This window comes from Mycobacterium asiaticum (assembly GCF_001673635.1).
GTDB classification, from domain to species: domain Bacteria; phylum Actinomycetota; class Actinomycetes; order Mycobacteriales; family Mycobacteriaceae; genus Mycobacterium; species Mycobacterium asiaticum_C.
In genome coordinates this window covers 1-57,671 of record NZ_LZMH01000037.1, presented here as the reverse complement: position 1 = coordinate 57,671, position 57,671 = coordinate 1, and the positions used below count along the sequence as shown (strand labels likewise).

Genomic DNA, 57,671 nt, shown 5'->3' with positions numbered 1-57,671 from the left:
ATCGCCGAAGCCGTCGAGGCGATCGAGAGATTGGCGGCCGCGCCGGGCGACCAGGGTTTGGTATCGCGGGAGATCCACCTGGTGCGGATGCGTGCGCTGGTCGCCCAGGCGCGTGGTGATGTGTCTGAGTACATCGATCTTCGGGATCGCTACCGCGATATGGCGACGGCGCTGGGTTTTCAAGGGCATATCGCTTGGGCCGCGGCCATGCCATGACGCGCGAGCTAGTTTGCGCGAGCAGACGTGAAAGCTCCTCCCGACTCGGCGTGTCGGGAGCTTTCACGTCTGCTCGCGCAACCTAAGCGAAGCGCTTCGTCAACGGCGGCGGCAGCACCCGCATCAGCTGCACCAGCGGCGCCCATGGCCACCACGGCACCGCGGCGCGACCGGGCTCGCGCTCGATGGCGTCGACGAGCGCCTTGACGCCGGTCTCGTTGTCCACCATCAGCATTGTGCTGTTCGACTTGGCGGTCATCTCCGACTCGATGTAGCCGGGCTCGATCACTGTCACCTTGACCGGGCCTTTGGCGTACTCGGCCCGCAACGACTCGCCCAGCGAACTCAGGCCGGCCTTGCTGGCCGCATAGGCCGCCTTGACCCCCGGCACCCCCTTGTTGCCCAGCACCGACGAGATCAGCACCAGATGCCCGGACCCGCTCTTGTTGAACATCTCCAGCGCGGTCTCGATCTGCACCAGCGCGGCGATCAGATTGGTCTCCAGGGTCGCCTTGTTCGCCCAGAGCTTGCCCGACCCCAGTTTGGCGCCCTTGCCGATGCCCGCGTTGACGATGACGCGGTCGATGCCGCCGAGCTCGTCGCTCAGCTCGGCGAACACCTTCGGCACCTGGTCGTGGTCATTGACGTCCAGCGCTGCGACCGCGATCTTGATGTTCGGATTCTGTTGTGAGAGTTCGGCTTTGAGTTCGTCCAAACGGTCGGTGCGACGGGCGCACAACGCCAGGTCGCGCCCCTTGGCGGCGAAGGCGCGGGCCATTCCGGCACCCAGCCCGGAACTGGCTCCGGTGATCAGGATTTTCTGGCGAGTCACCCAGGCAGCATATCGGCTACTTGAGTAGCCGGGACATGCGCCGGTCGGCCAGGACCTTGCCGCCGGTCTGGCAAGTCGGGCAGTACTGAAAAGACTTGTCGGCGAACGAGACTTCCCGCACCGTGTCCCCGCAGACCGGGCAGGGCAACCCGGTTCGGGCATGCACCCGCAGCCCGGAGCGCTTCTCCCCCTTCAGCGTGGCCGCACCCTGACCGACCGATCGACTCACCGCGTCGGTGAGAACGGAGATCATGGCGTCGTGCAGCGTGGTGAGTTGCTCGTCGGTCAGCTTTGCGGCGGTGGCGAACGGCGAGAGCCGGGCTACGTGCAGGATCTCGTCGCTGTAGGCGTTGCCGATGCCCGCGATTACCTTCTGGTCGGTGATGACGGTCTTGATCCGCCCGGTGTTGCCGGCCAGCACGCGGGCCAGGTCGTCGGGACCCAGTTCCAGCGCGTCGGGCCCCAGCGTGGCGATCTGGGGTACCTGCTGAGGGTCGGTGACCAACCAAACTGCCAACCGCTTCTGGGTCCCGGCCTCGGTGAGGTCGAAGCCAGGCGCCTCCCCCGGCGTCCCGAGATGCACGCGCAGGGCGATGGGCCCCTTGCCCGGTCGCAGCGGCGCTGCGGCCAACTTGTCCGACCAGCGCAACCAGCCCGCACGCGAGAGGTGAGTGATCAGCCAGAGCCCGCCGGCCTGCAGACCGAGGTACTTCCCCCAGCGTCCGGCCTCCGCCACGGTCTGGCCGTGCAGGGCGTTGAGCGGTGGATCGAAGGTCTTGAGCACCGACAGCGCGGCGACATCGACGCGGCCGACCGTCAAACCGACGGCATGTCGGCGCAGATGGTCGGCCAGCGCTTCGATCTCGGGGAGTTCAGGCACCTGTCCAGTTTGCCGGTTGCGGCGCCCAAGTGTCAGGCCCCTTCGGCAGCACCCTCAGCCGGAGCAGCAGCAGCGCCCAGTTGTTCACCGCCGCCGAGGAAACCGCCCTGACCGCCACCGCGGGAGTAGAAGCTTCCTTCGCCGCTGGCGAACTGGTCGGTCGGGGCCGGCGCACTGTGGCCGAGCAACGCACCGTTCTCGCTGGCCTCGCCGCCCAGCCAACCGCTGTGCACGGCGATACCGCCGCCGTTCTCGGCCTGACTGTTGCCCTCGCCCGCTGCGCCGGGACTGGCGACGGCGGCCGCGGGGGCGGCACTGCTGCTGAGCCCGTTGGCGCCACCCTGACCGAACACGAGCGGGCTAACGCCGGCGAGGTCACCCGTGTTTTCACCGACCCCGTCCAGGGGACCGACGATTGCCGCACCAGGTAGGGCGGAGACCTGCGGGACGTCACTGCCCGCGCCGACTCCTGCGTAGCGCAGACCGGGCAGCAACCCAGCCGCCCCGGCGCTACCGCCACCGCTGGCCACGACACCGCTCGCACCGCCGGCGGAGGCAGCGCTGACGCCCGACGCCGCGCCGGCGCCGTTCCCGATCTGAACAAGGGTGCCGCTCTGCGTGCGCGCCAGCACCTGCTCACCACCGGCCGCGGCCGGCGTCGAGCCGCCGGCCGATGAGCCGCCCACAGCCATTCCGGGCAGTGCTGCCGCCGGTGCGTTGATAGCGGCCGCGGCGTCCCCCATAGGGGTCGAGTTGCGGGCTTCCGCGGAGTCGTACTGGTTCGCGCCGGCGGTCATCAGCTGGACGAACTGCTCGTGGAACGCCACGGCCTGTGAGCTGAGCATCTGGTAGGCCTGCGCGTGCGCGCCGAACAACGCCGCGATGCCAGCCGAGACCTCATCGGCACCCGCCGGCAGCACACCGGACGTCGGGAACGCCGCCGCCGAGTTCGCCGCACTCAGCGTCGAGGCGATTCCGGCCAGGTCATTGGCGGCGGCCGCGACGTACTCGGGCGCTGCATTCACCCACGACATGCACAAACCTCCGAGCACTGCGACAGTCCCGCGGTCGCGCGCGTGATCCAAGGCACAATCGGCACGTGTCAAATGCTAGCGTGCCGGAGCGGGTGGTCCGTGCAGTTCTTCTAAGAAAGAGTTGAGAGCTGGGCAAACGCTCGGAAAAAAATTGCCCGACCCGTCAACGCGAGGTCAAAAAGCCGCTCGGAGCAGGTAAGTGTCCATGATCCAGCCGTGCCGAGCCCGGGCCTGTGACCGCAGCGCCGCGATGCGCTGGCCCATCTCGCCGACCGTGCCCGCGACCAGGAGTTCGTCCGGAGTTCCGAGGTAGGCGCCCCACCAGATCAGGGTGTCCGGCGGGCAGGACTGGAACGAGCAATCCGCGTCGAGCATGACCACCGCGGTCCCGGACAGCCCACAGGCGCGAAGCTGGCGGCCGGTGGTGACCAGCACGGGCGCACCGATCTCGTTGAGCGGAATCCGGTGCCGCGCGGTCAGAGCCTGGATTGCGGTGATGCCGGGAATGACGTCGTAGCTGATTTCCAGCTCGGCCGCCACCGCCTCGAGGATGCGCAACGTGCTGTCGTAGAGCGACGGATCGCCCCAGGCCAGGAAGGCCCCGACGCCGCCCGGCGCCAGTTCGGCGGAGATGGCCCCCGCCCACATCCTGGCCCGCGCCGCATGCCAGTCCGAGACGGCCCGGCGGTAGTCGCCGTCGGCCGCGCGCGGCGGATCGGGCAACTCGACGAATCGGTACCCCGGTTCGCGGATGAAGCGCTCGCAGATCTGCCGGCGCAGCGCGACCAGGTCGCGCTTGGCGTCGCCCTTGTCCATCGCGAAGAACACCTGGGTGTCGTTGAGGGCGTTGATGGCCTGGATGGTCACGTAGTCGGGGTCTCCGGCACCGATACCGATGACGTGGATGTGCCGACTCATGCGGTCAACCTAATCGAGATCAGAAATGCCCTATGCGGAACCGCCGGTACCGGATACCATGAGTATTGAGTGTGATCTTCCTTACGCCTGAAAGGGACATCAGCGATGACTACAGCGGTTCGACCCAGTGGTCCGAGTCGTGAAGAGTTCTCCGAGCGCCTGCTCAGGGGTTCGATCAAGAAGTCCTACGAGCCCGTCGTCGATATCGATTGGGACGCCCCCCTCGACCCCGACAAGTTCTTCCTGCCGCCGAGGCTGGTGTCGCTCTATGGCACACCGATGTGGGACGAGATGACCCGCGAGCAGCAGATCGAGTTGTCCCGCCAGGAGCTGGTCAACACCCTGTCGGCTGGAATTTGGTTCGAGAACATGCTCAACCAGTCGTTGTTGCGGACCATCCTGCACGAGGATCCGACCAGCAGGTCCACGCATTACAAGCTGACCGAACTCGGTGACGAGACCCGGCACATGGTGATGTTCGGCAAGGCGATCGAGCGCATCGGCGCAAAGCCGGTACAGCCGAAGCGGTTTCACCGCTGGGTCATCAATGCACTGCCGTTGGCGTTCCAGCGCGGATCGATGCTGTGGGTGGCGGCGCTGATCGGCGAGGAGATATTCGACTCGCTGCAGCGGCAGATGATGGACGACCCGGAATTGCAACCAATCATCCAGCGGCTCATGCGGATTCACGTCACCGAGGAAGCCCGCCACATCCAGTTCGCACGCGACGGTGCCCGCAAGCGGGTCGCCGAAATGCCCCGGTTCAACCGCTGGTTCATGGCCAACATCAACGGACTCGGCGGATACTTCTTCAACTACCTGTTCAGCAACCCCGTCCCCTACGCCCGTACCGGGCTGGACGCCGCGCGGGCGCGACGGATCGCACGCGCCAGTGCCCATCGCCGGGAGGTGCAGGTTGCCGGATTCGCGCCGCTGGCCGCGTTTCTCACCGAGGTGGGGCTGATGGGCCCGATCGCCCGGCGCGGCTGGAAGCGCAGCAGGTTTCTGTGACGACGGCGCATCCGCTGCTCGTCGTCGGCGCCGGAGCCGACGCCCACGGTGTCCGATCGGCGCTGCGGGCCGCCGGGGTCAGCGACGTCGCCGTGCTCGAAAAGCAATTACTCCGTTCGGTTTTCGACGATACAACGGGAACGTGGGCGCTGCACACGGCTGACGGCGACATCGAGCGGGCACACGTCGTGGTCGCCGCGCATCCACCGGCGGATCTGCCGTGGACCCCGAAGTTGTCCGGCGACAACGAGTTCCGGGGTGAGGCTTTTCATGCCGCCGTATGGGACCCGCACTTTCACGCGGCCGGCAAGCGGGTTGCGGTCATCGGCACCGATTCGTTCGCGGGTCATCACCTCGGCCGCCTGGTCTCCGCCGCTGCCTCGGTGACCGTCTTTCCCCATGCGCCGCGGCGGGTCGTCACGGAGCTGCAATACTGGCCGGCCCGCGCCAAGAGTCGGTTGCGCAGGCGTGGCTCGCAACGGCCGGGCCCGCAGTTCGGTGCGACGATCCGGGCCATCACCGCGACCGGCATCCGCACCGTCGACGGCGTGGAACAGCCGGTGGACGCGATCATCTACGGCACCGGATTCGCACTCGGCGCGGACCGCGCCCTGGTCGGTAGCCGGGGACTGACGCTGCGGGATGTGTGGGCCGACGGCATGGAGCCCTTCTTTGGCGTGGCGGTTCGCGGATTCCCCAACTATTTCTTCGTCTCCGGCCCCGACCGGGCGGCGCAAGCGCGCTATATCGCCGCGTGTGTCGCGCTGATGGAGCGCACGGGCAGTGTCCGCATCGAGGTGCGCCGCAGCAGTCAGCAGGTGTTCAACGAGCGTGCCCAGCTCGGCCCCGCCGCTCCCCCGCCGGTGTCGTCCGCGTTCGACCTGTCATCCAGCGCGCCGGACTACGAGGACACCTACGACGGCACCGCCACCCTCGAGATCGGCGGTACCCGCCAACCCGTGCACGTGCGCCTGATCGGTCATCTGGACCCGCTCGACGGCAATTACCACTGGCAGGGGACCATTTTTGACACCCTGCCGGAGGAGTCGGTGAAGCGTTCGCGCACCGCCACCCTGTCGGTGGGCGACCGCAGCGCGCCGGCTCGCATCGTCGAGCAGACCCCGTGGGGAACCCACTCGGTCGCCGGCGTGGGTGAGCCGCCGTATGCGGTGAGCGAGCGCTGACCGCTCCGCGAGCCACCGCTCAAATCGCTGCATCGACCCCACTGGACTGCCATTAGGCTGGAGTAAGTCCCCAACAAAGGTTGACCGCGCACGCCGAATGGGTATTCGCTGGTATCTCTGCGGCGGTCAAAGGGGGTATAGCGCGTCGACGTTCCACTTTCCCTGACCGGGCAGGTGGGCTGAGGATGGACTCTTACACGACGAAGGCGGCGACACTGACGCGAGGGCAAGAGGCAGAAGTTCGAGGAGCGGGAGATGAAACCGGACGACACGATGACGCTGGTACATCGATGAGCGCGGTCGCCAAATCCTCTAGTTCGCTGGTCCTGGCGTCGCGAACCGAGCAATCGCTGGTGGTCCTCACCGCCGAGGGCGTGCTTGACGCCGGCAACTCGGCGGAGCTCCGGGACAGCATCACCAAGGCCACCCTCGACGTGCCCACCGCCGTCATCGTCGACGTCAGCGCACTGGAAGTCCCCGACGAAGCCGCCTGGTCGCTGTTCGTCAGCGCCCGCTGGCAACTGGACACCCGGCCCGATGTCCCGATCGTGCTCGTCTCGGCAAACCGCGCGGCCCGCGACGCTATCGCCCGCAGCGGGGTCACCGACTTCATGCCGGTGTTCCCCACCGAGAAGGGCGCGATGAAGGCCATCGCCAAGCTTGGGCGTCGCAAACTGCAGCACGCGCAGACCAAGCTTGCGGCCAACGTGACCAGCCTGCGCGAATCCCGCCAACTGGTCCGCGAATGGCTGACCACCTGGTCGAAACCGGGCCTGATCCCGGCGGCATTGGTGGTGGTCAACGTCTTCATCGAGAACGTGCTCGAACACACCGGCAGCGATCCGGTGATGCGAATCGAGTGCGAAGGCCAGACGGCGACCATCGCGGTCTCCGATGGGAGCAGCGCCCCGGCGGTGCGGTTGGACTCTCCCGCAAAAGGTATCGACGTGTCCGGCCTTGCGATCGTCGAGGCGCTGTCCCGCGCCTGGGGCAGCACCCCGACCTCGTCGGGCAAGACGGTCTGGGCGGTTATCGGCCCCGAGAACCAGCTGTAACGTGTACCCGTGCGGTTCAGCTACGCCGAATCACTGACCGATCCGGCCTTCTATATTCCCCTGGCCAAAGCGGCCGAGGCAGCGGGCTATCACAGCATGACGATCGCCGACAGCATCGCCTATCCCTTCGAGTCCGACGCGAAGTATCCCTATACGCCCGACGGGAACCGCGAGTTTCTGGACGGCAAGGAGATCGTCGAAACCTTCGTTCTCACAGCGGCATTGAGTGCCGTGACGAGCACGCTGCGGTTCAACTTCTTCGTACTCAAGTTGCCGGTGCGGCATCCGGCGCTCACGGCCAAGCAGCTCGGTTCCCTGGCCGCGCTGAACGGCAACCGGGTGGGTTTCGGTGTGGGGACCAGCCCGTGGCCGGAGGACTACGAATTGATGGGGCTGCCATTCGCCAAGCGCGGCAAGCGAATGGACGAATGCATCGAGATCGTCCGCGGGCTCACCACCGGCGACTACTTCGAATTCCACGGTGAGTTCTACGACATCCCCAAGACCAAGATGAGCCCCGCACCGACGCAACCGATTCCGATCCTCGTCGGTGGGCACGCCGACGCCGCACTGCGCCGGGCGGCGCGCCTGGACGGCTGGATGCACGGCGGCGGAAGCGAGCCCGACGAACTCGACCGACTCATCGCCAAGGTCAAGCGGTTTCGCGAGGAAGAAGGCAAGACCGGTCTCTTCGAGATTCACGTGATCTCGATGGACGCCTATACCGTCGACGGCATCAAGCGCTTGGAGGACAAGGGCGTCACCGATGTCATCGTCGGATTCCGGTGGCCCTACATCAAGGGGCCCGACCCGGAACCACTGCAGACCAAGATCCGCAATCTGGAGAAGTACGCCGACAAGGTCATGTCGAAAGTTTAGGCGTCACAGCGTATCCCACTTCGGTGCCCGCTTCTCGCGGTGTGCCAGGGCGGCTTCGGTTGGGTTGTTGGTGAACCCGGTGAGGATCTGGGTGCGGTTCTCCAGTTCGATGGCGTGCCGCAGACTGGGCGCATCCAGCGCCGCGTTCAGACCGATCTTGGTCTGCCAGACGCCCAGCGCATTGTTCGCCGCGATCTCGCGGGCTTTGTCCAGGGCTGTGGCCATCAGGTCATCGGCGGCGACCACCTGGTGTACGAGCTTGATGCGGTAGGCCTCGTCGGCGTCGATGATCCGGCCGGTGAGCATCAGTTCACGCGCTACCCCGGCGCCGACAATCTTGGGCAGCAGGTAGCTGGTGCCCATGTCCATCGACGAGAAGCCGGCCTTGATGAACACCGAGCCGAACCGGGCGGTCTCGGCGGCGATCCGGATATCGGAGTGCAGTGCGAAGGCCAGCCCGCCCCCGACAGCGACACCGTTGACGGCGGCGATCACCGGGATGGGCAGTTCGTAGAGCCGGACGTACAGATCGGCCAGGCGTACCTGGGCGTCGTAACTGACCTTGAAACTCGGGGTGCCGGGCCTTATTTCGGTCCAGGCCTGTCCGGTGCCGCTCAGGTCGGCGCCGGCACAGAACCCGCGCCCGGCCCCGGTCAGGATCAAGGCGCGGAATTCGCCGCGGCCGATTGCGTCAAGGGCCGTGTCCACGCCGTCGATGAGCGACCCGTCGATGGCGTTGAGGAGCTTGGGCCGGTTGAGGGTGATGCAGGCGATGTTGTCGTCGAGGGTTTTCAGTGTCACTGCGGGTTCCGGTGCCATATCCGAACGGTAGGCGACTCAGGCAATTTCCAGGCAATGGGCTTACCGTTGCCCCATGGCGCGTGCCGATGACGACAGCTGGGACCTGGCGAACAGTGTGGGAGCGACCGCGACCATGGTTGCCGCCGCGCGGTCGGCCGCCAGCCGGCGCCCGAACGCGGTTGTCCACGACCAGTACGCCGAGCCCCTGGTACGTGCGGTCGGGCTGGATGTGTTCACCCGTCTTGCCACCGGTGAACTTGACGCCGTGGACGGAGCCGGCGACCTGGGCTTCCCCAGGATGATCGACACGTTCGCGGCCCGCGCGAAGTTCTTCGACGACTATTTCGCGGAGGCCGCGGCGACCGGCCTGCAGCAGTTCGTGATCTTGGCGTCGGGACTGGATTCCCGCCCGTACCGGCTGCCCTGGCCGGCCCGCACGGTCGTGTACGAGATCGATCAACCGGAGGTGATCGAGTTCAAGACGACCACCCTGGCCAAGCTGGGCGCCAGCTGTGCCGCCGAACACCGCACCGTCGGTATCGACCTGCGGGAGGACTGGCCGGCGGCACTGTTGGCCGCGGGCTTCGACACCGAACGGCCGACCGCCTGGCTCGCCGAGGGGTTGTTGATCGGCTTCCTGCCGCAGGAAGCCGAAGTCCGGTTGCTGGACAGCATCATCGCGCTCAGTGACTCCGGCAGCCGGTTGGCCGCCGACTACGGGCAGGTGACCGGCCAGTCCGCCGACGGGCAGCGGCAGGCGCAGGCCATGTCTGAGCGGTGGCGCGAGCTCGGGCTGGACCTCGACGTGGCCAGCCTGACGTACCCCGGTGCGCACACCGACGTGGCGGCGCATTTGTGGGCCAACCGCTGGAGCACCATCACCTCGGATCTGCCGGAGCTGTTCGACGCCGCCGGGCTGGCCCCGCTGGGAGCTTTCGCGGATCAGGCTCCGGCCAATTCGATTGGGTACGTGCGGGCGGTGGCGCCGTAGTTCCCCGGACGCGGGCGCGATATTGAGCCAGCCCGCTGGACCACCATGAGAATCTATTGGCTCCCAGGGCATCGCAATCGTCACCACTCCTAGGGTCAGTGCACAAGCACATCGCCCAACCCTAGGTGCGAGATCTTCGACGCGGCGGGGTACCAGCACCGCGCGATGGTGCCGATCGAGCACTCGACAGTCAATCTTTTACACCAGTAAGGCGGCAATTACCGCCTCGGTTGCGGGTCCATCCTCGCATCGACAAACTGTCTCTCGTCGAACGACTCCACCACCGCAGTGAGGTCGCGAACACCGCTTTCGACCCTGCCCCAACTTAGTGCCGCGTCAAGGCCCGCCTGCTCACCTACGGCCTGCACGACCAGATCAAGGTCTAGGCTCCAAAGATTGGCAAGGCTGTTTGTCGCCGATACAACACACCGGGTAGAAAACATTGCGTTCCTCATTAATAGAATCCGGGCCACTGCGTTTTCCTTCTGCTCAGAAATTACCGCAATAGCCAACCAGGCCGCGTTGCCGTGTGTCGGCCTGCTCAGTTCTTCGTAGCTTATAGCGCCATCGCTGAAATACCGCTCAAGGAGTCTCGTTGCAGTTCCATGCGCTTGTTTTGGCAGATCTTTAAAGCCCTTCGAGTTCCGTGCCCTCCAGCGTTCCCAACTCTTGATCACATGAGTCGCACCGGTGTAGTGGGACGACTTGTATTCTCGAAGTGACGCAGCCATCAGGGTGTTTATGCGAAGCATTCTAACCCGATGATCAATGCTCGGCTCTGACAGAAAGATAGAACGCGATGAATGTTCGGCTGCTGCCCGTGCTATCGCAGATGAGCCCACCAAACTAGGGTAATCAACCGCTAACAACTTTGACATCGAGTCGAGACAATCGCCGGCTGATATCAAGTAGAACTTGGCAAATCTGTGAGCCGTTAACAATGGATCCTCTAGGTCCGACACCGATCCCCATCGATTATCAATGTCCGAGATTGAATGGCCTGGTTCTCGGTAGAGGTGCGTCCAATTGGCAGCGGCGAGCGCAGATTGAGCGGCCAAGGCGGATACGTACCTAACCGCTTCGACCTATCCCGCGACCGTGGCGTTCGCTTCATCCTTCATGCGGTGGACCGTATCTTTTCACCGTAGGGTTCAGGCGTGGACATCGTCGGACCACTCGTCGGGGCGGTCGGTAACGCGGTTGCGGGCAAGGTTGTGAAGCGTCCCAGCAAGCGCATCACCGTCAATTCGGATCGCGACACGTTCGGAATGTCGGGCAGGCCCCACTCAGTGTTCGTCCCCGTGAAGTCGGTCGATGACCTCTCGCCGCTGCCAGATCTGGGTGGTCGCACCTCCTACAGCAAACCGTTCCAGTGGGTCGACCAGCAGAACGGGTGCGACATCTGGAGGACGACATTCCAGTTCACGGTCCATGCCCACAACGCAACGGTCGACATTGTCGGAGCAGAACCGATAGTCGAACCGGCCATTGCGCGACCCGGTATAGCTCTTGTGAGGCCACCTGCCGGAGGTCCGATGGAAATCCGCCACCTGTCGGTCAACCTGGACGAAGCGACCGCAGAACACAGAAACCTTGGCACAAGCGTTCAGGTCGGGGATCTTGGGAAACCGACCCAACCCGTCTCACTGCTCGCAGAAACATTGAAACCCGGGGAATCTGCGCTGGTACACGTCGAGGCCTACGCCCTCAATGCCACGTACAGGTGGATGCTGAATCTCCACGTGCTGGTCAACGGGAAACCGCAAACCGAAACCCTCCTGCATAACGGCGAACGCCCATTCGTGACGATGTGGGACGGTGACCCGGCGATCACCAGGAGATACCGGTTCGAGCAGTGCCAATGGGTGCAACAGCCCTAGCGGCGGTTGCCGCCAAAGCAATTCAGCCTGACATTTAACTCAAGGGCGGGATCATTTTCTGGGATGCCGCCTTTTGGATTGTCAGGCGGGTAAGTTCCTTATTGTCGCGGAGAAGGGAGCAGAGCATGGCCTCACCGATGCCCGCGCCAGGTTGGTATCCCGACCCATCAGACCCCACCAGGCAGATCTACTGGGACGGCTCAACGTGGATCAAGCCTGGCGGCGCGGGCGACTCCGACAACCGGAAAAATCCTGCGATAGCGATTGGCGTCTGCGTACTTGTGGGCATCGGGCTCGTGATGTCGATGCAGTCGGTAAGCCTGATGACCGGTTCGGGTCAGGTCTGGACGGGAGTCGCGGTAGTAGCAGGCGGCACGGCTCTTGCGTTCATACTGCGTACCGCGACGTGGGTCCGGGTGGTCTCGGCCTTGCTTTTGGCGCTCGCTCTAGCGAACGCCTTGTATATCGAGGATCAGCTTTCCAAGAAGCGAGACGAGCTGACTCACATCTTCAACAACAACCGCTAGAGCCGCCCGCGGCGACGTGCTCCAGCTACCCGCAAGTTGATTAGCTTCTCTCCTGGGTGTACTCGCGAGCATCAATTTCGTCGGTTTCGGACTGCTGTGTGTTATCGACACAGAATTGCTCGGTCTGGTTGGTCCGCGGCCACGACGCCTTCGCCGTTTCTGCCCGATCGGCGAGGGAATTGATCCAATCCCGTGGACCTTTCCAACGGTTCGGGCCGGGATTGCATGGCACGAGGTTCGTAACGACGTCACCGGGCGTGCCATTGACGGACAACGGAATCGTGTGGTCGATGTGCCACCGATCCCGAACTGGTTGCCCAGTGTACACGCAGCGGTCGGGGTCGATACCTCGACGCTTCCAGTCTGCGAGCAGCCCAGCCGGCTTAATCGCATCGGCGGGTAACCCGGTACGTGGTGTTCCTTTTCAGTGCGGCTGGCGATCGCATCTATCTCAGCCTTAACCAGGGAACGACACGATGGGACGGGGCTGAGTTCCGTCGACAACCTGAGGCATTACTGGTGGCCCGACCGAACTGGGCTCGATCTGTGCTGATGGCCGGCGCGCCCTTCCCGCCCAAGTGGAACTCAAATCCAACTCGACAATACTGTCAGCGAGCTCGGCACAGGTATGCGCTTGGCAACGTAGTTGCTCCCGAATACCTATTAGACGAAATCCCTGCGGACGCCGAGATCGAGCAGGATCTCCTCCAGATTATTGGCTGGCTCGGACAAATTCACAGAGCTGCCGACGAGGGGCTGTATGTCCCCGGCGACTCGCCAGACGTGGCCGACACGAGCAAGCACTTGACTTCATCGCTGTCCCATTGGGAGGCAGGAAAGGGAAGGGCCCTCGGCTGACCGCAGCGGAACGACGCGCCATTGATAGGCGGGCCGTCATTCTGACGATGGAGTATTTCTCGTCGCCGGCGATTTGCTATGTAGTCAAGGACGTCGGCAAGAGTCAGTTGTACGACATTCACGCAACAAAAGCAGATGCGGTCGTAAGGATCGAAGTGAAGGGCGCGACGTCAAACGGCTCAGAAATCATACTTACCAGAAACGAAGCGGAACTCCACATCAAGGATCATCCTACGAACGCGCTGGCCATCGTTCGCAACATAAATCTGCACGGTCCGACGATTCCCCCCCAGCGCAGGTGGTGGCGAGCTTTTTTCTTCATATTCCCTGGGCTGTCGAGCGCGAACGCTTAACGCCCATTGCGTACCACTACACCACGGGCCTTTAGCTTCCGGAAGCTAGAGGTGGTCAACCGAATGGTGGCGCGTCATCAAGTTTAAAGCTGCAATTTTTGCCTATTCATGCGGGATTCGACCATCGTAGGAACCTTAGTGTGCGCAGCTGTTGGGCTGAGATGGCTCATCTCTCAGTCCAGTCAGACCAGGCCCGCCGCAGCAGCAGCCAAAGAGGCGCGTGCGAAATTACGCTTATTCTGTGAGGACAGATCTTCTATGTCGATCTCCGCCAGTTGCAGATCTGCTGGCAGCTTGGTTGCGATCTCATGAAGGGTCGACGCATCGAAAAGACGCCGAAGGGCCGCGACCTGGAACCTGAGTTCACTGGTTCCGAACCAGCTTTCCTCGGTGACGAACCCGATGATTACTCTTTCCAGATCATTCTGCTCAAAAGTCGTAACAATATTGGAACCGAGACCATACAGCGATTCCTCATTATCTTCCCCCTCGCGAAACCACCAGCACACATCGACAAGGAATGGAAGGTTAAGGCCAGAATCTAATACCGAAGTCAATTGAATTGGATGAATTAGGAACGAGCTGAAAAAACCATCAATGCCTTTAAACTTTCGCCTATTTTCTTTCTTAATACGGCCATTGGCCATGCTCCGCACGATGAATAATAGTAGTTGTGCGGGGGGCAACTTTGAGGTTAAACGGGCTAAAGTGAGATTACCGTCGTTAAGCGCGGTGAAGACTTCAGCTTCAAGCCAGCGCCACAGCACCCGTTTCGGCGACGCGAAATATTCATCATTGTTTGGCCGACCTTTGACCCTGGCGATCAGAAAGTCAATAAGCTCCTCACTTCCGCCAGTCTGGCCATTTCGAAACTGCTCGCCTTTTTCGAGAGCCAACGCAGCAAGTTGCGCATCGGCGCCGTCAACGATTTCGGCGTAATTCACGACGTCGTTCTGCTCTACATCGCTTTGGATAAGTTTGTTCACCGCACTTGAGATCAAACTATCCTCGACATCATCCTCTGCAATACCTAATATGAAATAACGTTGGAAATAGAGGTCGTTAGACAAGGCCAGCGGGTGTTCTCGCATCAGAAGGCCCGGCGATCGAATGCCGGGAAAGAGGCTGCTAAGGACCGTAGTTACCAGAAGCGCATCGTCATCTCGATTGACCAGCGGGCGGATCATTTTGTGCCAATCCGCATCTGACAGGTCACTCGATTCCAAGAAGCCCAAAGATATCGTTCCAGATTGCAGAGCAGCCTTCCAAACTGGCAGTTGCTCGTAGACATCATGGTAAAAGACACGTAAAAAACTCAAGGCTATGTAATCGACTGCATCGAGCTCATGAAAACTTAGCATCCCGGCGAATGATAGTATTTGCTCCCGGAAACGTGTCTGCGCTCGCGGAGTGATCAGCGATGGCGCCAAGACGGCGACGAGTTCTGAGAGTCTTTCAGAGCCTACCGTGTCAAGTTTGATGCCATTCTGTGCAATCAAGTCGTCAATTGTTTTTGTGAACAATCGGCGTTGCACGGCTCCTGCAATTGGAGGTACTTCAAACGGATACTGAACAATTTTTTCCATAAATGCAGCCGCTTTCGCACCTAAGCCCTTTTCCTTCAACAATTCCTCGATTGTGGTTTGATCATACGCAATTAAATAGTGGACGTTGGGAAATCGGCCTAGAAGCCGAATCACTTTTAGTAAGCTGACCACTTCTTCGGAGTCCAGCCGATCGATGTCATCAGCGATTACCAGCACCTTCTGGCCAAGTTCCCTGAAGCTGCTTGCAGCCTTGTCGAATTCTATATGCCAGGGATTTTCGGCGGTCGCGATGTCGATTGCCGCCTGTGTAGCACCGGCTACCGCGTTTCCAGCGATAGGAATGGCTTTGAAGAGAGAGGTGTAAACTTTCGAATATTTTTTGGCGACCGCTTTGGCACCTGAGTATTTGTCAACCTGTTCGTCTTCGAAGACGGACGCCAGTGCCGCAACGAATTCCCTCTGCAGGGCCGAGACATCTGAGGAAGCCCAAGGTGAGAAGATTGTGACCTTCCATGTTTGGTCGAGGCGCGTTTTGATCTTGCTGATTAATGAGCTTTTACCGCTGCCCCAGGGGCCGACCAGACCAAACACAGTGCTTGATTGGCCCAATACGCAAGTATTAAGACGATCCGCGACCATAAAAACGAACTTGTCGCGCTTCAGCAGGTCCTCGTCGTCGGGGCCTAGCGGGTCGTCTGACCAAAGGGCATTCGTTTGAGGTTCTGGTTTAGGCGTTTCAGACATTGAGATAGAGCTTGAATCAACTGATCGCACTTGTCGAGGTCCGTGCGGAACAAGTCCACGTGTCACGCCCAAGTAGATGCCGTTCAACCGGAGGGCTCAGGCCAACCGTTCGCCGTTGGCACATGTCGCGGAACGTGGGATGTCGCGCTTGGGGCAGCACCGAGCCTATGCCCAACCTGCGACGCGGATCGTCCTGAGTTCTGCTATGCAGGTACGCCCGTCGTGTTTCATGCGCGTCACTGCGCCCGCGGCGAGGTGCCTTCTTTTTCCTTGGTCGGTCGCAGCCGCTCTTCGAAAGCGCTCCATGTACAGGTTGTGCACGTTCCAGAACACCTGACCGTCTCGGTTCTCCCATGTCAGCCGAACGCGCATAGCGCGAAGCCAGCTATTGCGGGCTCGGTAGTCTGCCGCTCCCACCATTCGGCGAACAACTCTCCGGTTGGCTGCCACGTCCACCCGGCCGGTTTTGACGACTTTTCAGAGAGAGCGACTGTCGGTCCGCAAGTGCTGCGAGTCGTGCGTCCAGTGCGGCACGCTGAGGGGTGCCGTCGCGATAAGCCGGCGTGCCAACTTGGCTCGTCAAATCCATCAGCTCCGTATTTATCTCGGCTCGCTCTGCCGAGTAGTCCGAAGCCGAGTCCCAGACGCGTTCGAGGAATTCATGGCCGTCGCACATCTCAAGCATTCGTTCAGATACCACTGTCTCAGTATCGGCCAAGGGAACCGAGGTGTTGCCACAACGCTGTCTGTCTTGGACCGACGCGTATCGGTACCTCGGAGACCTTCCGACACCGCCCTTCACGCGGTAGGCAGGCCGATCGCATACGCCGCAATAGATCACGCGGAGGAGTAAGCCAGACGATCGCCTAGTCGGTTCCTTCCGGTTCTCGCGGTCTGCTGTTCGGCGCCCAGGCGGTCGAACACTTCGCGTGTGACGATCGGCCTAGCTCGTACAACGGGCGTCCCGTCGTCGTTCCGGACCGGTTGCTCAGGCTCGAACATCTTCTTGCCCTTTGCTATCCCGCTGTACGCGCCCCTGAGCGTCCAACAGCGGCTCGCGCGCTAAAACGGCATAGCCGAGGAGTGTCTGACTCATTAGCGCACGTTTCAGACCTGCCGAGTGCCATCCGTGGCCCCTCGCTTCCCGCCGCTGGGCCTCTGCGAAGCGATCCTTCGGAGTGAGGACTTTGCGATCGGTTAGGTCGTGGGCGACGGATCGGAGCGGTTCAACGGCCAGGACACGTTCAATGACTTCTTGGATGACCGCGACCTGTACAGGGTCCTGTATTAACCGCCACTCTCCGGTGTCGTTGGGGGGGAGGTAACCCCACGGCGGAGGTCCGCCCCGATACTTCCTGATCTGAAGTTGTGTCGGAATGCAGAGGCGTTGCGTTCGCTGATCGCGGCCTATTCCATCTCTGCGACCGTGGCGACCAGCAAGGCGATGATGTCCCCGAATCGGTAGAGAGGTCGAAATACGATTCCGTGGCCGATACCAGCATGACCGCATGGTCCCGGCACCACCGGACTCAAGTCCGCAAGGTCAAACAACCTACGGACGATCCGGTCGGCTCGGTAGAACACCAACACGTCGAACTCATACAGACGGTTCTTCGGCCGATCGCCTAGCTGCGGTCGGTCGAAGGGGATGTGGACCCTGCTGATACGTCCAAGTCCTCGGTGATACCGACGACTTCGTACCCACGCTCCTCGCACAGCTCACGGCAGGTAGCGCGCTGGCGTTCCGGGCTGGTCGTAGCGTCGGTCACGCGAGACAATCGCACCACGATAGGCGCTCTTGGCATGTTGTAAAATTACACAATCGACTATTCGAATGTTGACATCGAGGTCTTCATAACCCGCGCTGCAGCGTATTTCACTCGCGCTCACGAGAATCAGCTTGTACGCAACGCCCGATCCCCTGCCACGACCTAGACCGGGCGAAGTCTGGCTGGCCCGCAACGACTTTGTCGCTACAAGCCGGGCACAGAACATGGTCCTCCGGCCCGCCGCGCCCTGCTTACCCCGCGCGCTTCGCCAACCACTCCGCCTGCATGGTGAACAACCCCAACAACTCCGGCGCCGGGGTGTCGGGATCGAGTTCGCAATAGCGCCGGTACATGTTGACGACGATGCGTTCGGAATCCAGCCAGGAGGCGTACTCACCGAGGTCGACGGCATCGACGGCTTCGGCCAGCGACAGGCCCTTGCGGTGGGCCTCGTCCGCCTGCTCGGTGATGTGCACGAAATAGCCACGCACAGCGCGGATTCCGTCCGGGTCGGTCACCGGCCCATGGCCGGGCACCACAATCGGCGTGTCCAAAGCGATCATCGCGTCACACGCCGCGATCCAGTTGGCGATCGGCCCAGCCCACACGATCGGCGTGCAGCCGATGAACAGCAGATCCCCGCCGAACAGGACCCCGGCGTCGGGCACGTGCACCACCGAGTCGGCCGCGGTGTGCGCGGGTCCGAGATTGAGCAAGTGGACGTGCCTGCCGCCGACGCTGAGCGTCAGCGATCGATCGAACGTCTCATCGGCATTGCGCACCGTGATGCCGCTGAAATCGAAGTGCCCGAAGCGTTCCCGGGCATACGGGGTCGCAACCGGCCCGAGGTCGTCCGTCTGGAGAGCGACCAGCCTCTCCACGCCCTGGTCGTGCGCGATCTCGTCGAAGGTGCCTTGCGCGGCAATGATCCGCACGCCGGCATCCAGCAGTTGATTGCCGTGGGTGTGGTCGCCGTTGGAGTGGGTGATCAGTGCGTCGGTGATCGGCGCGCCCTCGGTGATCGGCCGCATTGCGGTCAGCATCTCGCGGGTCAGGGCGAGGTCGAACAGGGTGTCCACCAACAACGATGCGCCGTCACCGGCCACCAGACCGGCGTTGCTCCACCCGTATCCGCCGTCGGGCAGCGTCCAGGCCCACACTCGGTCGGCGACCTCGTGCAGCCCGCGGGTGTAGGGCACCTTTGCCGGCGCTGGATTCACCCGCGCCGCGATCGGCGCCGAAACCGGTGCCGCGGCAGACGGATTGGTCCTGGGCCGCAACGGAACCGGCTCCGGCGTGGCTCGCACGGTCTGCCGAGTGGAACCCAGACCTTCCACCTGCAGTGTCACCACGTCACCGTCGCGCAACCAGCCGGGGAAGGATTCCGGCTTGATCAAATGCTCGACGAGCGTGCAGGTCGGCGCGGTGCCGGACCCGATCACATCCCCGGGTTGCAGCGGCACGCCGCGCGACATGTACGAAATGACCTCGCCGAACGTCCAGTCCATGGCGGCGGTGGACCCCGAACCGATCACGGTGTCGTTGACCAGTGCCTGCACCTGCAGGCTCAGCTTGCCGTCCCGCCGGAACGGTTCCAGCTCGTCCGCGGTGACCAGGTACGGGCCCAGGGTGACGCCGCTGTCCTTGCCCTTGGCCTGTCCGATCCGCAGCTGCCCTTCCAGCGCCTGCAGGTCTCGGGCCGACCAGTCGTTGAAGATCATGTAGCCGACGATCGCCGCCTCGGCCTGGTCGACCGTCAGGTCTTTGCCGGCGGTGCCGATCACCGCGGCGACCTCCAATTCGAAGTCCTGCCAGACACTGCCGGGCGCCATCGGGGCGTCGTCGTAGGGTCCCAACACCGTTGCGGGACAGGCGAAGTAGAACGCCGGGATGCGGTACCAGGCGTCGGCCAGGACGCGACCACCGCCGGTGGCCTCCTGGCAGTTGCGCATGTGGTCAAGGAAGCACAGCGAGTCGCGGATCGACGGTGGGCGAGGGATCGGCGCACCCAGCGTCACCGACCCGAGCGCCACCACCGCGGCCGGTGACCGCAACGCCTCCTCGCCGGCGGCACGCAGGCCGTCGGGACCCAAGCCGATCAACCCGAGCAGCGTCTGCCCCGCCGCAAGCGCATGGATCTGCTCACCGGAGAGCACCCCGACACGTTCGCCGTCCGCACCGCGATAGGTAACCCATTTCATTCGCGCACTACCTCACTTGGTTTCTTGTCCGGCCGCAGTCCGCGCCAACTCGATTGGCGCAACCGGTTGTCCGGCGTCCATTCGCTGTAGCGCACCTCGCCGACCAGAACCGGCTCGACAAACGTGACGCCTCGCGCCTCTCGCCTGGGAAGCGCTGGGTGGAAGGGTGATTCGTCGGTGTGCAGCGGTGCCAGCGTCTTCTTCAGGTTGGCCAGTTCGCGGTCGGTGAACCCGGTGCCCACCCGGCCGACGAACTCCAGCCCGTCGGGTCCGGGGATGCCCAGCAGCAGCGCGCCGATACCGCTGCTGCGTCCGCCTTCACCGACTCGCCACCCGCCGATCACCACTTCCTGGGTGTTCCAGTTCTTGTCCTTGATCCAGGACGCCGAGCGCCGGCCCGGCTGATAGCTGGAATCCCGCTTCTTGGCGACCACCCCTTCCCACCCCTGTGTGCGGGAATACTCGAGCGCGTCGGGACCGTCGCCGGGCAGCAGGTCGGGGACGATGAGTTCGCTTGCGCTGGCGAGGGTTTCCAGCAGCTTGCGCCGGTCGGAATACTTGGCTCGCAACAGCGAACGCCCGTCCAGGTAGAGCAGGTCGAAGGCCCAGAATTCGATCCGGGTCGCCCGAACCCGGTTCTGCATTTCGTTGAAGCTCGGCACGCCGGCGGAAGTAAGTGCCACCACCTCACCGTCGAGAATCACCCGATGATCGGCGAGATCGGCGGCCAGCGACTGTAATTGGGGGTATTCCTTGGTCATGTCGCGCCCGCTGCGGGACCGCAGCCGCAGCGTGCCGTGGTCCGCGTCGACCAACAGTCGGTATCCGTCCCACTTGCCCTCGAATGCCCACTGTCCCTTCTTGAGCCGCGCGACCGACCCGTGCGTGGCGAACATCGGGGTGAGCGCGTCGAAGTCGAAGACGTTCTGGTCCTTCATCCGGTGCGCCAGCCACTGGTCACCCTTGGTCTGGATCAGCGCGTACCGACCCGAGATCCGGCTGCCGTGCAGGTTGACGATGACCTCTCCTTTTTCAGGCTCGTCGCGGAACTTCTCCGCCTCGTACGTCCCCGAATCCCAGATGATCACCTTGCCGCCGCCGTACTCCCCCTTGGGAATGTTGCCCTCGAACGAGGCGTATTCCAGCGGGTGGTCTTCGGTGTGGACGGCCAGGTGGTTTACCGACGTCGTCTCGGGCAGGTTCTTCGGCACCGCCCAGGACACCAGCACACCGTCACGTTCCAGCCGGAAGTCGTAGTGCAGGCGACGCGCGTGGTGCTCCTGAATGACGAACGTATTGTTCTGTCCGGTGGTGGGTTTCGAGCGCGGGACGGGTTCGGGGGTCTTGGAGGCGTCCCGCATGTTGCGGTACTTGCTCAGCCGGTCCGGCAGCAGCACACCGGGATCCAGCGGTGCGATCAGGTCGCCGTCGCGAGCCACCCGGGCCAGCACCTCGTCGAAACGAAGCTGGCGCAACCCGCGGTCGTCTAGCTCTTCCCAGGTGCGCGGCGCTGCGACCGTCGGATGCTCGCGTCCGCGTAGCGAATACGGCGCGATGGTGGTTTTCGCACCGTTGTTCTGGCTCCAGTCCAGAAAAATCTTGCCGGCCCGCACATTCTTGGCCATCACCGAGGTGACGAGCTTGGGCATGGCCTTCTCCAGTTGCTGCGCAACACGTTTGGCCAGCACGGTGGCCCCGCGGCTACTCACTGGCTCATCGAGCGGCGCGTACAGGTGCAGCCCCTTGCTGCCGCTGGTGAGCGGGTAGGTGGTCAGGCCGATGTCAGCCATCATGTCCCGCACCGCACGCGCGACCCGCGCCAGTTGGGCCATCGATACACCCTCGCCGGGGTCCAGGTCGAACACCAACCGGGTCGCCGGTCCCGGTTTGAGGGTCTCCCCGCTGCGGGTCCACTCCGCGACGAACCGCCACTGCGGCACGTGCACCTCCAGCGCCGCCTGCTGGGCGATCCAAGCCAGCCCGTCAACGCTGTCGATGATCGGGTACGTCGTGGTGCCCGACCGGTGCGTGATGCTCGCGCGCGGCAGCCAATCGGGAGCCGAGGACGCCAACTGTTTCTCGAAGAACGCCGGCTCCTCGACGCCGTTGGGCCAGCGCTTGCGGGTGGCGGCGCGGCCCGCGATGTGCGGCACCATCACCTCGGCGATGCTGGTGTAGTAGTCGAAGATCTCCCGCTTGGTGGTCCCGGTCGCGGGATACAGCACCTTGTCGGCGTTGGTCAGCTTGACCTGCTGCACCTGTGCCGAACCCATAGTGCCAACGTAACGTGTCGGGCATGGGACAAGGCTCATGAAGGGCCTGGTGATCGGCGAGGCCCTGATCGACATCGTCAAGGGACCCAGGGGCGGTGAGCACGTTGGTGGCAGTCCGCTCAACGTTGCCGTCGGGCTGGCGCGGCTGGGCCGCGGCGTCGACTTCTTGACCCACATCGGCGACGACGCTGCCGGCCGGCGCATCGCGGATTGCCTGAAAGATGCTGGTGCTCATCTCCTTCCGACCAGCGTCACCGCGACGCGCACCCCCACCGCGGTGGCAACCATCGCGGCGGACGGCTCGGCCGACTATTCGTTCGACCTGGATTGGCGGCTCACCGGGACACCGCCGGTGCCGCCGCCGCTGTTCGTGCACACCGGCTCGATCGCGGCGGTGCGCGAACCGGGTTGCTTGGCGGTGGCCGCCCTACTGGACGCTTACCGGGTCTCCGCGACCATCACCTTCGACCCCAACGTGCGACCGTCCGTGGTCGTCGACCGCGACCAGGCGCGGGAACGCATCGACAAGCTCGTCGAGCGCAGTGACATCGTCAAGGTCAGCGACGAGGATTTGCGCTGGCTTGCCCCCGACCGGGCTCCGCAGGACACGGCCCGCAGTTGGCTGGCCTGCGGGCCGGCGCTGGTGGCGCTGACCATGGGCGAGCGCGGCGCGATCGGATTCTGCGCGGCCGGGCAGGTGCTGGTGCCCGCCCATCCGCAGCAGGTGGTGGACACCGTCGGCGCGGGCGACGCGTTCATGGTCGGGCTGCTCGACGGTCTCTGGGAACTCGGCTTGCTGGGCGGTGACCGGCGCAACGCCCTGCACCGGATCGAGCTCGGCGAGCTGACGGCGGTGCTTGAGTTGGCGACGGCGGCGTCGGCCCTGACCGTCACCCGTGCCGGCGCGGACCTACCGGATCGCGCCGCGCTCAACGCCTCAAGGGGTTATTGAGACTCGCACGGGGCATACTGACGAAATGCGCTCCATTTGGAAGGGCTCTATCGCCTTCGGGCTGGTGAACGTGCCGGTCAAGGTGTATTCGGCCACCCAGGACCACGACATCAAATTTCATCAGGTGCATGCCAAGGACAACGGCCGCATCCGGTACAAGCGGGTCTGCGAGGTGTGCGGCGAAGTCGTCGAGTACAGCGACATCGCCCGGGCCTTCGAATCCGACGACGGCCGATCGGTGGTGATCACCGACGACGACATCGCCACCTTGCCCGAGGAGCGCAGTCGCGAGATCGAGGTGCTCGAGTTCGTCCCGGCCAGCGAGGTCGACCCGATGATGTTCGACCGCAGCTACTTCCTGGAGCCTGATTCCAAATCATCCAAATCCTATGTACTACTGGCCAAGACGCTTGCCGAAACGGACCGGATGGCGATCGTGCATTTCTCGCTGCGCAACAAAACTCGGCTGGCCGCCCTGCGCGTCAAGGATTTCGGCAAGCGCGACGTAATGGTGATCCACACCTTGTTGTGGCCCGACGAGATCCGTGACCCCGACTTCCCGGTGCTGGACAAGGAAGTCGACATTAAGCCGGCCGAGCTGAAGATGGCCGGCCAGGTGGTGGAGTCGATGGCCGACGATTTCAATCCGGACCGCTACCACGACACCTACCAGGAGCAGCTGCAAGAACTGGTAGACGCGAAACTCGAAGGCGGAGAGGCTTTTACGGTCGAAGAACAGCCAACCGAGCTGGACGAGACCGAAGACGTGTCAGATCTGCTGGCCAAGTTGGAAGCCAGCGTGAAGGCCCGCTCGGGCAACGGCGGCGCCACCACCAACGCCCCGGCGAAGAAGGCGGCAGCCAAGAAAGCGCCCGCCAAGAAGTCACCGGCGAAGAAGTCCCCGGCAAAGAAATCACCGGCCAAGAAAGCCGGTTCCAAAGCGGCGTCGAAATCTTAAGAAACCTTGACCGGCACGGGGTCACCAGTGACATTCTTTGTTCATCTTCGCCCGTGTTCGGTTATCGCCTGCGTTAGCTTGTCGCTCGTGTTCGGTTAGAGGAGTTGCCGTGAAGTTCACTCGACCTGGCGTCGCCCTGAGTCTGCTCGTTGCCGTCGCCCTGGTGCTCTCGGGATGCGGCGGCAACTCCGGCAACACAGCCTCCTCGTCCGGAACCAGTAGCACGCCGGTAGTACCGGTCAACTGTGGAGGCAAGAAGAAGATCCTCGCTGCCGGCTCGACCGCGCAGAAGAACGCGATGGAGCAGTTCGTGTACGCGTTCATCCACGCCTGCCCGGGCCACACGTTGGACTACAACGCCAACGGCTCGGGGGCCGGTATGAAGGCGTTCCTCAGCAGTCAGGTGGACTTGGCGGGCTCTGACTCGCCGATGAATCCGGACAAGGGCGAACCCGACCGCGCCCGGGAGCGCTGCAGTTCGCCGGCATGGGACATCCCGGTGGTGTTCGGCCCTATTGCGGTCACGTACAACATCAACGGCATCAATTCGCTCAGCCTGGACGGGCCGACCATCGCCAAGATCTTCAACGGGGCAATCACCAAGTGGGACGACCCGGCGATCAAGGCGCTGAACAAGAGCACCAACCTGCCCCCAACTCCGATCCACGTCGTCTTCCGCGCCGACCAGTCCGGAACCACCGACAATTTCCAGAGATATCTGGACGCGGCGTCCAACGGCGCCTGGGGCAAAGGCACCGGCCAGGCGTTCAACGGCGGCGTCGGCGAGGGCGCCACCGGCAACGACGGCACATCGCAGGCGATGAAGCGCACGGACGGCTCGATCACCTACAACGAATGGTCGTTCGCCGTCGGCCACCAGCTGAACATGGCGCAAATCATCACTTCCGCGGGCCCCGAAGCGGTGTCGATCAGTGCCGAAACCGTCGGCAAGACCATCGCCGGGGCGACGTTCAAGGACGGCACCGACCCGAATGATCTGATCGTCGACACCTCATCGTTCTACCGGCCGACGCAGGCCGGTGCCTACCCGATCGTGTTGGTCACCTACGAGATCGTGTGCTCGAAGTATCCCGATACTCCGACCGGCCAGGCGGTAAAGGCGTTCATGCAAGCCACAATTGGCGACGGTCAGATCGGCCTCGACGAGTACGGGTACATTCCGTTGCCCAACAACTTCCAGTCGAAGCTGGTCCCGATCGTGAACGCCATCGGATGACCGGCAGTCACCGTCCCGGTTGAGCGGGACCCGTTGGGGGGCGGTCGGTTCCGCCGCCTGGGCCATCGGAGTCCTTCGTATCTCGGCCACCCGTACCGAATTGCGAACGGCCAGAGCCACTCTGGACAGAGGAGACGATCGCGCGGACCGGGTCGCACAGCGGTGGTACGACAGCAAACCCGGGACCGGCGTTACTCACTCGTGATTCAAAATTCACTGTGAGTGGCGCCATTTTGTTGTGTGCCCGCTCTGTGAGGATTTACCGTGTGTTAACCATCAGATTCGGCGGTGCACAGTCGGCCGGAATGTCGTCGGGTGGCGAAGGGAGCATCGACGGTGACCAACACCGGTTCGGAATCGCGGGTGGGTTCCCAGTTCGGTCCCTACCAGTTGGTGCGCCTGATCGGCCGCGGCGGGATGGGTGAGGTCTACGAAGCCGAGGACACCCGGAAGCACCGGGTGGTCGCGCTGAAGCTGATCTCGACGCAGTATTCCAACAATCCGGTGTTTCGCGCCCGCATGCAGCGAGAGGCCGACACCGCAGGCAGGCTCACCGAACCGCACATCGTGCCGATCCACGATTACGGCGAGGTCGAAGGTCACTTCTATGTGGAGATGCGGCTGATCGACGGCGTATCGCTGCGTTCGATGCTGACCCAGTTCGGCCCGCTGACCCCGGCCCGCGCCGTAGCCATCGTGCGCCAGATCGCCGCCGCCCTGGACGCCGCGCACGCCAGTGGCGTGACCCATCGCGACGTCAAGCCGGAGAACATCCTCATCGCGGCCAACGACTTCGCCTACCTGGTGGACTTCGGCATCGCCCGCGCAGCCCACGACCCCAACCTCACCCAGAGCGGTATGGCCGTCGGCACCTACAGCTATATGGCCCCGGAACGGTTCACCGGAGACGACGTCACCTACAAGGCCGACATCTACGCGTTGGCCTGTGTGCTGGGTGAATGCCTGACCGGGGCGCCGCCCTACCGCGCCGACAGCGTCGAGCGGTTGATCGCCTCCCACCTGATGGAGCCGATCCCGCGGCCCAGTGTGCTGCGGCCCGGGCGGGTGCCCGAAGCCCTGGACCAGGTGATCGCGAAGGGGATGGCCAAGAACCCGAACCAGCGCTACATGACCGCGGGCGATCTTGCCGAGGCGGCCCACGACGCACTGACCGCGCCGGAGCAGCGCCAAGAGGCCACCATCCTGCGCCAGGGCGACAACCAAACGCTGATCGCGCCCGTCGTCGATCCGAGCCTGAACACTGGTTGGACGAACTCCAACGCGTCCGCTCCGCAGCAATACTCGGCTCCTCACCAGCAGTACAGCGACCCCGCGACCATGCGCGCGCCGGTCCCCCCGATGCATACCGGCGACGAGACGATGGCCCAGCCGCTGCCGTCGAATACCGGCGGGTGGCGGCAGCGCCCGCAGCAGAACTCGGACCAGTACACGCAGGCCGCCCCCGCCGCGCCGACCGCGTGGGCCGGCAGCCAGCCTGGCGTCGCTTCCGGACCCGGCTTCGGTGGTCCGCCGTCCTATCAGCAGTCGTCGCAGCCGCATCCGCTGACCACGCCGCAGTCCACGCCCCCGCCGCGGCGCAAATCACGCAAAGGCCTGATCATCGGTGCTTTGGCCGCCGTCGTGCTGATCGTGATCGCGGCAGTCACCGGGTTCCTGATTTTCGGCGGCGAGGACAAGAAGGACTCTGGCCCCACCGTAGCGGGCGGTGCGCAGGTGCTGCCGTTCAATGGGCTCAACTTCCGCTTCGCGCCGGGCGGTGTGTCGGTCGACGGCAACGGCGTCGTCTACGTCACCAACCAGACCATGTACGGCCGGGTGGTGGCGCTGCCCGACGGGTCGTCGTCGCCAACGGTCAAGCCGTTCAACGGCCTTTACGAGCCGCAGGGCATCGCGGTGGACGGCGCCGGCAAGATCTACGTCAGCGACTTCAACAACCGGGTGGTGTCGTTGTCGGCCGGTTCGAACAACCAGGTCGTGCTGCCGTTCGATGGGCTGAACTACCCGGAGGGTGTCGCGGTTGACGCGCAGGGCAACGTGTACGTGGCCGACCGTGGCAACAACCGGGTGGTGAAGTTGGCTGCCGGCAGCAACCAGCAGACCGAGGTGCCGTTCCAGGGTCTGAAGAATCCCGACGGGGTGGCCGTCGACAGCGACGGCAACATCTACGCCACCGACACCGACAACAACCGGGTGCTCAAGCTGGACGCCGGCACGTCGAATCAGACGGTGTTGCCATTCAGCGGCATCAGCGCACCGTGGGGCATCACGGTGGACGGCGCCGGCGCCGTCTACGTCACCGAACACGACAACAACGTGGTGGCGAAATTGCCGGCTGGGGGGACCGCCTCGGTCGAGTTACCGTTCACCGGCTTGAACACCCCGTTGTCGGTAGCGGTGGACAAGAAGGGCAACGTCTACGTCGCCGACCGCGGCAACGGGCGGGTGCTGCGGCTTGCGCAGTCGTAGCTAGCGAAAGTCGGAGCTAGCGGAAGATGCCGAAGCCCTGAGCGGCGGAGGCGAAGATGTTGCGCAGCAGGCCGCGGGTCGCCACCAGCTTGATTCCGGCGGCGATCAGATTGATCAGGGCCACAATGATGATCAGGGTCAGCGCCGCGCCCCAGACGCGCAGGAAGCCGGCGTGTTCGGGGTTGGTCAGCTCGGTGTAGATCAGCAGCGGCAGCGAGGCCATGTTGCCCTCGAAGATGTCGACATTGATCGATCGGCTGTACCCAACGAGCACCAGCACCGGGGCGGTCTCGCCGATGACGCGCGCTACGGCCAGCAGCACACCGGAGACGATGCCGGGCATCGCGATCGGGAACACGATCCGCACGATCGTCTTCCATTTCGGGACACCCAACGCGTAGCTGGCTTCCCGCAATTCGTCGGGCACCAGCCGCAACATTTCCTCGGTGGAGCGAACCACCACCGGCAACATCAGCAGTACCAGCGCGAACGACACGGCCAGTGCGCTCTGCTCGAATCCGAGGGTGGCGATCCACAGGCTGAAGACGAACAGGGCGGCGACGATCGAGGGCACCCCAGCCAGCACGTCGACCATGAATGTCGTCAGCCGGGCCATGCGACTGTTGCCGTATTCGACGAGATACACCGCGGTCATCAGGCCCAGCGGCACAGCGATCAGCGCCGCCACACCGGCTTGTACCAACGACCCGTACAGCGCGTGGTAGATGCCGCCGGCGAACTCCTCAGGCAGCACGCCGCGCAACGAGTGGGTCCACCAGTCGACGTGGACGACGGCCTGCCAGCCCCGTGCGATCACCACCCACAACAGCCAGACCAACGGCACCAAAGCCACCGCGAACGAGGCGAGGAAAAACGCCGTCGCGAGCCCGTTCTTGACCCGCCGCCACGTACTAAGCGGGCGGAACACGACCGTTTTGACCGGCCGGTCGAGCGCGTCAACAGTCATCAGCGTCTCACCCGTTGACCTTTCCGCCCGCGATCGCCCGGGCGGCGGCGTTCACCATGAAGGTCAGCACGAACAGTGCGAACCCGGCCGAGATATACGCTCCCGTCGGCAGCGGCTGGCTGAATTCGGAAGCGGCCGAAGCGATTTTGGAGGCGAACGTGTAGCCGCCGTCGAACAACGACCAATTGCCCGGTTTGGCGGCCGAGCGCAGGATGATCAGCACCGCGACGGTCTCGCCCAGAGCGCGGCCCAGTCCCAGCATCGAAGCGGCCACCACGCCACTGCGGCCGAACGGCAGCACGGTCATCCGCACCACCTCCCATTTCGTCGCACCCAGCGACTGGGCCGCTTCGATCTGCATCAGCGGCGTCTGCCGGAAGACTTCTCGCGACACGGAAGTGACGATCGGCAGGATCATCACCGCCAGCACGATGCCGGCGGTGAAGATGGTTCCGCCGCCGGCCAGCGAGACGTTGCCCTTCGCAAACAGCGGGATCCAGTACAGGTTGCGGTTGAGGAACTCGGCCAGTGGCTGCAGCTTCGGAGCCAACACGAAGATCCCCCACAACCCGAAGATGATCGACGGCACCGCGGCCAGCAGGTCCACCATCGCGCCGAACGGGCGCGACATCCTGCTCGGTGCGTACTGCGTGATGAACACCGCGATGCCAACCGCGATCGGCACGGCCAGCACCAAGGCGGTGAACGAGCTCAGCACCGTCACCATGAACAAGTCCCGGATGCCGAACGCCAGCCGATCGCCAGAGGTGTCGAACTTGGGACTGGTGAAGAAATTCACGTGGTTCGCGCGCAGCGACGGGATCGCCCGGACCAACAGGAACACCGCGATCAGCACGATCGCCACCACGATGGTGGAACCGGCTGCCGAGGCGAGCAGTTTGAACAGGCGGTCGGCCCGTCGCGATGCGCGCGCGTCTACCTCCGCTAGCGCAGCTTTAGCTAGCGGGGTGGTTACCACATGAACCTCAGATCAGGAGATGGCGTTGACTGCGGTCGACAACCTCGACTTGAAGGAGTCGGGGATCGGGACATATCCGTTGTCGCCCAGACCGTTCTGACCCCCGCCGATCGTCGACTGCAGGAAAGCCTTCACGGCCGTCCCGACGTCCGCGGCCGGGTACTTCGAGCAGACGATCTCGTAGGTGGCCAGCACGATCGGGTACGAGCCCGGCTGCGTCGGCCGGTAGAACGAGAGCGTATCGAGCACCAGGTCGTTGCCTTGCCCGGAGATGGTGGCACCGGAGATGGTCTTGCCGACCGAGTCGGTGCCGATCGCCACGGGCTCTGGACCGGCCGAGGTGATGATCTTGGCCATGTTCAGCTTCTGGCCCTGGGCGAACGACCACTCGTTGTAGGTGATAGACCCTTCGGTGCTCTTGATCGCGGCGGATGTCCCGTCGTTGCCCTTGGCGCCCTCACCGACTCCACCCTTGAAAGCCTTTCCTGCGCCCTTGCCCCATGCGCCGTTGGAGGCCGCGTCGAGGTAGCGCTGGAAATTGTCGGTGGTACCCGACTCGTCGCTACGGAAGACGACGTGGATGGGCGTCGCAGGCAGGTTGGTGCCGGAGTTCAGTGCCGCGATAGCGGGATCGTTCCAGGTGGTGATGCCGCCGCTGAAGATCTTGGCCAGGGTGGGCCCGTCCAAATTCAGCGAGTCCACCCCGTAGAGGTTGTAGGTGACCGCGATGGGGCCGAAAACCACCGGCAGGTTCCAGGCGGGCGATCCTCCGCAGCGCTGCTGAGCGGTGCCTGCCTCCTCTTTGCTCAGCGGGGAGTCCGAACCGCCGAAATCGGTTTGGTTCCCGTTGAACTCGCTGATGCCGGCGCCCGACCCGTTACCGGTGTAGTTGAGGGTTTGGCCGGGGCAAGCCGATTCGAAAGCCTTGACGAACCGGGTCATCGCGTTTGCCTGGGCGGTCGAGCCGCTGGCCTTCAGCGTCTTCTTACCACCGCAATTCACGTTGGCCGCTGCCGACGAACCACCGGATGAACCCTGGCCTCCGCCGCCTGCGTTGTTGTCGCTACCACACGCCGAAAGAACCAGTGCCCCTGAAGCCAGGACCCCCAGTGCGGCGCCAAATCGGTTGAGTTTCAATTCAGTTCCTAACGGTAGTGATGAAACATACTAGCCGCCGCCCCTCCACTGCGGCCGTCAACCAGCCCCTTTCCTCGCTGCTCTGCAGCTACATTAACAACACGTAACTTGCCTTGGAAGGGGCGCAGTTTCGGCGGCTGCCGTGCACGAAGACAGCCGTGGCCGTCGTTGCACACGACTGCTGTGCCAAACTAGAACCTGTTACAGAAATCCCCCGGGACGGGCGGACGCCGCTGCTGTTTCGGCCGACAACTGAAGAGAGGCCGCAGTGATCCTCGACAGGTTCCGTCTGGACGACAAGGTCGCCGTCATAACCGGCGCCGGCCGCGGCCTCGGCGCGGCCATCGCGCTGGCTTTCGCCGAGGCGGGCGCCGATGTGGTCATCGCATCGCGCACCCAAGCTCAGCTGGACGAGGTTGCCCAGCAGGTCCAGGCCGCCGGCCGGCGCGCGCATGTCGTGGCCGCCGACCTGGCTCATCCCGAGGACACCGCGAAGCTGGCCGGCGCGGCCGTCGAGGCGTTCGGGAAGCTGGACATCGTCGTGAACAATGTCGGCGGTTCGATGCCGAACACACTGCTGACCACGTCGACCAAGGACCTCAAGGACGCGTTCACCTTCAACGTCGGCACCGCCCATGCATTGACCGTTGCCGCGGTGCCGCTGATGCTCGAACACTCCGGTGGCGGCAGCATCATCAACATCACGTCGGCGATCGGCCGATTGGCCGGACGGGGCTTCGCGGCCTACGGCACGGCCAAAGCCGCGCTGTCGCACTACACCCGGCTCACGGCACTGGACCTGTGCCCACGGATCCGGGTCAACGCGATCGCCCCGGGCTCGATCCTGACCTCAGCGTTGGACGTGGTGGCCGGCAATGACGAACTGCGCGAGCCGATGGAGCGGGCGACACCGCTGCGCCGCCTCGGCGATCCGGCCGACATCGCTGCTGCCGCAGTGTATTTGGCTTCGCCGGCCGGCGGCTTCTTGACCGGCAAGACATTGGAGGTCGACGGCGGGCTGACCTTCCCCAACTTGGAGATACCTGTTCCCGATCTATGAGGTAACGGCCCGTCGACCTGGAAGTGTGTGCGGTTGAGGGCATTTCGAGGTTGCATTGCCGGGCGTGTCGGTTTCCGTGGGGATTGTGTCCGCTACGCCATACCCGACCCATCGCGGCAGGGTGCAGACTGAAGCATCACGGCGATAGGGGAACGTCATGCCCAAACGAAGGGTGCTGATCACCGGAGCGTCCAAAGGGATCGGCCGCGCGGTGGCCGACCGGGTGGCCGCAAGCGGAAATGAACCGATCGGCCTGGCGCGGACCGCGCCCACGGATTTTCCGGGACCGTTTTATCCAGTCGACCTGGCCGACCAGGCGGGCACGGCGGCGACGTTGCAGCAAGTGCTGGCCGACGGCACGGTCGACGCGGTGGTGAACAACGTCGGGTTCGCGCGGTTCGGCCGCATCGGCTCGATCGAGCTGGACGACCTCTTCTCGACCTATGACCTCAACGTGCGCACCGCGGTGCAGGTGGTGCAAGCGGCGCTGCCGGGCATGACCGCGGGCGGATGGGGTCGAATCGTCAATGTCAGCAGCCTGACAACGCTCGGGACCCGGGAGCGCACCCCATACGCCGCGGCGAAGGCAGCGCTGGAAACCTGCACCCGCATCTGGGCCGCGGAACTTGCGGCGGCCGGCATCACCGTGAACGCTGTCGCACCAGGCCCGATCGAGACGGAGATGTACCGCGAGCGCAGCCCGGCTGGGTCCGAGCGCGAGGCCCGCCTGCTCAGCGCCATCCCGATGGGCCGGGTCGGCACGCCGGCGGAGATCGCGCACGTGACTTGCGCGTTACTGGATGAAGACGCCGGATACCTGACGGGCCAGGTGTTGCGCGTGGACGGCGGCGGCAGCATCAGCGCCGGGTAGGCGGGCGGCGGCCCGCAGCACCGTCCCGGAGCGTTTCGGATACCCTCACTTTTTTATTCGGAATCGCTTCCTCGACTGCCGAAGGCTGGTGCATTGGCGCAGGAGACCGCAACCTCGGAACGGGCGAGCTGGTACCTGCTGGGGCCCGCGTTCGTCGCCGCCATCGCCTACGTGGACCCGGGCAACGTCGCGGCCAACGTCAGCTCCGGCACCCAGTTCGGCTACCTGCTGCTGTGGGTCATCGTCGCCGCCAACGTGATGGCCGGCCTGGTGCAATACCTGTCGGCAAAACTCGGATTGGTCACCGGGCGTTCGCTTCCCGAGGCGATCGGCGAGCGCATGGGGCGATCGGCCCGGCTCGGGTACTGGGCGCAAGCCGAGATCGTCGCGATGTCCACCGACGTTGCCGAAGTGATCGGCGGGGCGGTCGCGCTGCGCATCCTGTTCGGCCTGCCGTTACCGGTCGGCGGGCTGATCACCGGTGTGATCTCGCTGCTGCTGTTGACCATCAAGGACCGCCGCGGCCAGCGCCTGTTCGAGACGGTCATCACCGGGTTGCTGCTGATCATCGCCGTCGGCTTCACCGCCAGCTTCTTCGTCGCGACACCCCCGGCCGGCGACGTGCTGGGCGGGCTGGTGCCGCGCTTCCAAGGCACCGAAAGCGTGCTGCTGGCGGCGGCCATCCTGGGCGCCACCGTGATGCCGCACGCGGTGTACCTGCATTCGGGGCTGGCCCGAGACCGGCACGGGCATCCCGCGCCCGGGCCGACCCGACGACGGCTACTGCGCATCACCCGTTGGGACGTCGGAGTGGCCATGGTGATCGCCGGCGGGGTCAACGCCGCGATGCTGCTGGTCGCCGCCTACAACATGCGCGGTCACGGGGATGTCGGTTCCATCGAGGCTGCCTACGGGGCGGTCCGCGACACCATGGGCCCGACGATCGCGGTGCTGTTCGCCGTCGGGCTGCTCGCGTCGGGGCTGGCATCCTCATCGGTAGGGGCATACGCCGGCGCCATGATCATGCAGGGGCTGTTGCACTGGTCGGTGCCGATGCTGGTGCGCCGCCTGGTCACGCTGTGCCCGGCGATCGCCCTGCTGGCACTGAACGTCGATCCCACCCGCACGCTGGTGCTCTCGCAGGTGGTGTTGTCGTTCGGCATTCCGTTCGCGGTGCTCCCGCTGATCAGGCTGACCGGCAACCATGAACTCATGGGCGCCGATACCAACCACCGGGCCACGACCATCGTTGGCTGGGGCGTCGCGGTGATGATTAGTCTGCTTAACGTGGCGCTGATCTACCTCACCGCGACGGGCTGATGCCGGTCCGCCGGCACCCCTACTTCGCATACGGCTCAAACCTGTGCGTGAACCAGATGGCGAGACGCTGTCCGGACGCCATCGACCCGCGACCGGCGGTGCTGTGCGATCACGGCTGGCTGATCAACCAGCGCGGCGTGGCCACCGTCGAGCCGTCCGCGGGCAATGAGGTGCACGGTGTGGTGTGGCAGATCTCCGACCACGACCTGACCGTCCTGGACAGCGCCGAAGGAGTGCCGGTGCGATACCGGCGCGACGAGCTGACCGTGCACACCGACACCGGTCCCGAGCCGGCTTGGGTGTACATCGACCACCGGGTGACACCCGGCCCGCCCCGCCCTGGATACCTCTCGCGGATCATCGGCGGTGCCACCCAGCACGGGCTGCCGCAACGCTGGATCGACTTTCTGCACCGCTGGGACCCCGCCCGGTGGCCGCAACCCTTGTCACCGAATGGCATTGGGCCGCGGTCCCTTTCGGAGTTGCTCGGGGAACCGGGGATGGTCGAGGCGAGCCGGCTGCGGTCCCGCTTCGGGTTTCTGGCCATTCACGGCGGTGGACTGGAACAGATGACCGACGTGATCGCCGAGCGGGCCGCCGAGGCCGTCGACGCCTCGGTATATGTGCTGCGCCACCCCGACCGATACACCCACCACCTGCCGTCTTCGCGATTCGATCCGGCCGAATCCGCGCGGCTGGCTGAGTTCCTCGAACACGTCGAGGTGGCCGTGTCGCTGCATGGGTACGGCCGGATCGGACGCGAGACGCAACTGCTGGCCGGCGGGCGGAATCGCGAGCTGGCCACGCATGTGGCTGAACATGTTCGGTTGCCCGGGTATCAAGTGATCACCAATCTCGAGGTGATACCCGGGGAATTGCGGGGCCTGCATCCGGACAACCCGGTGAACCGAGTTCGCGGCGGCGGTACCCAGCTGGAATTGCCGGTCCGGGTCCGAGGGCTCAGCCCGCGCAGTCGCCTGCCGGGTCCGGACGGTTTGTCACCGGTAACTGCCGGATTGATCAAAGGTTTGGCGGCCGCGGCGCGGTCGTGGCAGGTTTCTTCCCGTCGTTGAATGGAGTTGTTGGTGGCCAAGGATTTTCGCTTCGGCGTGAGCATTCGCTACTTCAAGTCTCGCGAGGCTTTGGTGGAGACGGCGAAGCGAGCGGAAGATCTTGGTTTCGATATCCTCTGCGTGCCAGACCACCTCGGTGCGGCCGCGCCGTTTCCGACGCTGACCGCGGCCGCGATGGTCACCGAGCGGATCCGGCTGAGCATGTACGTGCTCAACGCCGCCTTCTACAAGCCGGCGCTGTTGAGCCGGGACATCGGGGCCCTCGACCTACTCAGCGACGGCCGGTTGGAGGTGGGCCTCGGAACCGGTTACGTGCGTGAGGAATTCGAGGCTGCCGAGCTGCCGTACCCGAGCGCAGGAGCGCGCGTCGACTATCTGGAACACATGACCGCCTACCTCAAGGAGCACCACCCCCGGGTGCCCATCATGGTGGCCGGCAGTGGTGACCGGGTGATGACCCTGGCCGCACGGCACGCCGACATCGTCGCGCTGACCGGGGCGCGGGTGCGAGACGTCGACGACCCGCTGGGCGAGCGCATCGACTTCGTCCGCGCCGCCGCCGGCGAGCGGTTCGAGGCGCTCGAGTTGAACCTGGTGATCACCGCGGTGCCGCGCGAGGGTGAGACGGTCCCCAACCTGTCGCTGACCCGCCGTAACGCGCCGGACTTGTCCGACGAACAGCTGCTGGCTATGCACTCGGTGCTCAGCGGGACTCCCCACGAGATGGCCGAGAAACTGTCGAGCCACCGGGAGAAGTACGGGATCACCCACTTCACCGTGCAGGACAACCACATCGATAACTTCGCCAAAGTGATCGCCGAACTGCGCTGAGGCCCGGCCTTTCGGGCGACCGGTAAGCTCAGCGGGTCCGCCCCCGTAGCTCAGGGGATAGAGCACGGCTCTCCTAAAGCCGGTGTCGCAGGTTCGAATCCTGCCGGGGGCACTTACCTGGTTTATTACGTCGGCTGATGCTTGACAGTTGTTTCGGTTGATCCTTGACACTACTGATCAGCCCGCGACGCGCGGGGCCCCATTAAATCTCAGGCAATCACGGCAGCAGGTTCCTCAGGCCTAACAACCCGGATGCAAAGCGCTGCCAAAATTGAGCAAGCCGGAGTTGCCGCCGGCCCAGTCCTGAACAATGTTCGAGACTCCAACGTTTCCGATGCCCGACGTCACGCCGACGGTCTTGTGTTCAAGCCAGCGGGTTTATGTCCGGCTTCTTCAACACCGCGGCCGCGCGCTCGGCCACGAAAACCCGACACTTGTTACAGCCGGGCGAACAATGCTTACAGCAACTATTGCATAGTGCTATGATTACAGCAGGGTCTCGCATGCCCGGTCGCTGTGTCGGAGGGTGGGTATTGGCAGTGAAAATCGCGATCAGCGGCGCCGGAGTGGCAGGTCCCACTCTCGCGTACTGGTTGCGCCGCATCGGCCACGAGCCGACCTTGATTGAGCGGGCGAAGCACTTTCGCACCGGCGGGTACGTCATCGATTTCTGGGGGTCGGGCTACCGAGTGGCGAAACGGATGGGTCTCGAGACGGCCATCCGCGACGCCGGGTATGAGATGCAGTCGCTCCGTTCGGTCGGCCGGGACGGTGAGCTCTTGGCCAGTCTGGAGGTGGACGGATTTCGGCGGGCAGCCGGCGGGGAGTTCACCACCGTGGCGCGCGGCGACCTAGCTGGTGCCATCTATGGCGCTATCGAGCGCGACGTCGACACGATCTTCGATGACAGCATCACGGCGATCAACCAGCACCCGAACGGGGTCAGTGTGAGCTTCGCGCGATCGGAGAGTCGCGATTTCGACCTCGTCATCGGCGCCGACGGTCTGCACTCCAATGTGCGTCGGCTGGCATTTGAACCCGAGCACGACGCCGAACGCTATCTTGGCTGCCTTGTCGCGGCCGCCGTGGTGGATGGATATCGGCCGAGGGATGAATTGGTATACGTCACTTACAGCCGACCGGGCCGTTCAATCGCCCGATTCGCGCTGCGCGGCGACCGCACCCTGTTCCTGTTCGTTTTCCGCTCCGAGGAACGCCGTGTTCCCGACGATTCCGAAGCGCGAAAAGCGTTGCTGTGGCGCGAATATTCCGAGGCGGGCTGGGAATGCAAGCACATCCTCGGAACCCTCGACGATAGCGACGACCTCTACTTCGACGTAGTCGGCCAAATTCGCCTAGACCGCTGGTCGCGGGACAGAGTTGCGTTAGTGGGCGATGCTGCCGCATGCGTATCACTCCTTGCGGGCGAGGGCACGGGTCTGGCCATGACCGAGGCCTACGTGCTGGCCGGGGAACTTCAGCGCGCGCAAGGCGATCACCAGCGTGCATTTCACGCGTACGAGACACGAGTGCGCCCCTTCGTCGAAGGGAAGCAAACCAACGCGAAGAAACTCCTTCCCGTCTTCGCAACGAAGACGGAGTTGGGGATCCGGGTCCGCCATGTGGTGATGCGAGCAATGAATTTCCGCCCAGTGGGCAACCTGCTCGTCGCTCGTAACCTGCGCGACGACATCGACTTGCCCAACTATCCGATGTGACACCGCCCGACGGGCACAAGAAATTCGCAAGAATCACGCGAAGATCCGGCATGCGCGCCCCGCAAAGCTGAGCTCAACAAAGCCACGCACGAAAGGCAGAGAACGTTGAGCTCTTCGGTGAAGCAAATTACGGCTTGGGTCGTGCTGTCCGGCGGCCTGGCGACGCTGTCCCTGGGGTTGACCCAAGCCACCGCAGCGGCGCAGCCCGCGCCGATGGTGTGTCAGGACGGGAGCACCACGCCGAGCCCGACCAACAGTTGCACGTACCAATGGTGTCCGGGCTCACCGGAAATGAAGCACATGCCGGACTGGGACCGCAGCGTGTGCCACCCCTGGTATTTCGACGAGAACAGCCCCTTGACCGACTCGGTCATCATCGAAGGCTTTCCGCCTCCGCGGCCGCCGTCGCTGCAATGCATTCCTATCCTGACCTGCCGGCCGTGAGGGATCCGTAGGCACCCGGGGGGAAGAGAGAAAGGAATCAACGATGATTCGCTTGGCGCGGTTCTTGACAACCGCAATCGCAGCCGGATGGGCCCTGGCAGCGGCCGGCGTGGGCTCGGGGGTTGCCCACGCTGACGGGGAACGGCACTGGTGTCCCGGCGACGACCCACGTGGGGAGCCGGGCGGCGCGTTCATCACCAGCCCACCGAATTGGGACTGGAATGTGTGCCACGTCTACTACATCGTCCCGGCCGGGCAGGGGAATGTGTCGCCGGGGATTCTGGCTGATGCGCCGCCACCGCCACCGCCGGTGGTGTGTTGGGCGCTGTTCATTCCGAAGCCCTGCTGACCAAGGTGCTCGCCAGGCGCGCGCCGACCGTGGGCCTGAAGTAGGAACACTGGCCGAAACATGTGCACGAGCCACACGTTCGGCGACGTCGGAAACGCGAAGGAACGCTAAGCCGCCTTGGCGTCGAGGTCCTCGGGCTCATCGACCGGATCGACAGCGCGTAGCCGTCTCGTCTGGCTGTGGATCGCCCCGACGGCCGCAACGACCACGCAGATCCCGGCGGGCAGGATCAGCGCGTACCCACCGAACCGCGCACCGGCCAGCAACCCGAACACCCCACCTGCGAGGAACAGGACGAATGTGGCCGACAGGATCATGGCCTTCCACTTCTCGATCCCATGCACCCGACTCCGGCCGATCATCAGGCCGAGGTCGGTGATGGTCCCGGTGAAGTGCGTAGTACGCACGGCCATACCGCGGAAGTTAGAGGTCAAAGCGTTCTGCATGCCCAACGCGGCCGCGGTCACCACGGCATGGACGACGGACGGCTCGATACCCACTGCTTTGATCTGCGTCTTGAGTCCGGCGACTTCCAGTCCGGTGGCCACCAGCAACAGCAGGATCGCCTCAAGTATCAAGACTGCCGCTTGACGTGGTCCTAGCAATGCCCGGGTCGGCGCGAGAACCGCTCCGGCGACCGCGGCCCCGACCAAGAATCCCAACACGATCCCTGCCAGCAGATGACCCTCATAGAGCCAGGGGTTGGCAGTGTTCATACCCAGCTGAGTCGTGACCGCCGTGACGTTACCCACCGGGAAGGCGAAAATCAGGATGCCGACTGCGTTCACGAAGCCCGCCGTCAGTGCGAGCACGGCACTGAAAATCAAGACCAACTTGGGCGAAGCGGACTCGCCGCAAACAGCGGCATCCTTCCGCGGCGACATCGTTCCCCCCATACCCAATGAGATATTACTTAATCATTTCTGCTGGCAACTCTTCGCCGCTCTAACAAGAAGCTACCAGCCGGGTAGCCGTCGGACCCGTCGGCGAATCGCCTTCATAGACTTCACAAAAGCTTACGCGGCGCGCGCCGCGCGGCGCGGTTTGGCGAAAACCCCAGCTCGAATGGCTGCCGGCCGGATGGCTCTTGTAGCGGTGTGCCCAAAGTCATTGGGCAGCGACAGGCGAAACACCTTTTTCCAGGCGGATGTGACCTGACGCGGCAACGAGCCCGTGGTGTAAGCGAGGCCATACCTTTCGAACAACTCCTGCACCTTGGGAGCGATTTCCTGGTAACGGTTGCTGGGCAGGTCGGGGTAAAGGTGATGCTCGATCTGGAACGACAAGTTGCCGGTCATGAAGTGCAGCAGGGCATTTCCGGAGATATTGGCCGATCCCAGCATCTGCCGTAGGTACCACTGGCCGCGTGTTTCGCCATCGATCGATGTCTTCTCGTAGGTCTGCACACCCTCGGGGAAGTGCCCGCACATGATCACCGAGTGCGTCCACAGGTTCCGCACCAGGTTGGCGGTGAGATTGGCGGTCACCGTGGTCAGCGCCGACGGACCGGACAGCAGCGGATGCAGCACATAGTCACGCACCAGGTGCTTGCGCACCTTGGCCAAGACCTTCTTGCCCTGACGCTGGAATTCCGCTTTGTCACTGCGGCCCTGCAGATACTTGCCGATCTCGAGATCGTATGCGGCAATACCGTATTGGAACAGGCAGGCATTGATGAAGTTCCACAGGGGCTGGGCCAGATAGAAGGGCCTCCAGCGTTGGTCCTCATCGACCCGCATGATGCCGTAACCCAGGTCGTGGTCCTTGCCCAGCACGTTGGTGTAGGTGTGGTGGACCTCGTTGTGCGAGTGCTTCCACATCTCCGCCGGCGAGGCGTTGTCCCACTCCCAGGTGGTGGAATGAATCTTCGGATCGCGCATCCAATCCCACTGGCCGTGCATGACGTTGTGCCCGATCTCCATGTTCTCGATGATCTTGGACACCGACAGCCCCGCCGTGCCGATCAGCCACGCAGGCGGGAACAGCGAGAAGAGCAACACCGCGCGACTGGCGAGTTCGAGCCGACGCTGGCCGTCGATGACGTTGCGGATGTACGCGGCGTCGCGTTCACCGCGGCCGGCCAGCACGTGTTCGCGGATGGCATCGAGTTCTCGGCCCAGGTCCTCGATGTCTTCGTCGGACAGGTGGGCCGCCGGATTCGCTTGTGTGGCAGTCATATCGGCTCCTCAGAGGTCTAGTTCACAGGCGCCCGCGGCGGCGGACACGCAGGTTTGGATTTGCACGTTCTCGTCACCGGCGGTGGCGGTGGTGACGTCGCCGTTACGCAGGTCCCGCACGGCGCCCTGCCGCAGCGGAACCACGCACCCGAAGCAGATGCCCATCCGGCAACCCGATGGCATCAACACCCCGGCCGATTCGCCGGCGTCCAGCAGCGTCTGTGCACCGCCGGCTTCCACCACGCTGCCGGTCTTGGCGAACGTGACGGTGCCACCTTCACCGGCCGAGATCACCGCGGGGCGGAACCGCTCGATGTGCAGCTGGTCGGCGATTCCGCAAGCGGCCCAGCGTTGTTCGAGCGCGTCAAGCAGCCCGGCCGGTCCGCAGGCCCACGTGTGTCGTTCGGCCAGGTCATCCACCAGTTCGTCGAGCCGAGCCACGTCGAGCATCCCATGTGAGTCGGTGTGCTTCTCCACCAACCGGATTCGGCCCTCGCGGGCGAGCATGCGCAGCTCCCAGCCGAAGATGACGTCCTCCGGTGTGGGCGCGGAGTGGACAAGCACGATGTCTGGATCCGGACCGCCGATACCGGCGATGTTGCGCAACATGCCCATCACCGGGGTGATGCCGCTACCCGCGGTGACGAACAGCAATTTGGCAGGTGGCCGGTCGCCCAGGACGAAATCACCGGCGGCCTGGTCCAGCTGGACGACCGTCCCGACGGTTGCCTTCCGGACCAGGTAGTTGCTCACCACGCCGTCCGGAATGGCCTTCACGGTGACCGCGAAGCAGCCGTCGCGCCGGTGCACTTTGGAGGTCAGCGAGTAGGCCCGCCAGTGCCGCACCCCGTCGACGTCGACACCGATGCGTACGTACTGCCCCGGCACGTGAGTACGCCAGCCCCGACCGGGCCTGATCACCAGTGTGGCCGCGTCGCGGGTTTCTGGGTGGACCGCGACGATGCGCCCGCGCAGGTCGGTGCCGAAGCGCAGCGGATCGATCAGGTCGAGGTAATCGCTGGGAACCAGCGGCGTCGACAGCGGTACAGCGGCGCGCTCGGCAAACTTCAGCACTCGTTCACGCAAAGCGCTGACGACGTTCGGTCGGGAGGCCAGTGTGGTCATGACTTCATGTTGGTTGTTTCTAGAGGTAAAGTCTTGACTGCACCGGGTGAAAATCCAGCACGAATTTGTTCGAAGGGAATAGTCGTGGCGGATCAGTCGCTGGGTCTGACCGGCCTGCAGCTCGACGAACCCGTGGTCAGGGCGCTGGAGGCGATCCTGCCGGCGATGGCCGAGCGAACCGTGACGGCGGTCACCGTGGAGGTGCCGAGCTACGCCGACGCGTTCAGCGGACACATGGGGCAGATCATCGAGAACGCCGTGCAGACCTCGCTCGGCGCTTTCCTGCGATTGGCCACCCGGCCCGAGGACACCGACCACGACAGGTCGCTTTTCCCGGCGATCAACGGCGCCTACGAGCTCGGCCGGGGAGAAGCCCGTCAGGGCCGCTCGATCGATGCACTGCTGGCGGCCTACCGGGTGGGCGCCCAAGTCGCGTGGCAAGAGTTGTCCGCGACGGCGGTCGCGGCGGGACTCCCCGCGTCGACGATCGCCAGGTTCGCCGAGCTGGTGTTCGCCTACATCGACCGGCTCTCGGCGTCCAGCGTGTCGGGCCATGCCGACGAGCTGGCCACCACGGGACGGGTCCGGCAGCGGTACCTTGACCGGCTGACGCAGGATCTGCTCGCCGGTGAACCTGCGGCAACACTGCTTACCGCCGCCGAACGAGCGGGCTGGCAGCCACCCGACACACTCACCGCGGTCGTGCTGCCACTGAACCAAACGCGAGGCCTGGCACCCCAGTTCGGCCAATCGACGCTCCAGCTTTCCGAGGATCTGCCCGGCGTCGAGGCTCCGGAGGCCCTCGCGGTGCTGCTGGTCCCCGATATGGCCGGCGCCGCCCGGCGCCAGCTGGTCTCTGCCCTCGCCGACCGGCGGGCTTTGGTAGGTCCGGCCCGTCCGTGGATGCAGGTGCGGTCGTCCTACCGACGGGCGTTACGAGCCCGTGTTCTGTTGAGCGCCAACGGCTCCGATGGTTCTGCGGCAATCGATACCGACGAACATCTGGCCGCGCTGGTTCTCGGCGCCGATCTCGAGTCCCTGCAGGATCTTCGTGCGCGGGTCCTGGCGCCGTTGTCTGACCTGCCACCCAGTACCGCGGACCGGCTCACCGAGACACTTCGGTCGTGGGTGCTGCACCAGGGCAGGCGCGACGCGGTCGCCGCGGATCTTTTCGTACACGCTCAGACCGTGCGCTACCGGATGACCCAGCTACGCGAACTGTATGGCGACCGGCTGAGTGATCCGCGCACCGTATTGGAGCTGACAATCGCGCTGGGACTGGGCGCCGCGCACTAGACTCCCCCAATGCGGCGACGTCGAATAAGGCAATTCCCCTTCGTGACAACGCTGATCGCCGTAGCGGCATTGTCAACCGGCTGTGACCACTCCGCGGCTCCGGGCCCGACCACCAACACGTCGACGAGCAGCACGGCGCCACAAGCGACCAGCAGCACGACCCCGGCCACCAGCGCCCCCGCCAACCCGGACTCCGGTGTGTCACAGGGGCAGACGTACGGCATCACCATAATTTCGATCGACGGCGCCACTGCGGACGATCGCGGTCGCTGGCACGGCCGGGTCGCGCAACTCTCCGGCGGTGATCCACGTGTCGCGGATGCGTTCAACAAAGCAAGCAAGGCATCGGCAAACGGACAGATCGAGCCGGTGCGCGCTGCGGCGGATCCCGATGCCGAGTGGCTGCTGGAATTGAATCCGACGCTGACCTTCCGACCCACCGCCATAGCGGAACTTATCGTCGGCGTGTATTCGGCCCGCCACGCTGCACACCCGACGAATTCGGTGAGCACCATCGCCATCGACAGTCGAACCGCGAAACCGATTACCCTGGCTGATCTTTTCCGCAATCAACAAGACGGGCTGAATCGGTTGTCTGAACAAACGAAGATCATCTTCCCGCAGGTATACGGCGGCACGACGCCGGACGAGGAAGGGGCCCGGCCGATCGCCGACAACTTCGCCAACTGGATACCGACGAGCGCCGGGATGGAGTTGCATTTCAACGATTACCAATTCGGTCACGGGTTACCGGTCATCACCGTGCCGTGGTCGGCGTTGACCGACGTGCTCGCCCCGGACATGCTGGCTCTGACGCACAACTAGTTGCAGCTTCGGCGCTGGCGAGAATTATTTTTTCAATCACATTTGTGGCCAGCGTGGGTTTAAATCTCTGGTAAAGCACGCAATTCGGAAGTTGAATGACGGGTGGCGTTCGATAGATCTGAGGAGGGCCCGATGCCGTCTCAAACCGGCTGCGACCCTTTCGCGGCGGGGTAGGGGCCATGGATTACGGGCTGTTGCCGCCGGAGATCAATTCCGGACGCATCTACGCGGGACCCGGTTCGGCATCGATGCTGACGGCCGCGACAGCGTGGGACGGTCTGGCCGCGGTGCTGAATTCGGCCGCATCGTCCTACGCCGCCGTTCTCACCGGCCTGGCCGCCGAGTCGTGGCTGGGTCCGGCGTCGGCGTCGATGGCGGCCGCGATCGCGCCGTTCGCCGGGTGGATGGGCACCGCGGCCACGCTGGCAGAACAGACGGCCAATCAGGCCAGGCGGGCGTCCAGTGCGTTCGAGGCGGCGTTTGCCATGACGGTGCCGCCGGCCCTCATTGAGGCCAACCGCAGTCAGTTGGCGTCCCTGCTCGAGACCAACCTGTTTGGGCTCAACACCCCGGCGATCGAGGCGATCCAGGCGGATTACGCCGAGATGTGGGCCCAGGACGCCGCCGCCATGTTCACTTATGCCGCAGCGTCCGAGTCGGCCTCCGCACTGACGCCGTTCACACAACCGCTGCAGGTCACCCACCCAACGGGCACGGTCACCGAAGTCGCCGCCTCGAACGCGAGCGCCGAAGCGCTGACCGGGCTCGGATTCTCGATCACCCCTCAAATGCTGCAAGGGCTGACGACACTGCTGTCATCGGCATCGGCAGGGCTGCTGGACATCCCTGCCGGGCTCGACAGTCTCCTCGGGGAGCTGGACCTGGCGGCCACCTACATCGCGGTCACCGCGACCGCCAGCCTGGCGCTGGCGGTCGTCAACACTGCCCGACCGTGGATATTCAGCTACGCCGGCACCAGCGTGGACGAGGGGCTGGACAGCGGAACACCGCAACCGGCGCACAGTGCGCCGGTTAGGTCGGGGGCCGACGGCGCGGGCATGCCCCGGGGGATTGCTGCTTCGGCGGGTGTCGGCCAGGGGGCGCTGGTCGGCGGGCTCAAGGTCCCGCATAGCTGGACCACGGCCGCCCCGGAAATCAGGCTGGCAGTGGAAGCGCTGCCCAGCGCAGCCGTCGGCCCCACGCCGACGAACTTCGGTGCCGCACCGGCGGCGTTGCTGAGCGGGATGGCGCTGGCGGGGATGGCCGGCCGGGGCGGCGCCCCGGCGAGCGGTCGCGAGACCGCCGACGCCGGAACAGACGACGAGACCCAGCCGCAACGCAAACCCACCGTGGTGGTGATCCAGCAGCCGCCTTCCGCGCCGGGACCGCCTAGCCAACATCCGCGTTGACCTTCAAGACCGCGACACCAAAACTTGTCAACATCGCGCTCCCGCGAAAACCGTTGTGTCGGTGGCATCTCCGCGCAGAATTCGGCGGGCGGAACGCGGCGGTGTCAATCTGAGATGTTTGTCGATGGCCTGAGGTGGCAATGATGAAGCGGAGGTGGGCGTATCGGCCGGCCTGTACGCCCGCCCAGGTCCCGTCGGTTCAGCCCGAGAGCCGACGGGACCGCTTTATCTGCGGACAGGTGCACCGATACCCAACCCATGCGGCAAAGTACCGGCCCACCTGGGAGTACCGTGCCGCGTATGACTGGCTCATCGACCGGCGTCTGGATCCTCGGCGGCTATCAGAGCGACTTCGCTCGCAACCTGAGCCGGGAGCGCCGGGACTTCGCATCGCTGACAGCGGAAGTGGTGGACAACACCTTGGCAGCGGCTCGGACGGAGGCCGCGGACATCGGCGTCGTCCATGTCGGAAACGCCTTTGGTGAGATGTTCGCCACACAAGGTCACCTCGGGGCCATGCCGGCCACCGTGTGCGACGGCCTCTGGGACACTCCGGCGGCACGGCATGAGGCCGCGTGCGCGTCGGGCAGCGTGGCCGCTTTGGCGGCGATGGCCGATCTGCGATCCGGCGCCTATGACGCTGCGCTGGTCGTAGGCCTCGAGCTGGAGAAGACCGTGCCCGGCGACACCGCCGCTCAGTACCTGGGCGCGGCCGCCTGGACCGGCCACGAGGGCGCTGAGGCCAAGTACCTGTGGCCGTCGATGTTCGCTCAGGTCGCCGACGAGTATGACCGCCGCTATGGTCTCGACGACGCCCATCTGCGGGCCATTGCCCAGGTCAATTACGCCAATGCCCGCCGCAACCCGAACGCGCAGACCCGCGAGTGGACGGTCCCGGATCCGATCACCGACGACGACGCCACCAACCCGGTAACCGAGGGCCGGCTGCGGCGGCTGGACTGCAGCCAGATGACCGACGGTGGCGCGGGCGTGGTGCTGTGCAGCGACGATTTCCTGCGCGACCATCCCGACCTGCGGCCGGTGGGCCGGATCGACGGTTGGGGGCATCGGACCGTGGGGCTGGGATTGCAGCAGAAACTGGACCGCGCCGCCGACGATCCTTATGTACTGCCCCACGTGCGAGCGGCCGTGCTCGACGCCTTGCGGCGCGCCCGGAGGACGCTCGACGACGTCGACGGGTTCGAGGTGCACGACTGCTTCACCCCCAGCGAGTACCTGGCCATCGACCACATCGGCCTGACCGGGCCCGGCGAGTCGTGGAAGGCCATCGAGAACGGGGAGATCGAGATCGGCGGGCGGCTGCCCATCAATCCCAGTGGCGGGCTGATCGGCGGCGGGCACCCGGTCGGTGCGTCCGGGGTGCGGATGCTGCTCGACGCGGCCAAGCAGGTCAGCGGAACGGCCGGCGACTATCAGGTCGACGGCGCCGAGACGTTCGGCACGCTCAACTTCGGCGGTAGCACCGCCACTACCGTCAGTTTCGTCGTCAGCAAGGCTTGATCATGGATGTAGAGATCGTCGGCAAGTACCTATCCACGCTGCCGGAAGACGATGACCATCCCTACCGGACCGGTCCGTGGCGTCCGCAGACCACGGAGTGGGACGCCGACGACCTGGCGGTCGTGGCGGGTGAACTCCCTCGCGACCTGGACGGCATCTACCTGCGTAACACCGAGAACCCGCTACACCCGGCATTCAAGACCTATCACCCCTTCGACGGTGACGGCATGCTGCACGTGGTGGGCTTCCGGGACGGGAAGGCCTTCTACCGCAATCGATTCGTCAAGACCGAAGGTTTCCTCGCCGAGAACGAGGCAGGCGGGCCGCTGTGGCCGGGACTGGCCGAGCCGGTGCAATTCGCCAAGCGCGAAAAGGGCTGGGGTGCGCGTGAATTGATGAAGGATGCGTCCAGTACCGATGTCATCGTGCACCGCGGTATTGCCCTGACCAGCTTCTACCAGTGCGGCGACCTGTACCGGGTGGACCCCCATTCCGGTGACACGCTGGGCACCGAGAGCTGGAACGGCGGCTTTCCCGTCGACTGGGGAGTGTCAGCGCATCCCAAGGTGGACAACCGGACCGGCGAGTTGCTGTTCTTCAACTACAGCAAGCAGGACCCGTACATGCGCTACGGCGTGGTCGACGAGAACAACGACCTGGTGCACTACGTGGACATCCCGCTGCCCGGACCGCGCCTGCCGCACGACATGGCGTTCACCGAAAACTACGCAATCCTCAACGATTTCCCGCTGTTCTGGGATCCCCGGCTGCTTGAGCACCAAGTGCACCTGCCGCGCTACTACCCGGACCTGCCGTCGCGCTTCGCGGTGATACCGCGGCGGGGCGAGACCGCGGACATCCGCTGGTTCGAGGCCGACCCGACCTACGTCCTGCACTTCACCAACGCCTACGAAGACGGCGACGAGATCGTGCTGGATGGCTTCTTCGAGGGTGCACCTCAGCCGCTGGAGAGCGGCACCGGTCCAAGCGGCAAGTGGGAGAAGCTGTTCCGATTCCTCGCGCTGGACCGGATGGAGGCTCACCTGCACCGGTGGCGGCTGAATCTGGTGACCGGCGCGGTGCGCGAGGAACGGTTGTCGGAGTCGATCACCGAGTTCGGCACCATCAACGCCGACTACGCGACCGGCAAGTACCGCTACACCTACGCGGCCTCCGGCAAACCGGGTTGGTTCCTTTTCGACGGGCTGGTCAAGCACGACCTGCTCACCGGTGCCGAGGAGCGTTATTCGTTGGGCGACGGGGTCTACGGCAGCGAGACCGCGATGGCCCCGCGGGTTGGCAGCGCCGCCGAGGACGACGGCTACCTGGTCACCCTGACCACGGACATGAACGCCGACGCCTCGTATTGCCTGGTGTTCGATGCCGCCCGGGTCGCCGACGGCCCGGTGTGCAAACTGCAACTGCCCGAACGTATTTCCAGCGGTACGCATTCGACGTGGGTGCCCGGCGCCGAACTGCGACGCTGGGATCAGACGGAGTCGGCGGCCACCGCGGTCGGGCTGTGAACAAGCCGCGCCGCACCACCCAGTGGCCCGAACGGCTGGCCTCGATCGGCGCGATCCGTTTCGCCCGCCGCTCGTCGCACTATGCCGAGACCGTGCGGTTCTACCGCGAGTTGGTGGGCCTGCCCCTCTACGAGACCTTCGGGGAAAGCTACGGCAGCAACGGTGCCATCTTCGGGTTGCCCAGCTCGCAACTGACGATGGAGATCGTCGAGTCGGTGGACCCGGTGCCGCTGGACCACCACGACCAGTTGTGCCTCTACTTCCCGGACAGCCAGGCGCAGCAAGCAGCGATCGCCCGCCTGCAGGACGCCGGGCTGCAACCGGCACCACAGCACCCGTATTGGGAAGCGACGGGCGCGGTCACCTACCGCGACCCCGACGGCCGCGAGGTGGTGTTCGCCCCGTTCGTGTACGGCGCCAACGAGCCCGCCGACAGCTCCGCCTCGGGTCGACACGAGTTCCCGCCGAACTGAGCTCAGCGCTGGCTGCGCCCGGCCAGCGAGGCGACCACCACCGCCCACAACGCGCAGATGACCGCGCACCCGGTCGCCACCGCGCCGACGTACAGTCCGTAGTCGGCCGCCACCGGCGCACTTACGTTACGCTGGTAGTAAAGCACCACCAGCCCTCCGATCAGCACTGAAATGACCAGGGCGGCAACGGAAGCCACCCGTACCGATAGGCCGCGGCCGACCATCGCGCCGGCCACCAGCAGCGTCGACGACAGCAGCACGATGAGCTGGCCCGCCCCGAATCCGCGGGGCAGCTCCAGGCTGCCGTGGGTGCCGCCGATCGCGTTGGCCCAACCGCCGCCGTTGACCTTCGTGGTCAGCCACGGCATCCACGTGCTGACCAGCATGGCCAGCGCGAAAAGCGCCACCAGCCAGCCGGGATGCGGACGCCGATGCATGGTTGCGAGGTTAGCCGACCATCGGCGTGGGGCCGGCGCGACGCTCAGCCCGCCAGCGAAGAGAGGTTGAAGACGACGCCCGTGGGGTCGCTCGCCGCGGCGAGACGCCCGTACGGGGTGTCCTCGGCGTCGCGGAGCACCGCTCCACCGTTGTCGGTGATCACCCGCAGCGTCTTGTCGACGTCTTCGGCGCCGAAGAAGATGCTCCATTGCGGCGGGACGTCGTCGGGCAGGAAGTTGGCGCCGTCCATCACGCCGAGCAACTGCTCATCACCGAACCAGGCTGTGGTGTAGCGGAATTCGTCGGTGTCGCCAGCCTGCTCGGTGCGCCAGCCGAACACGTCGCGGTAGAAGTCGACCGCCGCGCGGTAGTCGCGTGTCGTCAACTGATGCCACACGGGTGCGCCGGCCTCGCCGACCACCTCGTAGCCCCGGTGTTCCAGCGGCTGCCACATGCCGAAGCCGGCGCCCGTCGGATCCGCCGCCACCGCCATGAAGCCCTGGCGGGGCACCTCCGAGGGTTCCAAGCAGCCGGTCGCGCCGGCGGCGCGCGCGGCGGCGACGGTGGCGTTGATGTCGTCGGTGTGGAAGTAGGTGGCCCAGTGGTCCGGCGCCCGCCACTCGGGGTTGTTGGCCATCAGGCCAGCCACCGAGTGGCCGTCCTTGGCGACCTTGATGTACCCGCCGTACTCGGGTCCGGCGGACTCGAAGGTCCAGCCGAAGACGGTGCCGTAGAAGTCTTGGGCGCGGTCTACGTCGGATGAGGTCAGGTTGATGAAGCAGGGGGCGCCAAACGGCGCGCAGTCACGTACGGGCACGGGGTCCTCCTCGGTCGATCGGATTCACCGGTACCGACCTGACCGGGGGAAGAAACTCATCGGGCGATGGTCAGCGGTGCGCGACCCGATCGCCGTTCATGCCCGGATCCGGACGGGTGAACACCCGGACGAAGTTGTCCAGCGAGTCGCGGATGTCACTGCGCAACGCGGCCGCCACGACCATGCCGATCGGCCCGAACAGCGCCGGGCCGCCCAAATGGACGTCGAAACTGACCACGGACCCGTCCGCTTTCGGGGCGACCTTGGCGATCAGCTTGACCTTGACGCCGCCGACACCGTCGCCGTTGAGCGTCATGCCCTCGGGTGGCTTGTAGCGCACGATCGTCCACTTGATGCGGTTGGGCATGCCCTTGACCTCGACATAGGACTCGATCACGGTGCCCTTTTCCAGGACCTCGGGAAGCTTGCTGCGCCATACCTTATGGATGGTCAGCCAGTCCTTATAGCGGGATAGATCGGAGGCGTGCCGCCAGGCCTCCTCCGGCGGCAAGGGGACGTCGATGCTCCCGGACAGCTTCGCCATGTCAGCTCCGCTGCTCGCCCGGATCCACGGCCTTCTTGGCCTGCTCCTGCACCTTGTGAATCGTGTCGGTGTATTTGCCCTGCGTCTTCTGGTCGACGATCTCACCGGCCTTGGTGATGGCCGTCTCCACCTTGTCGGCGTTCGCAGACAGCAGGTCCTTTGCCTTGTCGAGCAATCCCATGCTGATTGTTCCTTCCCCCAGGGCGTCCTGGGAAAACCCTACTGAACGCCTTGATCAGCGGCTGCGGTCGGGTCTACCACTCCGAACAGGGCAACGGCGTTGTCATGGAGCACTTTCCGCAACCACTCGTCATCGATCCCGTCGATTCGGGTGAGTGCCGTGATCGCTTCGCCGTACGGGTAGGGGATGTTGGGGAAGTCGCTGCCGAACAGGATCTTGTGGCCGAGATCACGCACCCGCGGTAGTTCTGCCGCCGGGTACGGCATGGTCTCGTCGATGAACGCGGTAAAGGCCATGGTGGTGTCGAGTCGCACATTGTCGTGGACAGTGCAGATGTCGAGGAATTCGGTGTACTCGGGCATGCCCATATGCGCGATGATCAGCGCCAACCCGGGAAACTTGCGCAGCACCGCGCGCACCGGGTCCGGGCCGGTGAAGCGGCCGGGCGTCGGGCCGGAACCGGCGTGCAGCACGACCGGGACACCCGCCTCGACGATGGCGCCCCACACCGGGTCGAGCAACGGGTCGGTGGGGTCGTACTGACCCACTTGGACGTGGGCCTTGAAGATGCGGGTTCCCGCCTCGATGGCGTCGGCGACGTATCGACCGGCCTGGGGCTCGGGGAAGAAGGTGGCGGTGGGCAGGCAGTCGGGGGTCGCGTCCGCGAAGGACTGCGCCCATTGGTTCAGCCAGGCGGCCATGCCGGGTTTGTGCGGGTAGACCAGGGAGCTGAAGCGCAGCACACCGAAGTCGCGCAGCGCCTGGACGCGACGTTGCTCGTCGGCACGGTAGGTGATCGGCCAGGGTCGTCCGATCAGTGGGCCGGCCGAGTCGAAGTACCGCCACACCTTGTCCATCACTTGTCGCGGCATGAAGTGGGTGTGCACGTCGACGATGCCCGGGAGGCCCAGTGCACGCCAGATTCTGCGGACGGGTTCGGGGTCGGCGACCGCGCTCCAGGTGTCGTGATCGGTGCAGCAGTGCACCACCGCCCCTTCCGTTATCGCCACAATTGCGGCTTGACCCCTAGGACCCTGGCACGGATCCACCACATCGCTTCAATCACAGCAGCGCCGATCGCACCGATGCCCAGCGCGATCGACGTCGTCCACAGATTCGTCGAGTCGAGCATGAACTTACGTTGTGTCCACGGCAGGACAAGGATCACCACGTACGCCGCGCCCGCCCCGATCACGAGGGCCAGCCGCCACCACTGGTAGGGGCGTGCGGCCACCGCGAGTACCCAGACCCCGGTCATCAGCAAGGTGATCAACGCCGCGGTGGACGCCTGGTCCTGTTCCACCCACGAGGCATGGCGGCCGTGATAGGCGGTCAGGTAGGTGGCGAACGTGGCGATCCCGACGACCAGCCCAGCCGGCAGCGCCGACGTCAGCACGCGCCGGACGAATCCGGGGTAAGCGCGTTCGTTGTTGGGCGCCAACGACAATATGAACGACGGGATCCCGATCGTGAACCAGGCTGCGATGGTGACGTGGATCGGCTGAAACGGAAACAGCAGCGGGTCGGCCCCCAGCGGCTTGGCCAGCAGGCACTCCATGCCGACTAACAAGGCCAGCAACGCCGAGTACACCGTCTTGGTGAGGAACAGAGTGGCGACCCGCTCGATATTGCCGATCACCCGTCGCCCCTCCCCCACCACGTACGGCAGGGTGGCAAACCTGTTGTCCAGCAACACGATCTGCGCTACCGCACGAGCCGCCGGGCTGCCCGCACCCATCGCCACGCCGATATCGGCATCTTTGAGCGCGAGCACGTCGTTGACGCCGTCGCCGGTCATAGCGACGGTGTGGCCGTGCGCCTGTAGGGCATGCACGATCGTGCGTTTCTGTTCCGGACGCACCCGGCCGAAGGTGGTGTAGGCATCCAGCGCGTCCGCTAATTCCGCCTGGTCCGTGGGCAGCCGGCGCGCATCCATCGCTTCGCCGTGCAACCCGAGTTTCTCGGCGACCGCCCCCACCGAGACCGCGTTGTCGCCGGATATCACCTTCACCGAAACCTGTTGTGTCGCGAAGTATTTCATGGTGTCGCGGGCATCCGGCCGTACCTTCTGCTCCAGCACGATCAACGCGACGGGGGTGACGACGCCCGGGGCTTCGACATCATCCACCGGCACGTCCGAGGCGCCCAGCAGCAGCACCCGCAATCCCTGCGCGCCGATTCGCTCCGCTTGTCCGGCCGCCGCCGATTCCGGATCCAGCAGCACGTCGGGCGCACCGATCACCCAGTTGCCGTGATCGCGAAAGGACACGCCGCTCCACTTGGTCGCCGATTTGAACGGCGCGATGGCGGTGGAAATCCACCGGCGCGCATCGGGATAGGCCTCGGCGATTGCCTGCATGCTGGCGTTGGGACGTGCGTCCGCCCCGGCCAGATTCGCCAATACGTCGGCGAGACTCTCGCTGGTCGCGTCGAGCGCTGCGACATCGGATACGCGCATCCCGCTCTCGGTCAGTGTTCCGGTCTTGTCCGCGCACACCACGTCGACCCGGGCCAGGCCCTCGATCGCGGGCAATTCCTGCACCAGGCACTGCCGCCGCCCGAGGCGGACGACGCCGACGGCGAACGCGATGGAGGTCATCAGCACCAGGCCTTCGGGCACCATCGGCACCAACGCGCCGACCATCGCCAGCACCGATTCCCGCCAGCCCACGTTGGTGGTGAATAACTGGGTGTAGATGGTCAGCAGGCCGGCCGGGATCAACAGGTAGGTGATGAACTGCAGGATTCGGTTGATGCCGTTGCGCAGTTCGGATTTCACCAAGGTGAACTTGCTGGCCTCCGCGGCGAGCCTGGCCGCATAGGCGTCACCGCCCACCTTGGTGGCACGGTAGGCGCCGGTGCCGGCGACGACGAAGCTGCCCGACATCACGGGATCACCGACGTCTTTGGCGATCGGGTCGGCTTCGCCGGTCAGCAATGACTCGTCGACCTCGAGGTTCTGTTGCTCAATGACGTCACCGTCGACCACGATCTGGTCACCCGGCCCGAGTTCGATGATGTCGTCCAGCACAACCCGGTCAGGTGCCAGCGTCTGGGCGCCGGACTGCCTGCGCACCATGGGTTTTGCCTGCCCGACTATGGCCAGCTTGTCCAGTGTCTGCTTGGCGCGGATCTCCTGAACCATGCCGATCACGCTGTTGGCGACGATGAGCAGACCGAACAGCCCGTTGATCAGTGAGCCGGTCACCAGCACGATGGCGAACAACACACCGAGGATCGCGTTGATTCGCGTGAAGACGTTGGCCCGGACGATGTGGGCGATGCTGCGGGTGACGCGCTCGGGGACGTCGTTGGTTTGGCCATCGGCAATCCGTTGTGCCACTTCGGCATCGGTCAGCCCGGCGGCGCTCATCGAGTGAAGGTCCCCAGCTTGTCGGAGTCGTAGTACTCGAGGTTGAGGGCTGTTCCGGTGAAGGTCGCTTTGGAAATCGAGCCGGGCAGGGCGTTTTCGGTGGACAGCGGGAAGGTGAAGGTGTCACCGTCCCAGTGAGTGAGGTCAAACGTCTGGTTCTTCGGTCCCAGCGCGAGCTGCAATTTTCCGTCGCGTTCGGTGACGGTGGCCGGCCCCCAGTAGTCGTTGGAGTAGACACCGACGTACTCGCCGAGCGGTTTTGCCGGCGCCGGGCTCACCGGGGGTTGCTTCCCGACGAGCGAGCCGTCGGGATTGTTCATCGGGGCAAGTTGTTGCCGGTAGAGCTGCGGCCAGTCCTCCCGCACCTGCCCGTATTGCACCAGGTCCATGAACTGGGCTGCCAGCGCCTCGGGGATGCCGTAGGGAGCCCCATTCGTCAGGGCGACGATGGCCACGTCCGCGGACGGTAGCACCGCGAAAGTCGTTGCGGCACCCAAGCCGAACCCTCCGGAATGGCTGTACTGGGTGCGCCCGGATGAGGTAACCGACACGTTGAAACCGTAACCGTAGGTACTGGCCCGTGCCTTCGGGTTCTTGGCAGGAACCGAGATCACCTGCGGTGTGTAGGCCGGTAGCAGGGCTTCGGGCGAGGTGATCCGCTGCCCGTTGTAGACACCATTGCCGAGCAGCATGGTCAGCCAGCGCGCCATGTCGTTGACCGACGAACTCACCCCGCCGGCCGGAGTCTGCGGATCGGGATCGCGTTGGAAGCGGGCTTCCCATTTGTCCCCGACCTTGATGTGGTTGACCGCGTGGTTGGGGCGGGCCAGGAAATCGGTGAACCTCGAACTGGTCGACGTCATCCCGAGTGGGCGGTACAGCACGTCGTCGGACAGATCCTCCCACGACTTGCCGGCGGCCGCGGCGACCGCGCTCGCCGCGGTTGTCACGCCGAAGTTGGTGTACGCGTAGCTGATTCGGAAGGGAGCCAGCGAAAGGTACCTCAGGTGATCGATCACCTGCTGACGGTCATAGCCCAAATCTTCCAGTGCGTCGCCGGCGTGGTCGGGCAACCCGGACCGGTGCGAGTACAGGTCGGCCACGCTGACGTTGGCGGTGACGTACGGGTCCATCAGCGTGAACCCGGGCAGCTTGGATACGACGGGTGTGTCCCAGGTGATGGCACCCTCGGTCACCTCGTGCGCTACCACCGTCGCGCCGACCGACTTCGAGATCGAGGCGAGTTGGAAGACAGTGTCCGCGTTCACCTTGTTGTCGGGATTGTCACCCTTGCTCGCGTCCTTCACGCCGAATCCCTTGGCGTACAGCGTTTTCCCATCGTGTACAACGGCTACAGCCATCCCGGGGATGCCGGTGCTGCGCATCAGGTCGCCGACCAGGCCGTCGACCCGGCTGACGGCGTCGTCGACCCGGCCGGCCGGGATGTCGACGCCTGACCACTCGTTGGGGGGCACTTGGGCAGGCGCCGACGAGGGGTTGGAGACCGGTTTCGCTGGTCCGCAGCCGACGAGGGTCAGCAGCATCACGACGACTGCGGCTGTCAGCGAACGTTTTGTCATGGCCGCACCTTAGCCCGGGAACGATCCGCGGCCCATCAGGCGCGTGACGCCTCGAGGGCAGCCGGCGACCTACAGCCGCCACCACGGGTTGAATCGCAACTGCACACCCGAATCAATCCGCTGACCGGGCGTCGGCACCGCCACCTGGACACCGTCCGGCTCGGCAGCTTTGAGCAGCCGCTCGACCGGCTCGGCCCACGGGTGCGGAGCCAGCCGGAACGTGCCCCAGTGCACCGGCACCAGCAGCCCCGATCCCGAGTCGGTGACGTCGAGATGCGCCCGCACCGCCTCCTCGGGGTTCATGTGGATATCCGGCCAGGCGGTGTTGTAGGCGCCGATCGGCATCAAGGTCAGGTCGAAAGGCCCGTGGTCGGTGCCGATGTCGACGAAGCTCTTGGTGTAGCCGGTGTCGCCACCGAAGTAGGCGCGGTGCCGTGGGCCGACGAACGCCCACGATGCCCACAGGGTGTTGTTGCGGCTCAGGAATCGTCCGGAGAAGTGCCGCGCCGGCATACAGATGAGGGTCAGCTCATCGATCTCGGCGCTCTGATGCCAGTCGAGTTCGATTACGCGCTGCTCGGGTATGCCCCACGACCGCAGGTGCGCGCCGACACCGAGCGGCACCACGAACGGAGCCCGCTGCATGCGGGCCAGTGCCAGCACGGTATCGATGTCGAGGTGGTCGTAGTGGTCGTGGCTGATCACGACCGCGTCGACGGCCGGCAAGCCTTCCAGCTGAACCGGCGGCGGGTGCAGTCGGCGCGGGCCGACGACGTCAGAAGGCGAACACCGGTCACTCCACACCGGATCGGTGAGCACGCGGTAGCCGTCGATCTCCACCAGCGCCGTGGAGTGGCCGAACCAGCTGACCGCCAGCTCAGCGGGCTCACCCTGATAGATCGACGGGGCGGCCAGCGGAATGGGCCGGGCGGGGCGGCTGCTCGAGCGCGCACCCGCCAGTTCCCACACGATCTGGCGCAGCTGCTCGCGGTCCATCAGATACATCGATCCGGGATCGATGTTGACGAACACGCCGTCGCGGTAGTTCGGCGATCCCTCGGCGGCGGCCTGGATCTCGGCCGGGTCGGCACCTAGCGCGGCCGGCGCGCCGTGGAGCGCCCGAAGCAACCAACCGCCCGCTGCCAGCGAGGCGGTACCGGCTGCCATGCGCAGCGCTCCCCGGATCATGCCGCTATGCCCCCTGGAAGTTCGGCGGTCGCTTCTCCACGCGGGCAATCTGCGCCTCGATCACGTCCTGGCTCGCCCAGGCCTTGTCGAAGAGCTCCTTGTGTTCGGGTGCTGGTTGCTCGATGGAGCCGTCGTCATTGAGTACCCGTTTGGCGTGCTGAATAGCCAGCGGCGCCAGGCCCGAGATCTCGGCGGCCCACTCCTGGGCATCGGCGAGCGTCCCGATCCGGTTGGCCATCCCGGTGTGCAACGCCGCATCCGCGGTCAGCTTCTCGGCGGTCAGCAGCATCGCGCGCGCCCGGCCGTGGCCGACCAGCGAGGACAGCCGCCGGATGCTCCAGTTGTCCAGCGCCAGCCCGTACTTTGACGTCGGGAACTGGAAGAACGCGTCCGGCGCGACAACCCGCAGGTCACATTGCATTGCGAGCTGCAGACCGGCGCCGATGGCGGGGCCGTTGATGGCACCGATCACCGGCACCGGAACCGCGTCCATGACCCGGTGCAGTTCGACGAGCCGGTCGGGGTAGTCGGCGGCGAAAGCGTCACCGGACAGGTCAGCGCCGGCGCAGAACGCCGTGCCTTGGCCGGTCAGCACGACCGCGCGCGTCGATCCGTTACTGGCCTTCTCGAGCGCTTCCCGCAGTTCGTCGGTCGTGATACGGCTCACAGGAGTGAGGCTATATATCCTGGCCCCCATGATCGGTATCACTCAGACCGAAGCCGTGATGACCATCGAGTTGCAGCGCCCCGAGCGACGCAACGCGTTGAATTCCCAGCTGGTCGAAGAACTGCGGGAAGCGCTCGAGAAGGCCAGTAACGGATCGACGCGCGCGGTCGTGCTGACCGGCCAAGGCACGGCGTT

The 57,671-nt window shown here is 64.8% G+C and carries 54 protein-coding genes, 1 tRNA gene and 2 pseudogenes (1 of these 57 running past the window's edge); 29 read left to right on the top strand and 28 right to left on the bottom strand.

Features of this window, described 5'->3' with window-relative positions:
- Positions 1–216 carry the 3' end of an adenylate/guanylate cyclase domain-containing protein gene (locus A5645_RS10425; protein ID WP_065129444.1) on the top strand. It extends 2,952 nt beyond the left edge of the window, so 216 of the gene's 3,168 nt are visible here — the last part of the coding sequence; its start codon lies off the left edge, out of view; its stop codon occupies positions 214–216.
- A gap of 82 nt (positions 217–298) precedes the next feature.
- Here A5645_RS10425 and A5645_RS10420 read toward each other — a convergent pair whose 3' ends face one another.
- The 5 genes and pseudogenes from A5645_RS10420 to cobF all read right to left on the bottom strand — a co-directional run bounded on the left by A5645_RS10420 (position 299) and on the right by cobF (position 3,880).
- Positions 299–1,048, bottom strand: a complete 750-nt coding sequence (locus tag A5645_RS10420; RefSeq protein ID WP_065036084.1) for an SDR family oxidoreductase — start codon at positions 1,046–1,048, stop codon at positions 299–301.
- A gap of 16 nt (positions 1,049–1,064) precedes the next feature.
- On the bottom strand, positions 1,065–1,553 hold the full coding sequence (locus A5645_RS28630) for a zinc finger domain-containing protein (RefSeq protein WP_436405486.1): 489 nt from the start codon (positions 1,551–1,553) through the stop codon (positions 1,065–1,067).
- Positions 1,554–1,685: 132 nt separating this feature from the next.
- A pseudogene (locus A5645_RS28625) lies at positions 1,686–1,928 on the bottom strand (DNA-formamidopyrimidine glycosylase family protein); the annotation flags it as partial.
- A 32-nt stretch (positions 1,929–1,960) separates the two neighbouring features.
- On the bottom strand, positions 1,961–2,962 hold the full coding sequence (locus tag A5645_RS29075) for a PE family protein (protein WP_065129442.1): 1,002 nt from the start codon (positions 2,960–2,962) through the stop codon (positions 1,961–1,963).
- A 174-nt stretch (positions 2,963–3,136) separates the two neighbouring features.
- A complete protein-coding gene (gene cobF, locus A5645_RS10405; protein WP_065129441.1) occupies positions 3,137–3,880 on the bottom strand; it encodes a precorrin-6A synthase (deacetylating) in 744 nt (247 codons plus the stop codon).
- A gap of 105 nt (positions 3,881–3,985) precedes the next feature.
- On the opposite strand from cobF, the gene A5645_RS10400 reads away from it, so the two are divergent.
- The 4 genes from A5645_RS10400 (at position 3,986) to A5645_RS10385 (ending at position 8,009) form a co-directional block, all read left to right on the top strand.
- Positions 3,986–4,891 (top strand): AurF N-oxygenase family protein, encoded by a 906-nt coding sequence (locus A5645_RS10400; protein ID WP_065036080.1) that lies wholly within the window; start codon positions 3,986–3,988, stop codon positions 4,889–4,891.
- Positions 4,892–5,106: 215 nt separating this feature from the next.
- Complete coding sequence (locus A5645_RS10395) at positions 5,107–6,075, top strand: DUF4873 domain-containing protein (protein ID WP_436405485.1); 969 nt, start codon at positions 5,107–5,109, stop codon at positions 6,073–6,075.
- A gap of 290 nt (positions 6,076–6,365) precedes the next feature.
- On the top strand, positions 6,366–7,130 hold the full coding sequence (locus tag A5645_RS10390; RefSeq protein WP_065129440.1) for an STAS domain-containing protein: 765 nt from the start codon (positions 6,366–6,368) through the stop codon (positions 7,128–7,130).
- A 9-nt stretch (positions 7,131–7,139) separates the two neighbouring features.
- Positions 7,140–8,009, top strand: a complete 870-nt coding sequence (locus tag A5645_RS10385; RefSeq protein WP_065129439.1) for a TIGR03619 family F420-dependent LLM class oxidoreductase — start codon at positions 7,140–7,142, stop codon at positions 8,007–8,009.
- Between the two features lie 3 nt (positions 8,010–8,012).
- Here A5645_RS10385 and A5645_RS10380 read toward each other — a convergent pair whose 3' ends face one another.
- Positions 8,013–8,810, bottom strand: a complete 798-nt coding sequence (locus A5645_RS10380) for an enoyl-CoA hydratase/isomerase family protein (RefSeq protein ID WP_172830514.1) — start codon at positions 8,808–8,810, stop codon at positions 8,013–8,015.
- Between the two features lie 73 nt (positions 8,811–8,883).
- Here A5645_RS10380 and A5645_RS10375 point away from each other — a divergent pair, with 73 nt between their 5' ends.
- A complete protein-coding gene (locus A5645_RS10375) occupies positions 8,884–9,801 on the top strand; it encodes an SAM-dependent methyltransferase (protein WP_065129438.1) in 918 nt (305 codons plus the stop codon).
- Between the two features lie 218 nt (positions 9,802–10,019).
- Here A5645_RS10375 and A5645_RS10370 read toward each other — a convergent pair whose 3' ends face one another.
- Complete coding sequence (locus A5645_RS10370) at positions 10,020–10,532, bottom strand: hypothetical protein (RefSeq protein WP_253866924.1); 513 nt, start codon at positions 10,530–10,532, stop codon at positions 10,020–10,022.
- 426 nt (positions 10,533–10,958) lie between these two features.
- Between A5645_RS10370 and A5645_RS10365 the strand changes: the two genes are divergently transcribed.
- The 4 genes from A5645_RS10365 (at position 10,959) to A5645_RS29265 (ending at position 13,419) form a co-directional block, all read left to right on the top strand.
- A complete protein-coding gene (locus A5645_RS10365) occupies positions 10,959–11,681 on the top strand; it encodes a hypothetical protein (protein ID WP_065129437.1) in 723 nt (240 codons plus the stop codon).
- Between the two features lie 125 nt (positions 11,682–11,806).
- On the top strand, positions 11,807–12,208 hold the full coding sequence (locus A5645_RS10360; RefSeq protein WP_065129436.1) for a DUF2510 domain-containing protein: 402 nt from the start codon (positions 11,807–11,809) through the stop codon (positions 12,206–12,208).
- Between the two features lie 411 nt (positions 12,209–12,619).
- Entirely contained in the window at positions 12,620–13,066 is a 447-nt protein-coding gene (locus tag A5645_RS29270) for an MrcB family domain-containing protein (protein WP_081288276.1), read from the top strand.
- Positions 13,033–13,419 (top strand): protein NO VEIN domain-containing protein, encoded by a 387-nt coding sequence (locus A5645_RS29265; protein WP_366663760.1) that lies wholly within the window; start codon positions 13,033–13,035, stop codon positions 13,417–13,419. The genes A5645_RS29270 and A5645_RS29265 overlap by 34 nt, the downstream gene beginning before the upstream one ends.
- A gap of 182 nt (positions 13,420–13,601) precedes the next feature.
- On the opposite strand, the gene A5645_RS10345 is transcribed toward A5645_RS29265, so the two are convergent.
- From A5645_RS10345 to A5645_RS10330, 5 genes are all read right to left on the bottom strand, one after another.
- Positions 13,602–15,710 carry a KAP family P-loop NTPase fold protein gene (locus A5645_RS10345; protein WP_081288275.1) on the bottom strand — a complete coding sequence of 703 codons (2,109 nt, stop codon included), beginning with the start codon at positions 15,708–15,710 and terminating at the stop codon, positions 13,602–13,604.
- A gap of 385 nt (positions 15,711–16,095) precedes the next feature.
- Positions 16,096–16,512, bottom strand: coding sequence for a hypothetical protein (locus A5645_RS29260; RefSeq protein ID WP_366663761.1), 417 nt, complete (start codon positions 16,510–16,512; stop codon positions 16,096–16,098).
- Between the two features lie 823 nt (positions 16,513–17,335).
- On the bottom strand, positions 17,336–17,515 hold the full coding sequence (locus A5645_RS28610; protein WP_253866921.1) for a recombinase family protein: 180 nt from the start codon (positions 17,513–17,515) through the stop codon (positions 17,336–17,338).
- 215 nt (positions 17,516–17,730) lie between these two features.
- Positions 17,731–19,680, bottom strand: coding sequence for a fumarylacetoacetate hydrolase family protein (locus tag A5645_RS10335; RefSeq protein WP_065129431.1), 1,950 nt, complete (start codon positions 19,678–19,680; stop codon positions 17,731–17,733).
- Positions 19,677–21,953 carry an ATP-dependent DNA ligase gene (locus A5645_RS10330; protein ID WP_065129430.1) on the bottom strand — a complete coding sequence of 759 codons (2,277 nt, stop codon included), beginning with the start codon at positions 21,951–21,953 and terminating at the stop codon, positions 19,677–19,679. Before A5645_RS10330 ends, A5645_RS10335 begins: the two co-directional genes overlap by 4 nt.
- A gap of 37 nt (positions 21,954–21,990) precedes the next feature.
- Between A5645_RS10330 and A5645_RS10325 the strand changes: the two genes are divergently transcribed.
- The 4 genes from A5645_RS10325 (at position 21,991) to A5645_RS10310 (ending at position 27,587) form a co-directional block, all read left to right on the top strand.
- Positions 21,991–22,905, top strand: coding sequence for a carbohydrate kinase family protein (locus A5645_RS10325; RefSeq protein ID WP_065129429.1), 915 nt, complete (start codon positions 21,991–21,993; stop codon positions 22,903–22,905).
- Between the two features lie 25 nt (positions 22,906–22,930).
- The gene (gene ku / locus A5645_RS10320) at positions 22,931–23,863 is read left to right on the top strand and encodes a non-homologous end joining protein Ku (RefSeq protein WP_065036072.1); all 933 of its coding nucleotides are present in this window, start codon (positions 22,931–22,933) and stop codon (positions 23,861–23,863) included.
- 109 nt (positions 23,864–23,972) lie between these two features.
- A complete protein-coding gene (gene pstS / locus A5645_RS10315; protein ID WP_065036071.1) occupies positions 23,973–25,100 on the top strand; it encodes a phosphate ABC transporter substrate-binding protein PstS in 1,128 nt (375 codons plus the stop codon).
- A 336-nt stretch (positions 25,101–25,436) separates the two neighbouring features.
- A complete protein-coding gene (locus A5645_RS10310; RefSeq protein WP_065129428.1) occupies positions 25,437–27,587 on the top strand; it encodes a serine/threonine-protein kinase PknD in 2,151 nt (716 codons plus the stop codon).
- Between the two features lie 16 nt (positions 27,588–27,603).
- Here A5645_RS10310 and pstA read toward each other — a convergent pair whose 3' ends face one another.
- The 3 genes from pstA to pstS (A5645_RS10295) are packed head-to-tail and all read right to left on the bottom strand — an operon-like array spanning position 27,604 to position 30,670.
- Positions 27,604–28,554 carry a phosphate ABC transporter permease PstA gene (gene pstA, locus A5645_RS10305; RefSeq protein ID WP_065036069.1) on the bottom strand — a complete coding sequence of 317 codons (951 nt, stop codon included), beginning with the start codon at positions 28,552–28,554 and terminating at the stop codon, positions 27,604–27,606.
- Positions 28,555–28,561: 7 nt separating this feature from the next.
- A complete protein-coding gene (gene pstC / locus A5645_RS10300) occupies positions 28,562–29,533 on the bottom strand; it encodes a phosphate ABC transporter permease subunit PstC (RefSeq protein WP_065036068.1) in 972 nt (323 codons plus the stop codon).
- Between the two features lie 12 nt (positions 29,534–29,545).
- A complete protein-coding gene (gene pstS, locus A5645_RS10295; protein WP_065036067.1) occupies positions 29,546–30,670 on the bottom strand; it encodes a phosphate ABC transporter substrate-binding protein PstS in 1,125 nt (374 codons plus the stop codon).
- 268 nt (positions 30,671–30,938) lie between these two features.
- Between pstS (A5645_RS10295) and A5645_RS10290 the strand changes: the two genes are divergently transcribed.
- From A5645_RS10290 to A5645_RS10260, 7 genes are all read left to right on the top strand, one after another.
- The gene (locus A5645_RS10290) at positions 30,939–31,730 is read left to right on the top strand and encodes an SDR family oxidoreductase (protein WP_065036066.1); all 792 of its coding nucleotides are present in this window, start codon (positions 30,939–30,941) and stop codon (positions 31,728–31,730) included.
- Between the two features lie 157 nt (positions 31,731–31,887).
- Positions 31,888–32,601 carry an SDR family oxidoreductase gene (locus tag A5645_RS10285; RefSeq protein ID WP_065129427.1) on the top strand — a complete coding sequence of 238 codons (714 nt, stop codon included), beginning with the start codon at positions 31,888–31,890 and terminating at the stop codon, positions 32,599–32,601.
- A gap of 39 nt (positions 32,602–32,640) precedes the next feature.
- A complete protein-coding gene (locus A5645_RS10280; protein WP_414467358.1) occupies positions 32,641–33,921 on the top strand; it encodes an Nramp family divalent metal transporter in 1,281 nt (426 codons plus the stop codon).
- A complete protein-coding gene (locus A5645_RS27690) occupies positions 33,921–34,994 on the top strand; it encodes a poly-gamma-glutamate hydrolase family protein (protein ID WP_065033828.1) in 1,074 nt (357 codons plus the stop codon). The genes A5645_RS10280 and A5645_RS27690 overlap by 1 nt, the downstream gene beginning before the upstream one ends.
- Before the next feature lie 6 nt (positions 34,995–35,000).
- A complete protein-coding gene (locus A5645_RS27685; RefSeq protein WP_155767957.1) occupies positions 35,001–35,825 on the top strand; it encodes an LLM class F420-dependent oxidoreductase in 825 nt (274 codons plus the stop codon).
- A gap of 39 nt (positions 35,826–35,864) precedes the next feature.
- Positions 35,865–35,937 (top strand) — tRNA-Arg (locus A5645_RS10265).
- A gap of 427 nt (positions 35,938–36,364) precedes the next feature.
- Entirely contained in the window at positions 36,365–37,543 is a 1,179-nt protein-coding gene (locus tag A5645_RS10260; protein ID WP_065129426.1) for an FAD-binding domain, read from the top strand.
- Between the two features lie 221 nt (positions 37,544–37,764).
- Here A5645_RS10260 and A5645_RS27680 read toward each other — a convergent pair whose 3' ends face one another.
- Positions 37,765–37,917 (bottom strand): hypothetical protein, encoded by a 153-nt coding sequence (locus A5645_RS27680; RefSeq protein ID WP_155767950.1) that lies wholly within the window; start codon positions 37,915–37,917, stop codon positions 37,765–37,767.
- Between the two features lie 113 nt (positions 37,918–38,030).
- On the opposite strand from A5645_RS27680, the gene A5645_RS27675 reads away from it, so the two are divergent.
- Positions 38,031–38,336: a hypothetical protein gene (locus tag A5645_RS27675; RefSeq protein ID WP_155767949.1), complete on the top strand. Its 306-nt coding sequence runs from the start codon at positions 38,031–38,033 to the stop codon at positions 38,334–38,336.
- A 107-nt stretch (positions 38,337–38,443) separates the two neighbouring features.
- On the opposite strand, the gene A5645_RS10255 is transcribed toward A5645_RS27675, so the two are convergent.
- The 3 genes from A5645_RS10255 to A5645_RS10245 form a co-directional block, all read right to left on the bottom strand.
- Positions 38,444–39,220, bottom strand: coding sequence for a YoaK family protein (locus A5645_RS10255; RefSeq protein ID WP_065033834.1), 777 nt, complete (start codon positions 39,218–39,220; stop codon positions 38,444–38,446).
- 132 nt (positions 39,221–39,352) lie between these two features.
- A complete protein-coding gene (locus tag A5645_RS10250) occupies positions 39,353–40,513 on the bottom strand; it encodes a fatty acid desaturase family protein (protein WP_081288274.1) in 1,161 nt (386 codons plus the stop codon).
- Positions 40,514–40,522: 9 nt separating this feature from the next.
- On the bottom strand, positions 40,523–41,638 hold the full coding sequence (locus tag A5645_RS10245) for a ferredoxin reductase (RefSeq protein ID WP_065033826.1): 1,116 nt from the start codon (positions 41,636–41,638) through the stop codon (positions 40,523–40,525).
- 84 nt (positions 41,639–41,722) lie between these two features.
- On the opposite strand from A5645_RS10245, the gene A5645_RS10240 reads away from it, so the two are divergent.
- The 6 genes from A5645_RS10240 to A5645_RS10215 all read left to right on the top strand — a co-directional run bounded on the left by A5645_RS10240 (position 41,723) and on the right by A5645_RS10215 (position 48,688).
- Positions 41,723–42,934 (top strand): PucR family transcriptional regulator, encoded by a 1,212-nt coding sequence (locus A5645_RS10240; protein WP_065033825.1) that lies wholly within the window; start codon positions 41,723–41,725, stop codon positions 42,932–42,934.
- A 42-nt stretch (positions 42,935–42,976) separates the two neighbouring features.
- Complete coding sequence (locus A5645_RS28605; protein WP_253866919.1) at positions 42,977–43,759, top strand: RsiV family protein; 783 nt, start codon at positions 42,977–42,979, stop codon at positions 43,757–43,759.
- A gap of 179 nt (positions 43,760–43,938) precedes the next feature.
- Positions 43,939–45,168 (top strand): PPE family protein, encoded by a 1,230-nt coding sequence (locus A5645_RS10230; protein WP_081288271.1) that lies wholly within the window; start codon positions 43,939–43,941, stop codon positions 45,166–45,168.
- Positions 45,169–45,468: 300 nt separating this feature from the next.
- The gene (locus tag A5645_RS10225; RefSeq protein ID WP_065033824.1) at positions 45,469–46,689 is read left to right on the top strand and encodes an acetyl-CoA acetyltransferase; all 1,221 of its coding nucleotides are present in this window, start codon (positions 45,469–45,471) and stop codon (positions 46,687–46,689) included.
- A gap of 2 nt (positions 46,690–46,691) precedes the next feature.
- Entirely contained in the window at positions 46,692–48,215 is a 1,524-nt protein-coding gene (locus A5645_RS10220) for a carotenoid oxygenase family protein (protein WP_065129425.1), read from the top strand.
- A complete protein-coding gene (locus A5645_RS10215; RefSeq protein WP_065129424.1) occupies positions 48,212–48,688 on the top strand; it encodes a VOC family protein in 477 nt (158 codons plus the stop codon). The genes A5645_RS10220 and A5645_RS10215 overlap by 4 nt, the downstream gene beginning before the upstream one ends.
- Before the next feature lie 2 nt (positions 48,689–48,690).
- Here A5645_RS10215 and A5645_RS10210 read toward each other — a convergent pair whose 3' ends face one another.
- From A5645_RS10210 to A5645_RS10170, 9 genes and pseudogenes are all read right to left on the bottom strand, one after another.
- On the bottom strand, positions 48,691–49,125 hold the full coding sequence (locus A5645_RS10210; protein ID WP_065033821.1) for a hypothetical protein: 435 nt from the start codon (positions 49,123–49,125) through the stop codon (positions 48,691–48,693).
- A 44-nt stretch (positions 49,126–49,169) separates the two neighbouring features.
- Positions 49,170–49,943, bottom strand: coding sequence for a VOC family protein (locus A5645_RS10205; RefSeq protein WP_065033820.1), 774 nt, complete (start codon positions 49,941–49,943; stop codon positions 49,170–49,172).
- Between the two features lie 70 nt (positions 49,944–50,013).
- A complete protein-coding gene (locus A5645_RS10200; protein WP_065033819.1) occupies positions 50,014–50,487 on the bottom strand; it encodes a type II toxin-antitoxin system Rv0910 family toxin in 474 nt (157 codons plus the stop codon).
- A 1-nt stretch (position 50,488) separates the two neighbouring features.
- Complete coding sequence (locus A5645_RS10195; RefSeq protein WP_036364522.1) at positions 50,489–50,668, bottom strand: antitoxin; 180 nt, start codon at positions 50,666–50,668, stop codon at positions 50,489–50,491.
- 38 nt (positions 50,669–50,706) lie between these two features.
- Entirely contained in the window at positions 50,707–51,654 is a 948-nt protein-coding gene (locus A5645_RS10190) for an amidohydrolase family protein (protein ID WP_065129531.1), read from the bottom strand.
- A 14-nt stretch (positions 51,655–51,668) separates the two neighbouring features.
- Complete coding sequence (locus tag A5645_RS10185; RefSeq protein ID WP_065129423.1) at positions 51,669–54,041, bottom strand: cation-translocating P-type ATPase; 2,373 nt, start codon at positions 54,039–54,041, stop codon at positions 51,669–51,671.
- Positions 54,038–55,621 (bottom strand): serine hydrolase, encoded by a 1,584-nt coding sequence (locus A5645_RS10180; RefSeq protein WP_065129422.1) that lies wholly within the window; start codon positions 55,619–55,621, stop codon positions 54,038–54,040. The genes A5645_RS10185 and A5645_RS10180 overlap by 4 nt, the downstream gene beginning before the upstream one ends.
- Positions 55,622–55,690: 69 nt before the next feature.
- The gene (locus A5645_RS10175; protein WP_081288270.1) at positions 55,691–56,809 is read right to left on the bottom strand and encodes an MBL fold metallo-hydrolase; all 1,119 of its coding nucleotides are present in this window, start codon (positions 56,807–56,809) and stop codon (positions 55,691–55,693) included.
- A 4-nt stretch (positions 56,810–56,813) separates the two neighbouring features.
- A pseudogene (locus A5645_RS10170) lies at positions 56,814–57,458 on the bottom strand (enoyl-CoA hydratase); the annotation flags it as partial.
- 46 nt (positions 57,459–57,504) lie between these two features.
- Here A5645_RS10170 and A5645_RS10165 point away from each other — a divergent pair.
- Positions 57,505–57,671: enoyl-CoA hydratase-related protein (locus A5645_RS10165; protein ID WP_231122940.1), on the top strand; the 167-nt coding region annotated here is incomplete at its 3' end.

Coding starts and splice junctions, on each gene's coding strand:
- A5645_RS10245 (WP_065033826.1), bottom strand. CDS start 41,638: ATGACCACACTGGCCTCCCGACCGAACGTCGTCAGCGCTTTGCGTGAA.
- A5645_RS27675 (WP_155767949.1), top strand. CDS start 38,031: ATGATTCGCTTGGCGCGGTTCTTGACAACCGCAATCGCAGCCGGATGG.
- A5645_RS10345 (WP_081288275.1), bottom strand. CDS start 15,710: ATGTCTGAAACGCCTAAACCAGAACCTCAAACGAATGCCCTTTGGTCA.
- A5645_RS10325 (WP_065129429.1), top strand. CDS start 21,991: ATGAAGGGCCTGGTGATCGGCGAGGCCCTGATCGACATCGTCAAGGGA.
- cobF (WP_065129441.1), bottom strand. CDS start 3,880: ATGAGTCGGCACATCCACGTCATCGGTATCGGTGCCGGAGACCCCGAC.
- A5645_RS28610 (WP_253866921.1), bottom strand. CDS start 17,515: ATGCCAAGAGCGCCTATCGTGGTGCGATTGTCTCGCGTGACCGACGCT.
- ku (WP_065036072.1), top strand. CDS start 22,931: ATGCGCTCCATTTGGAAGGGCTCTATCGCCTTCGGGCTGGTGAACGTG.
- A5645_RS10230 (WP_081288271.1), top strand. CDS start 43,939: ATGGATTACGGGCTGTTGCCGCCGGAGATCAATTCCGGACGCATCTAC.
- A5645_RS10375 (WP_065129438.1), top strand. CDS start 8,884: ATGGCGCGTGCCGATGACGACAGCTGGGACCTGGCGAACAGTGTGGGA.
- A5645_RS27680 (WP_155767950.1), bottom strand. CDS start 37,917: ATGACCGAGTCGGTCAAGGGGCTGTTCTCGTCGAAATACCAGGGGTGG.
- A5645_RS10210 (WP_065033821.1), bottom strand. CDS start 49,125: ATGCATCGGCGTCCGCATCCCGGCTGGCTGGTGGCGCTTTTCGCGCTG.
- A5645_RS10390 (WP_065129440.1), top strand. CDS start 6,366: ATGAGCGCGGTCGCCAAATCCTCTAGTTCGCTGGTCCTGGCGTCGCGA.
- A5645_RS10175 (WP_081288270.1), bottom strand. CDS start 56,809: ATGATCCGGGGAGCGCTGCGCATGGCAGCCGGTACCGCCTCGCTGGCA.
- A5645_RS29075 (WP_065129442.1), bottom strand. CDS start 2,962: ATGTCGTGGGTGAATGCAGCGCCCGAGTACGTCGCGGCCGCCGCCAAT.
- A5645_RS10285 (WP_065129427.1), top strand. CDS start 31,888: ATGCCCAAACGAAGGGTGCTGATCACCGGAGCGTCCAAAGGGATCGGC.
- A5645_RS10250 (WP_081288274.1), bottom strand. CDS start 40,513: ATGACTGCCACACAAGCGAATCCGGCGGCCCACCTGTCCGACGAAGAC.
- A5645_RS10185 (WP_065129423.1), bottom strand. CDS start 54,041: ATGAGCGCCGCCGGGCTGACCGATGCCGAAGTGGCACAACGGATTGCC.
- A5645_RS10360 (WP_065129436.1), top strand. CDS start 11,807: ATGGCCTCACCGATGCCCGCGCCAGGTTGGTATCCCGACCCATCAGAC.
- A5645_RS10200 (WP_065033819.1), bottom strand. CDS start 50,487: ATGGCGAAGCTGTCCGGGAGCATCGACGTCCCCTTGCCGCCGGAGGAG.
- pstA (WP_065036069.1), bottom strand. CDS start 28,554: ATGACTGTTGACGCGCTCGACCGGCCGGTCAAAACGGTCGTGTTCCGC.
- A5645_RS10335 (WP_065129431.1), bottom strand. CDS start 19,680: ATGAAATGGGTTACCTATCGCGGTGCGGACGGCGAACGTGTCGGGGTG.
- A5645_RS10180 (WP_065129422.1), bottom strand. CDS start 55,621: ATGACAAAACGTTCGCTGACAGCCGCAGTCGTCGTGATGCTGCTGACC.
- A5645_RS10370 (WP_253866924.1), bottom strand. CDS start 10,532: ATGGCTGCGTCACTTCGAGAATACAAGTCGTCCCACTACACCGGTGCG.
- A5645_RS10195 (WP_036364522.1), bottom strand. CDS start 50,668: ATGGGATTGCTCGACAAGGCAAAGGACCTGCTGTCTGCGAACGCCGAC.
- A5645_RS10400 (WP_065036080.1), top strand. CDS start 3,986: ATGACTACAGCGGTTCGACCCAGTGGTCCGAGTCGTGAAGAGTTCTCC.
- A5645_RS10330 (WP_065129430.1), bottom strand. CDS start 21,953: ATGGGTTCGGCACAGGTGCAGCAGGTCAAGCTGACCAACGCCGACAAG.
- A5645_RS27690 (WP_065033828.1), top strand. CDS start 33,921: ATGCCGGTCCGCCGGCACCCCTACTTCGCATACGGCTCAAACCTGTGC.
- A5645_RS10220 (WP_065129425.1), top strand. CDS start 46,692: ATGGATGTAGAGATCGTCGGCAAGTACCTATCCACGCTGCCGGAAGAC.
- A5645_RS10225 (WP_065033824.1), top strand. CDS start 45,469: ATGACTGGCTCATCGACCGGCGTCTGGATCCTCGGCGGCTATCAGAGC.
- A5645_RS10255 (WP_065033834.1), bottom strand. CDS start 39,220: ATGTCGCCGCGGAAGGATGCCGCTGTTTGCGGCGAGTCCGCTTCGCCC.